We start from the raw sequence: 55495 nt of genomic DNA, 5'->3' as shown, positions 1-55495 counted from the left end.
CCCGGAGTCTCGATCGGCCACTGGACGGACCCGTCGGCGAAGACGGGGTGCACGGTGGTGCTGCTCCCCGAGGGGGCGGTGGCCTCACGCGAGGTGCGCGGTGGCGCCCCGGCGACCCGCGACCTCGACGCACTCGCCCCCGACAAGGCCGTGACGTCGGTCGACGCGGTTCTCCTGACCGGAGGTTCGGCGTTCGGTCTGGCCGCCGCCGAGGGGGTGATGCGGTTCCTCGAGGAGGCCGGACGAGGCGTGCCCACTCCCGGTGGACGCGTCCCGATCGTGCCGACCCTGGCGCTGTTCGACCTCGGGGTCGGCGACCCGAGGGTCCGGCCGACGGCGGAGGACGGCTACTCCGCCGCGGTCGCGGCGACCGGACCGCGATTCGAGGTGGGGCAGGTCGGCGCGGGCACCGGGGCGTTCACGTCGCAGTGGCGCGGGGTGGACAACATCCGTGCGGGCGGGATCCGGTACGCGGAGAGCACGCTGGGCGACCTGGTCGTGGGCGCACTGTGTGCGGTGAACGCCTACGGGGACGTCGACCCGGGCGGCACCGAGGTGGATTTCGACAGTGTCGCGAATCTGGTCCCGCCGTTCGACTACGCCTCCGATCGGGTCCACACCACCATCGGAGTGGTGCTGACCAACGCGAGGTTGGACAAGACCGCGTGCTTCGTCGTCGCACAGGGCGCCCACGACGGGCTCGCCCGGGCACTGACACCGCCGCACACCCGATACGACGGTGACGGTTTCGTCGCCGTGGCCACCGGCGAGGTGGCCGCCGACGTCGACACGGTCCGCCTGATGGCGCTCGACGCCGTCTCGCGGGCGATACGTTCCGCCGATCACTGACACGCCCGGCGACCCCACACGCCGGAACGGAGTCGACATTTCCGGCGATGGGCGGGACAATCGGTAGTCTCCCCGGGCACTGGCCCGTGGGCGACCCCGACGAAAGCGCAGGAGCACCTCCAGTGAGCCGAGCCGACACACCGGCCCGATCTATCAGCCCCCTTCTCGGAAGGGGGAACACCGGATGAGCATCGCGCTCTCACTACTCCTCGGAGTCGCGGTGGTCTTGGCGATCACCGCGCTCACGGGCTACTTCGTGGCCCAGGAGTTCGCGTTCATGGCCGTCGACCGCTCCCGGATGGGGGCCGCGGCGGAGAAGGGCGACCCGGCGGCGGCGCGCGTCCTCGGCGTGACCAGGCGCACGTCCTTCATGCTCTCGGGCGCCCAGCTCGGTATCACCGTCACCACCCTGGTCGTCGGCTACGTGGCCGAACCGCTCATCGGCCGCTCGATCGGCGAACTCCTCGGCCTGGCGTCCGTGCCGCAGGGAGTCGGGGTGGTGGTCGGCACGGTGCTGGCACTGCTGTTCTCGACGGTCGTCCAGATGATCTTCGGCGAATTGGTGCCCAAGAACCTGGCCATCGCCAAGCCGGAGCCGGTCGCCCGCTGGCTGGCCCGGTCCACCACGATCTACCTCGCTCTGTTCGGCTGGCTCATCGGTCTGTTCGACAAGGCGTCCGAGGCGCTGCTCAAGGCCGTCGGCATCGAGCCGGTGCACGACAAGGAACACTCCGCCACCGCCCGCGACCTGGAGCACATCGTCGCCGAGTCCGAGGAGACCGGCGAGCTGTCCGAGGAACTCAGCGATCTGCTGGACAGGATGCTCGACTTCCCCGGACAACCCGCCGAGCACGCCATGATCCCGCGGAGCCGAACCGATGTGGTCCGCGCGGAGGACACGGTCAACGAGGTCCTGTCCAAGATGGCGACCGGTCACACCCGTTACCCGGTCGTCGGCGACGACTCCGACGACGTGATCGGCATCGTGGACCTCCACGACCTGCTCTCGGTGTGCGATGACGACCAGGCCGATCTCACCGCGGTGTCCTCCCTGATGCGGGCGCCGATCATCGTGCCCACCTCCCTGCCCCTGCCGGAGGTGGCCGCCCGACTGAGTGCCGAGAAATCGGAGATGGCGGTGGTGGTGGACGAATACGGCGGCTTCGCCGGTGTCGTGACCATGGAGGACATGGCAGAGGAGATCGTCGGCGAGATCGCGGACGAGCACGATCCCCAGCTCGCCGCCGGGACCCCGGTCAGCGAGGGTCTGGGCTGGCTCCTGTCCGGCGACACCCATCTCGACGAGGTGGAGCGCCTGCTCGAGATCACCCTGCCCGAGGTGGACGCCGAGACGCTCGGCGGGCTCGTGGTCGAGACGACCGGGGACCTGCCCGAGCTGGGCGACCGTGTTGACATCCCCCTCCCCGACACGGACGTGTTGGAGGAGTTCTCCGCCGACCGGGTCCTCCGGACCGAGGTGCGCCGGATCGAACGACGCGTGCCCGCCGAACTGCACGTCGTGGTCGAGGAGGCCGCGCGATGAACCCCGCCACCTCGCTGCTCGCCGCCGAGGCCGGATCGGGCCTCATGAGCAACCCGCTCGTCGTGGTGCTCGCCACGATCGTGCTCATCGCGGCGTCCGCGTTCTTCGTCGCCGTCGAGTTCTCGCTGATCTCCGCGCGTCGCCACCGCCTCGAGGACGCCGCGGCGTCGAGCGCCTCCGCCCGGGCCGCCCTGCGCAACGCCTCCGAGCTCACTCTTCTGCTGGCGGGATCCCAACTCGGGATCACGCTGTGCGCACTGGCGCTCGGCTCCATCACCAAGCCCGCCGTCCACCACTGGCTCACCCCGGTGTTCGCCGGCTGGGGCCTGCCCTACTGGACGGCCGACGTCATCGCGTTCGTCATCGCCCTGCTCATCGTCACGTTCCTGCACCTCGTCGTGGGCGAGATGGCCCCCAAGTCGTGGTCCATCACGCACCCCGAGTACTCGGCCACGCTGTTGGCGATACCGATGCGGGGATTCCTCTGGATCACCCGCCCGCTGCTGGTGTTGCTCAACACCCTCGCCAACCGGATACTCCACCGGATCGGTGTGGAGACCCGCGACGAGGTGGCCTCCGGGCAGGACGCCGACTCCCTGCGCGAGCTCGTGCGCCACTCCGGTGAGGCCGGCACGCTCGACGACACCCACCACCGGCAGCTACTCAACGCTCTGGAGCTGCAGGAGCTCACCGTGGGCGATCTGCTGGGCGAGCGCGGGGTGGACGCTCCCGCCGCCCCGGAGGAGATGTCCTCGGTCGACGTGGACGCCTCACCCGAGGAGATCCGCGAAACGGCCCGCCGCACCGGTCACCTGCGTCTGCTGGTGATGGACAGCGACACCGCGGTGGGTGTGGTGCACGCGCGGGACGCGATCGACATCCAGTCGGCGGCCACGGCGCGGGAGCTCATGCGGCCGAGCCTGTCACTCGAGCACGACCTCTCGGTGGCCGAGGCGTTCCGCCGGATGCGGGAGGCGCGGGCACACCTCGTCGTCGTCGAACAGTCCGGCGGCCACCCCGGCACCCACGTCTCCGAGGTGAGGGGGGTCCTCACGCTGGACGACGTGGTGCGGCGCCTCCTTCCCGTGACCTCGGTCCAGGCCGCGGACCCGGGGGCCGGGGGCGGGCCCGGCAACGGGGCCGGGTGAGCCGCCGGGGTCAGAACAGTCCGATCACCCTGAGCAGGCCCCACAGCGCCAGCCCGGCCATGCCGAGCAACACCAGCAGCATCAGACCCACCGCGCCGACCGCCCGGAGCAGGTAGCCACGGGTGTCGGTGTCCACGCGCCTGCCCTCGGCGATGGTCCGGTCCACCAGGCGCAGGTTCTTGGACGTGGCCTTGTGCGCGGCGTCCGCCACGTCGCCCACGAAGGGGATCACCCCGAGGACCGCGTCGACGAGGTAGTTCCAGCCCATCCGGAACAGGATGTGGACGGGGACCCGGTTGCGGATCGCCTCCGCCAGCACCGCGGCCGCGACCACGGTCCCCAGCGCGTCCCCGACGACGGGCACCAGACCGATCACCGGGTCCAGCCCCATGCGGTACCTGGTGCCCGGTATCCGCACCAGGTCGTCCATGACGCGCGCGAGGCCGGAGGTCACGGGTGACGAGGCGGTCCGCACCACTTCGGGGGCGGGCCGCCCCGCCGCCACGGGATCGGCCACCTTCTACCGCACCGGGTCGGGTCGACTGCTGGTCATGGGGGCCGAGCCTACGGGGACGGGGGCGCCTCGCCACCGCGGCCCGGCGGCGGCCCACCGGGTATGCCCGCGTCACCGGGCGGCGACCCACCGGGCCCACCGGGCCCACCGGCCGCGCCGGCGGCGTTGTCCTCCGCGGCGGCGACACCGATCGTGATCGCGACCCGGTAGCCGTCCGCGGGGGACCCGACGACCTCGGGCATCTGCGCGTCCCACCCGTCGGAGAAGACGGTGTCGGACTCCAGGCTCACCCCGGTCATGTTCCGGACCGAGGCGCTGTACCCGGGATCGTGGGCGTAGACCGCGTCGGAGACGGCGGCGGGAAGGGCGATCTGCGAGGTGAGCCGGGCGTTCTCGCCCGCGACGGCCGAGGCCAGGGTGTCGTAGACCTCGAAGTGCAGGTGCGGCCACCGGCCGGAATAACAGGCCGGGAAGATACTGGTGAACTCCACCCGGCCGGACTCGTCGGCGGTCTGGACACCCCGGAGATAGTTCTGGTCGGTGACGCCCTCGCTGTAGAGGGAGTAGCGACCCTCGCGGTCGCAGTGCCAGAGGTAGACCGCCATCCCGGCACCCGGTGCGCAGCTTCGGGTGAGGTCCTGCAGGTCCACGGTCAGGCGCATGGGGACACCCTCCGCGGTGCCGGTCATGCCACCGAAGCTCGAGGTGATGTCCGCGCGGTGCACGCCGGACTCGACCAGGACGTTGGGCCCGTTGGACCCGTCGCCCGGGTAGGGACCGGCGGTCTCCCCCGGCGCGGCCTCGACGCACTCGCCCGCCGACGCCCCGGACGAGCCGGCGGACGCCGTCGTGGTGGTCCCGGCGGTGGCGGTTCCCGGGCTCGGGTCCGTCGCACACCCCACCGTCAGGCCCACCGCCCCCACCCCGGCGGCCCCGAGGATGCCGCGGAGCGCCGCGCGCCGGTTCATCACGGCCAGATCGTGACCGAGGCCCAGATCGTGCTCGTGCACTGCATGGTCGGGGGTGTCGACTGCGCGGGATCGTCGGTGGGTGAACATCGGGGCCTCCGGGGTGTGGTGCGCCGGCTCCTGCCGGCGGGACTGGTGAGGACGCTAGGAGTCGATGCCGGGAACACCCTGCGGGTCCGCTGGGAGTTCCCTGTACACGGGGTGGTCGACCGGCCCGTCCGGTGCGGTGGGGCGGTGATTCTGGTTTCGTGGAGAGATGACGCCCACGCCCCTGCGCCGCGGACCCCGCGGCAGCGCCCGCCGCCGACCCCGTCCCGCCGCCGGAATCGTCGCGGCCGCCCTGACGGTGGCGCTGACCGGCGCCGGGTGCGCGGCGCTGGCCGGTGACACCGGCACCGATGAACTCCAGCAGTTCCTCTCCGCGCTGAGCAGCGGCGACCTCGCGGGGGCGGCCGCCCTCACCACCGATCCGGCCGCGGCGCAGGAGACCCTCGAGGCCAACGTGCTGGCGATGGGATTCACGCCCACCCTCTCCGCCGGGACCCCGGACGGGGACCGCCGCCCGGACCGCGACCCTGTGCCGGTCGAGATCACCTGGGACATGGGGACGGCCGGAAACGACGTGCCCGACGACGACGAGGCGGGCTCCGCCCCGGCCGGCGGGACCAGCGGCGCAATGGCCGCCCCCCGCATCGTCACGACCACCGGCGAGGCACGGACCACCAAAGTCGGCGAGGACTGGAAGGTCGAGTGGGCGCCGACGATCCTCGACACCCGCCTCGAGCCGGGGGGCACCCTGGCCTTCTCCGAGATCCTGGACTACGACACCTCCGTCCTCGACCGCACGGGCGAACCGCTGCTGCAGTGGACGCCGGTCACAGCGGTGACCCTGGCGCCGGGGGCGGTGGAGTCGGCGGACGCGGTCGCGGCACTGGTGAACCCCGTGGTGCCGACGATCACCGGGCAATCGATCCGGGACGGAATGGCGGAGGCGGGGGACCAGCCGTACCAGCTCGTCGCGCTCCGACCGTCCGACATCGACCCGATCCGCGAGCAGCTCGCCGCCGTCCCGGGCGTGAGCCTGCCCGAGCAGGGCCAACTCATCCGGACCGACCGGACCCTGGACTCCCCCGCCCTCACCGGGTTGCCCAACGCCTGGACCGAGGCGCTGCAGGCGGAGGGCGGCTGGACCGCGGAGATCGTCAATCCCGACGCGGAACCGATCGAGCTCGGCAGCGCCCCGGTGGGCCGGGTCGAGGACCTCGTCTCCACCCTGCAGATCTCGATGCAGCGGGCGGCCCAGCAGGCGGTGGACGGTTCCGCTCTGGGCGCGTCGATCGTGGCGATCCAGCCCTCGACGGGCGGAATCCTGGCCGTGGCACAGAACTCCGCCGCCGACCGGCAGGGGCCGGTGTCCATGCAGGGCCGCTTCCCGCCGGGGTCGACGTTCAAGATCGTCACCACGGCCGCGGCGCTCGAGGCCGGCGTCGTGGGCCCGGACGAGGTCGTGCCCTGCCCGGCCTCGGTCACCGTGTCGGGGCGCACGATCCCCAACGACGACGACTTCGAGCTCGGCCCGGTGCCGCTGGAGACCGCCTTCGCCCGGTCGTGCAACACCAGCCAGGCCGTCATCAGCGACCGGCTGACGCCGGAGGCCATGAAGGACACGGCCGCGAAGCTCGGCCTGGGCGTCGGGTTCTTCGCCCCCGGCCTCGGAGCGGACACCTTCACCGGGTCCGTGCCCGTCACCGAGCAGGGCCCGGCCCGCGTGGAAGCGGCGATCGGGCAGGGCGAGGTGTTGGCCAGCCCGTTCGGGATGGCGGTCATGACGGCCTCGCTGGCAAACGGCGGGCGGATGATCCTGCCGCACGTCGTCGACGGGATGACCGGCGATGCCAACGACGCACCGGAACCGCTCGACCCCGGAGTCGTCGACACCCTGCGCCGGTACATGGAGCAGACCGTCCGATCGGGCACCGCGACGGCCGCCAATTCGATCCCCGGACTCGGGGGCAAGACCGGCACGGCCGAGGTCGGCACCGGTCCCGCCCACGGCTGGTTCGTCGGTTCCACCGGGGACATCGCCCTCGCGGTGCTCATCGAGGGAGCCGACTCCTCGGGGCCCGCGGTGTCGATGGCCGCCGGGTTCCTCGGCGCCGCAGGACAGCCCGCACCCCTCGCGCGCGGGTGAGACGGTAGTTTCGCGTCATGCGTCTCCCCCGCCTCCCGCTGTCCGACCTCCCCGTCCCCGGCCTCGCCCGGTTGCCGTTCGTCTCCTCCCCCTCCCCCGCGGACACCAACCGCCGGGTGCTGGTCACCGGCGGGGCGTCGGGTCTCGGTCTGGCGTTGGTCACGGCGTTCCTCGAGCGCGGCGACCGCGTGATGGTCGCGGACCTCGCGGCCACCGACGACCGGCCCGCCTCGGTCCCCGGGGATGCGCGCTATCTGCGTCTGGACGTGCGTTCCGAGGAGGAATGGCAGGCGGCGCGCGCGGAGATCGAGCAGATCTGGGGCGGCATCGACGTGCTGGTCAACAACGCGGGCATCGCCCAGGGCGGCCGCATCGAGTACCTCACCGAGGAGGACTGGCGGCTCATCACGGACATCAACCTGCTGGGTGTGGCGCGGGGCTGCCGCACCTTCGTGCCGATGCTCAAGGCGCAGGGCCACGGGCACCTGGTCAACACGGCGTCTCTCGCCGGGCTCGTACACCCGCCGACCATGGCCTCCTACACGGCGGTCAAGGCGGCCGTGGTGGCGATCTCCGAGACCCTGCGGTGGGAGCTGGAGCCGTTCGGGATCGACGTGTCCGTGCTGTGCCCGTCGTTCTTCCGCACCAACCTGGCCTCGAGCCTCAACTCCTCGGACCCCGCCGCGAGCGGATTCGCGAGCAAGCTCATCGACCGCTCCGAGCGCGGCGCGGACGAGATCGCCGCCGAGGTGATGACCGGTCTGGACGCCAAGGAGTTCCTGATCCTGCCCGACCCGGACGCCCGCAAGGCCTACCGCGGCAAGCGGTTCATGCCCGCCGCGTACGCCAGGACCATGCTCGGGATGGGGCAGAAGTTCGCCCGCGCCACCAGCGGGGGCTGACGGTCCCGCGGGCCGCCCGTCCCGGTTCCGCCGGGCACGGCCCGAGTCGGCACCGCGCCCGGGGCAAGTACCCTGCGGGGCATGACTCCCTCGCTCCCCCTCCCCTCCACAGTGATGTCCCGCGCCGATCTCGACTTCCTGCTCCACGACTGGCTGCGGGTGTCCGAGCTGTGCGGGCGTGAGCGGTACGCGGACCACTCCCGCGAGACCATCGACGCCGTGGTGGACCTGTCGGCCGAGCTCGCCGAGAAGTATTTCGCCCCGCACAACCGCAAGGCGGACCTCAACGAGCCCAGGCTCGTGGGCGAGGAGGTCGAGCTCATCCCGGAGATCGCCGAGGCGCTGCGCCGCTTCGCCGACGCCGACCTGGTGGGCGCCGCGATGGACGAGCGGGTGGGCGGGATGCAACTGCCCTACACCGCCTACCTGGCGTGCATGGCGTGGTTCTACGCGGCCAACGTCGCCACCGCGGCGTACCCGCTGCTCACCACCGGCAACGCCAACCTGTTGATCGAGCACGGCTCGGACGAGCAGATCGAGCGCTACGTCAAGCCGATGGTCGAGGGCCGGTTCACCGGCACCATGTGCCTGTCCGAGCCGCAGGCCGGCTCCAACCTCGCCGACATCACCACCCGCGCCGAGCCGCAGGACGACGGGACCTACCGGCTGTTCGGGCAGAAGATGTGGATCTCCGGCGGCGAACACACGATGTCCGAGAACATCGTGCACCTCGTACTGGCCAAGGTGCCCGGTTCGCCGGCCGGTACCCGCGGCATCAGCCTGTTCGTGGTGCCGAAGTACCTGGTCGACGAGGACGGTTCGATCGGGGAGCGCAACGACATCGTGATCACCGGCCTCAACCACAAGATGGGCTTCCGCGGCACGGTCAACACCATGCCCACCCTCGGCCAGGGCATGCACACCCCCGGCGGCCGGCCGGGCGCGGTCGGATACCTCGTGGGCGAGGAGAACACCGGCCTCAAGAAGATGTTCACCATGATGAACGAGGCCCGGCTCGGCGTGGGTCTGGGCGCCACGGCCCTCGGGTACACCGGGTATCTCAAGTCGCTCGACTACGCGCGCAACCGCCCTCAGGGGCGGACCGTCGGTGCCGATCCCTCCTCGCCGCAGGTCATGCTCACCGGGCACGCCGACGTGCGGCGGATGTTGCTGGCCCAGAAGTCCTACGTGGAGGGCGCCCTGGCGCTGGGGCTGTTCTGCGCGAGGCTCGTCGACGACGAGAAGACCGGATCCCCCGAGGAGGCCGCAGCCGCCTCCACCCTCCTGGACGTCCTCACCCCGATCGCCAAGTCGTGGCCGTCGCAGTGGTGCCTCAAGGCCAACGAACTCGCGGTACAGGTACTGGGCGGGGCCGGGTACACGATCGACTACGACGTCGAGCAGCACTACCGCGACAACCGCCTCAACCCGATCCACGAGGGCACGCACGGGATCCAGGCCCAGGATCTGCTCGGGCGCAAGGTCCTCGCCGGGGGTGGTGCCGGACTGGCCGCACTGAGCGAGCGCATCGCCGCCACCTGCGACCGGGCGGATGCGGCAGGCGGCCCGGCCGAGGAGTTCGCCGCGCTGCTCCGACCGCGGGTGACGCGCCTGATCGAGGTGACCACCGCACTCGCCGGGCTCGGGGCGACCGACCCGGAGGCGTTCCTGGCCGACGCCACCGAGTACCTCGAGGCCGCCGGTCACATCGTGATCGCCTGGATCTGGCTCGAGCAGGTGCTCGCCCTGGGCGGTCGGGTCGACGACGACACCGACGGGTTCGCCGCCGGGAAGAGGCAGGCCGCGGCGTACTTCCTCCGGCGCGAACTGCCCGTCGTGGATGCGAAGTTCGACCTACTGTCGGCGGGCGACCGCACCACCCTGGACATGCGCGACGACTGGTTCTGACCGGCGGGGTCGCCCGCCGGGCGGGGGCTCAGCGGGCGACCAGGGCCCAGCGGGCGACCGGGCGGAGCACGGCGGGTCAGGCGGCGGTGGACGCGGTGAGGACGCCGTCCAGTTCCTCGAACGCCTCGGTCCAGCCGTCGTGGACACCGTGTTCGGAGCCGCGGTCGTCGGGGTGACGAGCCATGTGGAAGGTCATCAGGGTGCGTCCCTCGCCCGCCTCGGCGAGGTCGACCGTGATGACGGGGACGTCGTCCCCGCGCTCGTCATCCGGGCTGCCCCAGGTGAACCGGAGCCGCTCGGGCTCGCGGACCTCGAGGTACTCGCCCGCGGTGGGCCACTCGCCGCCGGTCGGGTCGATCATGAGGTAGGTGTAGCTCCCTCCCTCACGGAGGTCGATCGAGACGCTCTCCGCGGGGGTCGTGACCTCGTGCGGGTGCCACCAGCGGGCGGCCAGGGCCGGATCCGTCCACGCGCGCCAGAGGGTCTCGCGTGGGGCGTCGAATGTGCGGGTGATGGTGAATTCCGGGACGGACATCGTGTCGTCACTCCTTCGATCGAGGCGTGCGTCCTCGATCCGTGGGGTCGGCGTGCCCGGGCCGGATGTCGGCGAGCACGTCGTCGAGTCGGTCGAACTTCTGCTGCCACAGCGCGCGGTTGCGCTCGACCCAGTCCGTGGCGGCGTCCAGCGGTTCCGGCCGGAGCGTGCACACCCGCCACTGGGCGCGCGTGCTGCGCTCGATGAGACCGGAGGTCTCCAACACCCGGAGGTGTTGAGAGATGGCGGGTGCACTGATGTCGAACGGTTCCGACAACTCGCCCACAGTGGCCGGCCCGGCGCTGAGCCGCTCGAGGATCCCGCGACGTGTGGGATCGGCGAGCGCCTGGAACACCCGGGACAGCGGATCACCGGCCTGCTTCAATTCACTCATTCCTTAATTAGGCGATAGCTTAAGTATCCACCGTGGGGCGCCGATGTCAACCCCCTCCGCCACTTTCACGACACACCGATCCCTCACTCCGCACGGGTGCGGTGGCTGGCTGCGGGACCTGGCGACACGAAGAGGCCCGGGCCGACGCTGTCGCGTCGACCCGGGCCTCGGTGTTGCTGAATGGTCGGGTGGTCAGGGCCTCCCGGGGTTCAGCGGTCTCACTCCTCGGGAACCATGACCTCATCGATGAGGTAGACCGTGGCGTTGGCGGTCTCGACGCCACCACAGATCACGTTGGCACCGTTGACGGTGATCTCGTCACCGGAGCCCATGACCTCGACGTCCGCGCCGTTCAGCGTGGTCTGCATGCCCTCGATCTCGTCAGGGGTGATCTGACCCTCGACCACGTGGTAGGTCAGGATGCTGGTGAGCAGCTCGGGATCGGTCTGCAGCGCCTCCATCGTGGCGTCGTCGACCTGCGCGAACGCGTCGTCGACCGGCGCGAACACGGTGTACTCACCGTTGTTGAGCGTGTCGACCAGGTCGACCTCCGGGTTCACCCCGCCCGACACGGCGGCCGTGAGGGTGGTGAGCAGCGGGTTGTTGGAGGCGGCGGTGGCGACCGGCTCCATGGCCATGCCGTCGACCGAGCCCGGTCCGTCCGGGTTTGCCTCGGCGTAGTCCGCACACCCGGGACCGACCAGCATGCCGGCCGGCTCCGCCATGGGAGAGGTCTCTTCGGTGGTCATCTCGGAGGTCATGGGGGCGGACGTGGTGCCCTCGGCCTCCATGCCGCCTTCGTCGTCCGCGCAGCCGGCCAAGACGAGGCCGCTCACGGCAGCCGCCGCCGCGATCGATGCCATACGGCGGGAGATCGTGATGCTCATTGTGTTGGTCCTTTCAACAGAGCCTTGCGTGCTGGGTCAAGGGTTCTTCGGCACTGCTGTCGAGCCGGATGGGTGACCCCCGGAACATTTCTTTCGAACCGTCCGGCGGGGCCTGTGCTCCGAACTCCTGATGTGGACATGAACCAGCCCCGACCCCGCGTGACGGCCCAGATCTCCGCGGGGATCCTCTCGACCGGCATCGCCCTCGCGGTCGGTCACGCGATCGCGGGACTGGTCGCCCCCGGGTCGTCGCCCTTCCTGGCGGTGGCCGACTCCGTCGTCGACCGCGCACCCGCGGCCGTCCGCGAGGCCACCATCGACGCGCTCGGTACCGCGGACAAGCCCGCGCTGCTGATCAGCCTCGCCGGCATCCTCGCGGTGCTGGGCGTGGTGGTCGGCCTGATGGAGCGTCCGCGCCGCCCGATCGGTTCCCTCATCATCGTCGCCCTCGGTCTCACGGGGACGCTCGCCGCGGTGACGCGTCCGACGGCCGGGCCCGCGTGGGCGCTGCCGACGCTCGTGGGCACCGCCTTCGCCGTGGTGGCGCTGCGCCTGATGATCGGCGCACTGTTCCCCGCATCCGGCGCCCGGGCAGGTGACGGGCACGGGGACGGGGACACCTCGAACGGGGACACTTCGGACGAGATCGCCCCCGCCACGAGTCCGGGCCCGGATCGACGGCGCTTCCTCGTGCTCGCCGGGTCGGCCGTGGCCGTGATCGCGGCGGCGGGCGCGACCGGGGTGGCACTGACCCGCCGCGCGGCCGACGCGCTCGCCGAGCGCACGGGCCTCCAGCTGCCACGGGTGTTGAGCCGCAACGCCGCCCCACCGGTCCCGGAGGGGATCGTTCCCGATGCCCCCGGGGTCACCCCGTTCCTCACGTCCAACGAGGACTTCTACCGCATCGACACCGCGCTGCGCGTCCCCGCGCTGACCACCGCCGACTGGCGGCTGCGGATCCACGGGATGGTGGAGAGGGAGATCGAACTGGACTGGCAGTCACTGACGAGCCGGGAATTCCTGGACCGGATCGTCACCCTGACCTGCGTGTCCAACGAGGTCGGCGGCAACCTCGCCGGCAACGCGACCTGGACCGGCTTCCCGATCGCCGAGCTGCTCGCCGAGGCCGGCCCCCTTCCCGAGGCCGACATGCTGCTCTCGACCTCCGTCGACGGGTGGACGGCGGGCACCCCGCTCGAGGCCCTCACGGACGGCCGGGACGCCCTGCTGGCCGTCGGGATGAACGGCGAACCCCTGCCGCTCGAGCACGGGTACCCGGTCCGGCAGGTCGTGCCCGGCCTGTACGGCTACGTCTCCGCCACCAAGTGGGTGGTGGACTGGGAGGTCACCCGATTCGACCGCGCCAGCGCCTACTGGACCGACCGGGGGTGGGGTGAGCGGGGACCCATACTCACCGCGAGCCGGATCGACAGGCCCGCCCCCCTGGCCCAGCTGGAGCCCGGCCCCGTCGTGGTGGCCGGGACGGCATGGGCCCAGCGCCGGGGCATCGACCGGGTGGAGGTGCAGGTCGACGACGGTCCGTGGAACGAGGCGACGCTCGCCGAGGAGTACTCGATCGACACCTGGCGCATGTGGTCGTGGACCTGGGACGCCGAGCCCGGCCTGCACACGCTGTCGGTCCGGGCGACCGACTCGACCGGTGAGGTGCAGACGGAGACCCGACAACCGCCGATCCCCACCGGGGCCACGGGCTGGCACAACCGCACGTTCCGGGTGTCGGGGACATGACCGTCCTCGACACACCCCTCCTCACCACCCGCCCGTCCCGTGCGTTCGGACCACCTCGCATTAGACTGTCCCCCGTGTCCGAGCCCACCGCCCCGTCGCTGGCCGATCCGGGGCGCCTCCTGGAGCTCTCCGCTGCCGGGGATCTCGAGGCCTTCGCCCGCTTCTACGACCTCATGGCGCCCCGTGTGCACGGTCTCGCGCTCCGGGTCCTGCGTGACCCCGGGTACGCCGAGGAAACCGTGCAGGAGGTGTTCCTCCAGGTCTGGAAGCAGGCCTCGGGGTACAGCCCGAAGCTCGGTTCGGTCCACTCCTGGGTGCTGACCATCGCACACCGGCGTGCGGTGGACCGGGTGCGGTCCGAGAGCTCCGCAGCCCGGCGCGACGAGGCGGACGCCGCCGCAGGGGTCACGCACTCCGGCGACATCGCCGACCAGGTGACCGAGGAGATCGCCCGGGAAGAGGACGCCGCGGACATCCGTCGATGTCTCGGGGAACTCACCGAGAACCAGCGCGAGTCCATCGAGATGGCGTACTTCTCCGGGTTGACCTACCGGGAGGTCGCCGACCAGCTGGGGTCCGCACTGCCCACGATCAAGTCCCGAATTCGCGACGGCCTGCGCCGTCTCAAGAGCTGCCTGGGAGGTGAGCTGTCATGACCGTCCGACACCACGATCATCCGGGGTCCCCGGACACGGTTCATCCCGAGGACCTCGACCTTTACGCACTGGACGCGCTGGACCAGGAGGAGGCGGAGGCCGTCGAGCAGGCGCTCGTCGCCGCGACCCCGGATCAGCGCAGCTCGATGCTCGCCCACATCCGGTCCACGCGGGAGGTCGTGGCCGACCTGGTGGCCGACGCCGACCTCGACGTCCCACCGCCGCCCTCGCTCCGCACCAGGGTGCTCGACCTGGTCACGGCGGAGGCCGGGACCGGACACGATGCGCCCACCCCGGATGCCGACGACACCGGGGACACCGGGGGCGCGGCGGTGGTCGACCTGAGCCGGATGCGCGAGCGCCGGCGCCCCGGGACCTGGACCTTCCTCGCCACCGCGGCGGCGGCCATCGTGTTGGTGGCCGCGGGGGTGACCATCGGACGACTGACAGGCGACGCGGGACCGGAGGACAACCTCCCGGTCGCGTCCCCGCCCGCCGCGACGATGCCGGACGAGGTCACGTCCCTGCTCACGGCGCCCGACCTCGAGATCTCGCGCGGTCAGGTCGGCGGCACCGGCAGCGCCACCGTGCTCGCGTCCAAGACGGCCGACATGGCGGTGATCTCCATGACCGGGATCCCGGAGCCGGCCGAGGGCCGCGCCTACCAGCTGTGGCTGATGGGTCCGGACCACGACCCGATCCCGGCCGGCACGATGGAGTCCGGCGAGGTGGGCCCGTCACCCTCCGCCGAGCTCAGCGGGATCCGCAACTCCGCCCAGATCGGGATCACCGAGGAGCCCGCGGGGGGCTCCCCGGCTCCCACGGGCGACGTACTTCTGGCCCTCGACCTGGCCTGAGCGCGCATCCTGGACCAAGCGCGCATCCTGGCCTGAGGGGCGCGACCCGGCCCTGACGGCGTTCGGGCGGGGTCGCCCCACTCAGGCCCGGCGACTCACGGCTGCCACCACTGCCGCAACGGAACATCCCAGGTCATGGTGTCGCCGAGCCGGACGGCCAGGATCTGATGGAGCTGGATCTTGTTGTGCTCGAAGCCGTACTGGCAGGCACCCATGTAGAGCCCCCACAGCTTGGCCATGGGTTCGCCCACCTCGTCGACCGCCTCGTCCCAGTGCTCGACCAGGTTCGCGCACCAGTCGCGGAGAGTGAACGCGTAGTGCTGGCGGAGGTTCTCCTCATGGACCACCTCGAAGCCGGCGTTCTCCGCCTCGAGGTGGACCGTCCCGGCGCCGGCCAGTTCGCCGTCGGGGAAGATGTACCGGTCGATGAAGGCGCCCGCCTTGACCGAGCGCGAGTTGTCCGGCCGGGTGATGCAGTGGTTGAGCAGCCGACCCCCCGGCCTCAGGTAGCCGTGCAGCCGGGTGAAGTAGTCGTGGTAGTTCCGGCGCCCGATGTGCTCGGTGATGCCGATGGAACTGACCGCGTCGAAGTCGCGCTCGGGAACGTCGCGGTAGTCCATCAGCCGGACCTCGGCGAGGTCGCCCAACCCCTGTTCCCGGATCGCGGCCTGGCCCCACTCGACCTGCTCGCGCGAGAGCGTCACCCCGATCGCCCGGACCCCCCGAGCGGCCGCGTATCGCACCATCCCGCCCCACCCACACCCCACGTCGAGCAGGCGGTCCCCGGCCTTCAGCCCGAGCTTGTCGAGCACCAGGCGGTACTTGTTCTCCTGGGCCTCCTCCAGGGAGACCCCGGCATCGGGGTAGCAAGCGCAGGTGTAGGTCATGGATGGCCCGAGGATCCACTCGTAGAAGCGGTTGGACACGTCGTAGTGGTAGCTCACCACCTCCGAGTCCCGCTTCTTGGAGTGTCTGCGCATGCCGTGCGCGACACGACGCCACGCCGCGGGCACCTCCTGCTCGGGAATCGGCAGCATCGTGAAGCCCTCGCGCCCGATCGAGCGGGCGATGCGCCCCATCGTCCTCAGGTCAGGCGTGTGCGTCATGGTCTTGCGAAAGACCTCGAGAGCCCCGAACACGTCATGCGGTGCGCCGGGATGCACCCCGTCCACCTCGAGATCGCCCATGAGATAGGCGCGGGCCAGCCCGAGGTCGCCCGGCGCGGTGACGAAGTACTGCAGTGCCTTCTGACTCTTCAGGCGTAGAACCAGCTCGCTGTCCTCCGGGCCGAACGCCGACCCGTCGTACGCCTCGATCCGCAGGGGCGGCTCCCCCGTCGCGAACGCGGCGACGATCTCGCCGATGGTCATCCTGTCCGTTGTCACCGTGCACCCACCGCCTTGTCATAGAGGGTCGCGAAGCGGCCCCGGGGATCGAATCGCGTCTTGAGAAGTGCCGCCTGCTCCCCGCCGTACAGCTGGTCGAACTCCTCACGTGAGTAGAAGACCTCGGAATAGAGAGACTTGTGCCCACCGAGCCGGGAGACCTCCTGCTCGATGCGCCGGTTCCACGCCCCCTCGGTCATTCCCGGCTCGATCGGGGCGGAGGACCAGAACCCGATGTTGACGTATGTGGTCTCCGGCGCAAGCGGATACAGCGGCCACGGCCGGTCGGAGCCGGGGCCGCCGCCGACACCCGGCGCGGGCGTGGACTCACGCAGCCGCAGCGGACAGATCCACAGCGGCTCGATCGGCACCTCCCGCAGAAACCACTCGAGGAACTCTTCGGTCCGGTCGATGGTCACCTCGACGTCCTGCACCACGCGCTCGCGTGGGCCCTCGCCCTTGAGTGCGCCGATCCTGTTGCCCAGGTCGTAACGGTGATCCAGTCCGATGATCTTCCAGTACGCCGACGACCTCAGCAGCTGTTGCGGCCACCAGCGGCGGATGCCGGGGTTCTGAACCCCGAACGCGCGCGAGCACCAGAACCAGTCGGTGTCCCAGCGCCACAGGTAGTCGCGGATGGTCAGCCGGTCGCGGGCCACCGATCCGGCGGGGCCGCCGTGCTGGATCGACCGATAGTAGATCGCCTGCTTGTCCCGCACTCCCGTGTAGTCCGAGACGGGACCGGGCTCGTCGGTCCGCCGGCCCAGGGTCAGGTAGGACTCGTCCGCCGAGAAGACGACCCCGTCCAGGAAGTCGACCTCCTCCTCGTCGTACGACCCGGACTCGCTGATCCGCCCCAACCCGTCGGTCAACGCGGCGGGGGAGTCGAACCGGACGTGACGCAGTTCGACGTACCGCTCGACCGGTTCGAGCGCGATGCGCAGCCGCACCGCGTAACCGAGCGAGCCGTAGGAGTTGGGGAACCCCCGGAACAGCTCGCGCTCACGGTCCGTGCCGTCGGGGCGGGCGGTGACGATCTCGCCCGTCCCGGTGAGGACGTCCATCTCCAGCACCGACTCGTGGGGCAGCCCCAGCCGGAAGGAGCTGGACTCGATCCCGAGACCCGTGACGGCGCCGCCCAGGGTGATGGTCTTGAGCTGCGGAACCACGTACGGCATCAGCCCGTACGGCAGGGTGGCGTCCACCAGGTCCTCGTACGTGCACATCCCCTGGACGTCGGCGGTGCGGGCGTCCGGATCCACGGAGACGACGCGCGTCAGGCCGGTGGTGTCGAGACCGGGCGACGACGACGAGGCGCGCGGCCTGAAGAGGTTGGACGTCTTCTTGGCCAGCCGGACGGGCTCACCCGGGGGGACCGCCTCGAAGCTGGCCAGGAGCCGACGAACACCCTCCTCGTGGCGCCGGGGTCCGACGATCAGCGATCCGGACAGACGACCATCAGTGCCCATGCGTCCCACCCTAGTAGCGGTCGGCCGCCACCGGAGTTGATCCGGCCGCGGCTCACCCCGGTGGCCCGGACACGCGGTTCCCGTCGCCTCGGCGAGCGGGGAGCGGTGACGCCGTGGGTCCCGTCTCGAACGCGTCTCGATTGTGACACCGGTCATATCGCGCACGCCAAACTGTCCCGGCCCCGGTGGCCGTTTACGTAGCCTTCCCGGCAACACGACCCCTGCAGATCCACACCGAGGAGGGCCCCGCCATGACCGAACGTGAGCACCGAGCCGACCAGGCCACCAGGAGCGCCCGCGAGGTCCGTCCGGGCCGCCGTCGGGCGGTCGCGGCGGCATCGGGGCTGGCCGCGCTCGCCCTGATCCTCGGGGCGTGCGGCGAGGAGGGCACGGCCGAGGATGCGGTCGGCGAGGCGACCAGCGCGGTGGGGTCCGTGGCCGCGGAGGCCACCTCCGCGGTCGGGGACGCCACCGACGGCGACGGGCCGACGACCGGCGAGCAGCCGGCCCCGGACGGGGACGACGGCGACGAACGCTCACCCGAGGAGCAGTTCCTCGACGAGATCAGGACCGTCGGCGTGGACGCCGAGGACGAACAGGGTTATCTCACCCGGGGGCGCGACGCCTGTGCGTCACTCGACGGCGACATGGGCTACGTCGACGTGGTCCGGCGGTACAACGACGCCCACGCCGATGCGCCGGTGACCGAGGCCCCGGTGGTGGTGGCGGCCGCGGTCAGGGCGTTCTGTCCTCAGCACCTGCCGCAGGTCGGCCAGGACGAGGGCGGTAACCAGGGCGGCTAGGGGCGAGAGGGGCCCCGTCTCACAACCCCTCCCTGTCGAGCGCCTCCGCGGTGAGCCGACGGCCGAGTTCGATCATCTCCTCCGCCCGGTGGAAGTCGAAGGCCGAACACGAGTCGGACGGCACCTCCACGAGGACGTCCGGGCGGTTCCCCGCCATCCGGTAGCCCGTGAGGATGCTCTGCATGGCCTCGATTGACTGGGAGACGACGTCGAAGATCCGCAGCGTGCCCGGGAGGGACTCGAGGCTCCGATCGTCCGCCTGGGCGTCGGCCCGGACCTCGCGTTCGCCCTCCTCGACCGCCTCCTCGACCTGCGGTGACGGCTGCGCCGACCCGCTCGGGGTGGAGTAGTCACCGGTCCGGGGGTCGGACTCGGCGCCCTGCCCGGTCGGGTCGATCCCGGGTGCGTCCAGCCCGGCAGAGTCCGCGCCGGCAGTGTCCGCGCCGGACGTGTCCTGACCGAAGCGGGCCGCGACCAGTCTGACCAGGTCCGCGTCCCGCACGTCCGCCGCAGCGGTCCGGATGCGTCCGGAGAGCCTGGCGGTGGTCGCGGTGACGGTGCCACCCTTCTTGGACATCTTCGGATCGGCCACGGCCGACGGCTCATCGGGGTCCGAGCTCTCCTGGAAGGTGGAGCCGCGGATCCCCGCCCGACGACCGGTCAGCGACACGGCCAGGACCAGATCGCTCTCCACGGAGGCCAGTGGCTCGAGCGGGACCGGGTTGGTCACGCCGCCGTCGATCATCAGGCGCCCACCCACGATCGCGGGGGTGACGATGCTCGGGATCGCGAACGAGGCACGGACGGCGATATCCGCCGGGCCACGGGTGAACCACACCTCCCGTCGCGCACGCAGGTCGGTGGCCACCGCGGTGTAGGGGATCGCCAGATCCTCGATCCGCACGTCGTCGAGCATCTCGCCGATCACGCCCATGATCTTGTTGGCGCGGATCGCTCCCCCGCCGGCGAAGGACACGTCGAGCAACCGGAGGACGTCCCGTTGCGCCAGTCCCCGCACCCACTCCTCGAAACGGTCCAACTCGCCGGCCGCGAGCAGCGATCCCACGACCGCACCCATCGACGCCCCGGCCACCCCGACCACCTCGTGTCCGCGCGACTCGAGCTCGCGGATAGCCCCGATGTGCGCGTATCCGCGCGCCCCGCCGGAACCCAGTGCCAAAGCGACCTTCATCCGGTCCTCCTCCGTCGTCCCCACTCGTGCCCGGTGCCGACACACCGGTACCACCCCATCAGCGGATTCTCCTCCAGTGTGCACCGGCGCGGCCATGTCATCCCGGCGCCGGGCCGACCATGTCGTAGGCGCGGTCTACCTTCACCCTCGTATCGAGCACCTGTTCGATCGAGACGATCACCGAGTAGACCACTAGGAGTTCCCGTGTCCCACACCGTCATCCAGTTCCGTCCCGTCACCGCCATCGACCCCGACATGGCTCTCGTCGCCGCCAACATCGACCGGTTCGGCCTGCACCTGGTCCACGTGGGCGAGGGCTGCGCCTGCGAGGACTGCGAGTCCGCCCCGCTGCCACCGGACCGACGGTTCGGCTACACGGTCGGGCTCACCGAGCGCGGGCACCCGGAACTCCTGGCCCGTGGCCTGGGTGCCCGGGAGACGGCCGCGTTACTCACCCGGTGGGGCGGGTCCGTCCTGGACGGCCGGGTTCTCGACGCCGGCCACCTGCTGTGCGAGGGCCCCGATGGGCCGACGTGGGAGCTCGTACCGGTCCGGCGCCCCTCCAGGACCCTCCGGTGGGCGGGTCGCTACTACCGCACCACCGGCACCGGCGGCCTCACCGCCCTGGAGCTGGTCCCCGCCCGGCGGCCCTGCCCGTGCGACGGGTGCTGCTGAGACCACCGCACCGGCGGGGTCGTCGTAGGGTCTACCCATGCCCCGACATCGGCTCGTCCTGGACGCACGTTCGCCGTCGATCATCGTCCCGCTCACCGGACGGGATCTCACGGAGCTCGACGAGCAGATCGGTGCGCTGGACGCCGCCGAGGCCGGGTACCGGAGGGGGCGCGACGTGACCCCTCCGGCCGGAGTCGCACCGGACTCCTACGGTCTGGTCGACGTGGTCGAATGGCGTGTCGACCTCTACGAACCCTTCACAACCGGGGCCGGGAGTGATCCGGCCCCGGCGGTGCGGGCACTCGAGCGGATCTCGGCGCTGTTACCGGTACTGCCGGTCCTCGCCACGTTCCGCACCGGCACCGAGGGCGGGGGTGCGGAGATCTCACCGGAGGCCTATCTCGCACTGGTGGAGGCCCTCGCCTCGACGGGCCTGGCGGCCGCGATAGACGTCGAGTACCGGCGCCCTCACGCAGAGGCCGCGATAGCCGCCGCCCACCGGCACCGCGTTCCGGTGGTGGCGTCCAACCACGACTTCGACGCCACCCCGTCCGCCGAGGAGATCGTGGCGCGGCTCACCGCCATGGAGGACGCGGGGGCGGACGTGGCCAAGATCGCCGTGACACCGCGGTCCGCGGCCGACGTGGTGACGCTGCTGTCCGCCACCGAGGAGCGTTACCGGGCCGCTCGCATCCCGCTGATCACCATGTCGATGGGTGGACTGGGGGCGGTCACGCGGCTCGGCGGCGGCCCGTTCGGATCCTCGGCCACCTTCGCCAAGGTGGGCGCGGCATCGGCGCCCGGCCAACTCCCGGCCGAGGGGGTCCGACAGGCACTGGATCTGCTCAGCGGCGGGTCCGCCCCTCGGGGGTGATCCCGTCCGCGCGCTGGTGGCTCCTCCGCGCGAGGGTCACCAACTCACCCGCCGGGCCGGTCAGCTGACGCGGCGGCCGCCACACCGCGCGCAGTTCCCGTCGCAGGTCCAGCCCGTCGATCTCGATGATCCTCAGTGCACCCGAGGCCACCTGATCGGCCACGGCGAGCGTGCTCATCCCCGCCGGGCCCACCCCGTCCAGGACGCTGGTGCGGATGGCGGCCGCGCTGGCGAGTTCGAGCAGCGGGGCGGGGCGCTCGTACTCCTGGAGGGCCCGGTCCAGGGTCGTCCGGGTGCCGGACCCCGGCTCCCTCACCACCAACCGCGTGGCGGCGAGCTCGGAGATCGTCACCGGGGTGCGGCGACGGGCCCACGGATGGGACGGCGCCGCCACCACCACGAGCCGGTCGCGCGCGACGGTGCTGGTGTGCAGGCCGCTGGGAACGGTGGGGGACTCGACAAACCCGACGTCACAGGAGCCGTCCAGGACGAGTTCGGCGACCCTGACCGAATTGTGGACCTGCAGGTGGATGTTCACCTCCGGCAGCACGCCCCTCAGCGCCCCCAGCCAGCGCGGCATGAGGTGTTCGGCCACGGTCATGCTCGACCCCACCGTCAACGTGGCGGACCGCTCGGACTGCAGGCTCTGCGCCACCTCCAGTAACTGGGTCGTCTCGGCGAGGACCCGGCGCGCCCAGTGGGCGAGCACCGTCCCGTGCGGGGTCAGCGTGGCACCCCGCGGGTGCCGCCGCAGCAACGGCGTCGCGAACCGCCGCTCGAGATCCTTGATCGCCCGGCTCGCGTTGGGCTGCGCCATCCCGACTCTCCGGGCCGCCGCACTCAGGCTCCCCTGTTCGTCGACGCCGATCAGCAGCTCCAGGACGGCCAGGTCGGGCCACCTCCGTGTCATGCATTCAGCATATGGCGTCACTTCGCGTCATATCTGTGGGATATGGAGAGATGCCGTACTGCCGGCTACCGGACGGGCCCGCACACGTCCACCCTGGAAACGTGACCTCCCCCCTGACCGCCCGGCGGCGCGAGCGCGGCATCACAGAGGTGTCGCGGGCCTCGGGTCCGGCGATGTCCGGATCGACCCGCGTGCGGGTCAGGGCCCTGACGCTCGCCCCGGGTACCGCGCTGACGCTCGCGGGAACAGCGGCGGCGATGGGGGTCAGTCACCTGGTCCCCACCCTCAACCCGATGCTCGTGGCGATAGTGCTGGGTGCCGCTCTCGGCAACACCGTGCGACTGCCGGGCCGGGCCGCCGCGGGCCTGACCTTCTCCTCCCGCACTCTGCTGCGGGTCGGCATCGCCCTGCTGGGTCTGCAACTCCTGCTCGGTGACATCACCGCGCTGGGGTGGCAGGTCATCGCGCTCGTCGTCGTCATCGTGGTCCTGGGAATCGCCGGCACCATGGCACTTGGGGGCGCGCTCGGCCTCGGCTGGACGCAGCGCCTGCTCATCGCCTGCGGGTTCTCGATCTGCGGCGCGGCGGCGGTGGCGGCCGTGGACAGCGTGTCGGACACCGACGAGGAGGAGGTCCTCACGGCCATCACCCTCGTCGTCATCTTCGGCACCCTGATGATCGTCGCGGTCCCGGTGCTGTCGGGGGCTCTGGGCCTGTCGGACACCGCGGCCGGCATGTGGGCCGGCGGATCGATCCACGAGGTCGCCCAGGTTATCGCGGCCGGCGGGGCGATCGGCGGCACCGCCCTGGCGGTCGCCACCGTCGTCAAACTGGCCCGGGTCCTGTTGCTGGCCCCGGTGGTCACCGTGATCAGCCTCCACCGGCGACGGACGACCGGCGCCGACGCCCGCGGGACCCGGCCGCCGCTGGTCCCCGGGTTCGTCGCGGCGTTCCTGGCCCTGGTCGTCCTGCGCTCGTCAGGGCTCGTCCCCGACCCGGTCATCGACGCCGCCTCGCTGGCGCAGACCGTCCTGCTCACCAGCGCCATGTTCGCCCTCGGGATCGGTGTGCGGGTGGCCGCGATGCGCAGGGTCGGCGCACGCCCGGTCATCCTGGCCGCCGCCTCGACGGTGTGGGTCGCGGGCCTGGCGCTGGCCGGTGTCCTGCTCATCGCCCCGACGCTGGGCGGTTGACGGCCGCGACGTGGGAGGTACCGTCGACCGCACTGACGGGCTGGGGTGAGGAGACCGGAATGCGGATCGTCATCATCGGCGCCAGCGGGAACGTCGGCACCGCGCTGCTCCGTCGTCTGCGCGAGACGCGCTCCGGCGACCGACTGGTCGGGCTCGTGCGACGGCCACCCGATCCCGTCGGTGAGTACCGCGGCGTCGACTGGCACGCGCTGGACGTCTCCGGTCCGGACGCGGCCGGCGAACTCAGTCGACACCTCGACGAGGCGGACGCCGTCGTCAATCTCGCCTGGGGTTTCCAGCCCACCCGCGACATCGGCTACCTCGAGAGCGTCGGGGTCGGCGGGACCGCCGCGGTGCTCGAGGCCGCGCAGGCGGCCGGGGTGGGCCACCTGGTCCACATGTCCTCCGTGGGGACGTACGCGCCGGGCCTCCACGGTGAGCACGTCGACGAGACCTGGGCGAGGACCGGGGTGCCGAGCTCGGCGTACAGCCGACACAAGGCCGCGGCGGAGACGCTCATCGACCACCATGAGAGCCTCCACGGCGCCGATGCCGTGCCCGTCGCCCGGATGCGCCCGGGCTTCATCGTCCAGAGAGCGGCCGCGAGCGGGCTGACCCGGTACGGACTGCCCGCCTATCTGCCAGCGCATCTCGTGCCGCGGGTGCCGCTGCTGCCGCTCGACAGGAGCCTGAGCCTGCCCCTCGCCCATGCCGACGACGTCGCCGACGCCGTCGTGCGGGTGATCGAGCAGGGCGCCACCGGCCCGTTCAACCTCGCGGCCGAACGACCGCTCACCAGGGACGCCCTCGCAGAGGTGCTCGGGGCCCGGGCGGTCCACATCCCCCTGCCGCTCCTCGGGGCCCTCGTCGGGCTGACGTGGCGGGCACGCCTGCAGCCGGTAGACCGCGGATGGCTGGACCTGGCGTTCGCGGTGCCACTGATGGACTGCGCCCGGGCCCGCGACGTCCTCGGGTGGACGCCGTCCTGGGCGCCGACGGAGGCCATGGCCGACCTGCTCGACGGCATCGCGCACCTCGCCCACACCGGGAGCGCACCGCTGCGGCGCAGATCCGTGACCGACCTGGTGCGCCGGGACCTGACCGACGGCCTGATCTCCTCCCGCCGGTTCCCCTGACCGTGTCTCCCCCTCGAGGGCGACGGGTGGACGATCAGCCGTGCCGCCGCAGGACCTCGTCCCGCAACCCCGTGGTGGCCACGTCGGCGATGTGCTTCTGCGCCTTCTTGACCACCGGACCGGGAAGTTTGATCTTGAGATCCACCTCGAGGTCGAAGACGACCTCGGTGGTGCCGTCGCCGTTGTCCGTGAGCACGTAGCGGGCGTTCTGGACCTTCTGGGAACCGCTCTCGACCAGGGACCAGCTCACCTCGCCGTCGTACCACTCGTAGCGCACGACCATCTCGTCGGTGACGCCGTACTGGGACACCCGCTCCCACACGACGATCGGCCACCCCTCGTCGTCGGCCTCCCTGACCTCGACCGCGCGGTGGGCGCTCGACCAGTCGACGAGGGACTCGACGTCGGCCAGGACCTCCATGATCTCGGGGACGCCGGTCTCGATCTTCACAACGGACTGCACTGACACTGCCATGGCGGGAAAGCTACCCGCGTGGGGTCGTCCCGGGAGGAAGATCAGGACATGAGTACCGGATCGGCGGGCCCGGCCGCCGGGGAGCACCGCAAGGTCGTGCTGCTCCGCGGGATCAACGTCGGCAGGAGCGGGCGGATCGCCATGCGCGACCTGGTCGCGTGCACCGAGGCCGCGGGCGGGACTTCGGTCAGAACCGTGTTGGCCACCGGCAACGTGCTCGTCACCGATCCCCGCCCTGTGAGCGAACTGCGCGCGGTACTCGAGTCCGCATACGCGGAGAGGTTCGGCTACCAGGCGGTCGTGCAGGTCCTCACCCTCGACGCGGTGGCGACGATGGCGGCAGCGTACCCCTTCGACACGCTGCCCGAGCACCACGACTACGTGGTGTTCTCGGACGACCCGGAGGTGACGACCCGGGTGACGGTCGCAATGCGCGCGGCCATCCGGGAAATCGCCGAGGCGGCCGCCGAGACCGACGCGCGTGCCGAGGGCGGGTCAGCCGCCGGCACGGAGGCGGTCGCCGAGGGCGCGGGCTGCGTGTACTGGCGAGTCCCCCGCGGCTCGACGCTGACCTCCGACGCGTCCAAGGTGCTCGACGGCCGGGAGCACAAGCGTCACCTCACCACCAGGAACCTCAGGACCCTGGACAGGATCCTCGCTGCGGGGTGAGTCAGGGACCCTCCACTGACGCCCCGATCGTGTCGACGAAGCCCGCGAGGGGCCCGAAGATCGCCGGGAAGATCCCGTCCCAGAACATCTGCAGCTGGCTGAAGTCGATAACGGGCATGAGTAACGCTCCTCGCACCGGGGTGGTGTGCGGGCTCTCCGCGGCCACCGAGTCTCCCCGGAACACAGGATCGCGGCAGGAACGCCGGATGCGCAACCCCATGCGCCCCGCGAGTTTCTCAAACGAGCCCGCGAACCGCCGCCTGGCAGAATGCATTTGATGCCCCATGACCCCGCCAGACCGCTCCTGGCCGCCGCGGCACTGCTCGCGATCGTGGCCGCGACGGGCTGCTCGGACACCGGGACCCGGCCGGATGCGGGACCTCCCGTGGATCGGACCACGTCGTCGTCGTCACGGGACCTGCCACCACCTGCTGCGCCCCCGACTCAGGGGGCCCCGACCCCGGCGCCCCCTTTCATCGCCTCGGCCACGTGGGCGGACTCGGACTTCGGCGTCACGCTGAAGGTCGCGCCCACCCCGGCGGGCCGGGAGGCGTGGGGAGCGCAGGACTCGGATTCTGCCTGGCAGGAGGTGCTCGCGCTCGCCCCGGACGGGGACACTCCCGGGATGCGGCAGCAGTTCGACTGCCACTGGACGTGGGCGCGGATCCTCGAGCCGGACAAGCGCACCTGGAACCTGGAGCCGTGGCGTCCGGTCGTGGCCGACGAGCAGATGCTGGCCGAGGGTTGCAACCCGGGAGGACCGGAGGTGTAAGCGTTGCCGCCGCAGGGGCGAGGTCAGGCGGGGACGAGGTCAGGCGGGGACGAGGTCAGGCGGGGACGACGGCTCGGCCCGGCGAGGCTGCGGGCCGCTCCCCGTCGTCTGGGTCCCTCGGCCCCGCCACGCCTCCCCGGGCACGCGGCGCCGGTCCGCGGAAGGACCGCCGGACCAGGCCCGCGCACAGCTCGTCCAACCAGCCCCCCACCGAGGCGCGGGCCCGGGCGGTATCCGGGTAGCGGCACCGCACGTGCAGGCCGGAGCCGTTGACCACGAACCACACCATCACCCCGTCCGTGCGGATGGCCGCTGACACGTGCTGCGGGCCCAGGCTCAGGTCCACGTCGATCGGCAGCCGGCGGTGGTCCAGCCAGGAGATGGCGAACATCCCGGGCGTGTGCGGCATCCCGCCGTGCGGCTCGAGGATCGGCCCCAGGGCGTGCGAGCCCAACTCGACGGCGTCGCGGACCGCCGCGGCGCAGGCCCGCGGGTCCGGATCGGAGCATTCGATCACCGAGTTGGTGATGAACCAGCCCACCGAGTCGTGCCACCTCTCGTGATGACGTGAGTGGACGGGAAGCACCGCCCGCAGGCCTACCCCGCCCCGTCTGCGGAACACCGCCGTCATCTCCGCCATCGCCAACGCGACCATCCGCACGCCACCCGCCTCCGCCTCGGCGTCGAGCGCCGCCACGCCGTCGGGGTCCAGCACGTCGCGGACCTCCACCACCTCCTGCCGCGGGGACGAGATGTCGCCCAGGTCGAGCGGGAAGACCGGCATCCCGCCACCGGCGAGGATCTGCGCCCACCTGTCGTGCACCCGGGGTGGGGCGGGCGGGCGCTCCGCCAGCTCCCTGGTGTGCTCGGCGAACGCGGCCGCCGGGGCCAGGCAGGTGCCCGGTTCGAGTCCGCACGCGAGATCGTCCAGGCTCGAGCAGAAGTCCCGCAACAACACGAGCAGCGACCACGCGTCGACGTGCGAGTGGTCCAGCCCGATCACCACCACCGGCCGCTCGTCCCCGTCCTCCGGCTCCACCAGACACAGCGAGTGCGACGGCGTCGCGAACGGGCAACAGGCCTGGTCGAACACCCGCCGCACCACCGATCGGGGGTCCTCGTCCTGTTCTGCCGCCTCGACCTGCCACCCGACCGGGTGCACGGTGACGGGCCGGAGCCGCAGCTCGTCGTCCCCGTCTCCCCCCTCGAGCACCGTCCGCAGAGTCCCGTGCCGGGCGATCACCGCGAGCCACGCCCGCGCCACCTGGTCACGATCGGCGGGGAACGGCAGCGCGAACGCCACGGCCATCCACGACCCGGCGCGAGGACCGAGTGAGGCGTGGCGCGCCTGGTCGAAGGACGGCGGTGTGTCCTCGCCCTGAACTGGGGTGATGTGCGTCGCAAACCGGTGCACGACGCCGGCCGGGAGCGACATCCGCGTTACGGTGGTGAGCCTCATGGTCCGCACGGTAGGAGCGGCGTGTTACGGGGGAGGGCGCGGAGTGTGACGACGACGAGACGGCCGCACACCCCGGCCGGCGGCACCGGGGCAGCTCTCGCCCACGACCTCAGGGGCGACGGGCTCCCGGTCGTGCAGCTGCACGGCCTGTCCTCGAGCCGGCGGCGCGACGAGGCGTTCGGGCTGGACCTCACGGCGGGCCGGGACGGTCTGCGCGTCCTGCGGTACGACGCACGGGGGCACGGCGGGTCACCGGGGTCCACCGATCCCGCGGACTACACGTGGCCGGCGCTGGCCCGAGACCTGCTGACGATGCTCGACGAGGTCTTCCCGGGACGCCGGGTGCACGGGGTGGGCCAGTCGATGGGGGCGGCCACCCTGCTCACCGCCGCCGTGGCCGAGCCGGACCGGTTCGCCTCGCTCACGCTGGGGATCCCGCCGACCGCCTGGGAGTGGCGGCGCGAGCAGGCGACGCTCTACGACCTGGCCGCCCGGCAGGTCGCACGCTGGGGAGGGGCCCGATGGGCCGAGACGACCCGGCAGCCACCCACCTCCCCGGCGATCGACCCCGACCGGCCGTTCACCGCCCCGGACGTGGCGGACGAGTGGTTGCCGGCGGCGTTCCGGGGTGCGGCCCTCACGGATCTCCCGTCGCGGGCCGAGGTCGCGGGGGTCCGCGTGCCCGCCCTCCTGTTGGCCTGGCCGGACGACGCCTCGCACCCGCTCGCCGTGGCCGAGGAGCTGCTGGAGTTGCTCCCGGACGCCCGCCTCGAGGTGGCGCGGACGCCCGCCGAGGTGGCGGCGTGGCCGCGGGTCGTCGGCGATTTCGTCCGCGACGCCGACGCCTGACCCATCGCCCCACCCGGCGCCGGGGGTACTCGCTCCGGGATCCGTGCTCGGGGCCGTCCGGTGGCAGGGCTGCGGGCATCGCCAGCACACTGGGCCCATGCGCACCACACAACGGCAGATCATCGACGCCCTCGGCGTCCGTCCCCGCATCGACCCCGCCGAGGAGGTGGAGCGACGGGTGCGATTCCTCGCCGACTACCTGGGGGCGAGCGGGGCGAAGGGCTTCGTGCTCGGGATCTCGGGCGGCGTGGACTCCTCGTTGGCCGGGCGACTGGCACAGCTGGCGGTGGAGAGGGTCCGCGTCGACGGCGGCGAGGCGGTCTTCGTGGGGGTGCGCCTGCCCTACCGCGTGCAGCACGACGAGCACGACGCGGCGGCGGCCGTGGACTTCGTGGGTGCCGACGAGACCCTCACGGTGAACATCGCGCCGGGAGTGGACGGACTCGACGGCGAGATCCGACAGGCCACCGGCGAGGAGTTGACGGACTTCACCAAGGGCAACACCAAGGCGCGCCACCGCATGGTGGCGCAGTACGCCGTGGCCGGGGACCGCGGGCTGCTGGTGATCGGCGCCGACCACGCGGCCGAGAACGTCACGGGGTTCTTCACCAAGTTCGGCGACGGAGCCGCCGACCTCCTACCGCTGTCGGGGCTGGACAAACGCCAGGTCCGGGAGCTGCTCCGTCACCTGGAGGCGCCGCAACAGCTGTGGGACAAGGTTCCCACCGCCGACCTTCTCGACGAGGCCGAGGGCCAGACCGATGAGGAGGAACTGGGCATCGGATACGACCACATCGACGACTACCTCGAGGGTCGTGAGGTGCCCGAGGAGGCGGCCCGACTGATCGAGGAGGCGTGGCACCGCAACCGGCACAAGCGCACCACCCCGGTCGAGGTGGCCGACACCTGGTGGCGGCCGGCCGGGCGGACCCGTGAGCAGACCGACGCCCGGACGGCGCTGGTGGTGATCGACATGCAGAACTCGTACTTCGAGTTCCCCGAACTGGCGGCGGTGCGGGACGAGTTGGTCGGCTCGGTCAACGAGCTCATCCGCGCCGCCCACGAGGCCGACCGCCCGGTGATCCTGGTGCGGACGGAGCACGCCGAGGACCGCTCCACCTGGACCCTCAACATGTGCGAAGACGACCAGGGCTTCGCGTTCCCCGGTACCGAGCAGGCCCGGTTCCTCGACGGGCTCGTCACCGGAGGCCACGTGGAGGTGGTCAAGACCCGGGACAGCGCGTTCTTCCGGACCGAGCTGAGGGCCGAGCTGGACCGTCTCGGCGCGAGCCACCTCCTCGTGTGCGGCGTGTCGACGCACAGCTGCGTGGCGCAGACCGCGATCGACGGGTTCGCCGAGAACCTTCACGTGGCGGTGGCCTGCGGTGCCATCTCCTCCGACAACTCGCCGCTGTCGGAGGCGCTACTGGAGTTCCTGCAGGACCAGATGCGCCAGCCGCTGCTGGACCAACCGCAGAGCCTCGAGCTGCTGCGCACCGGCCACTGGCCCGACTGAGTGACGGGCCGAAGGGCCCGCCTGAGCAACGGGCCGGACGGCCCGCCTGGAGACGCGCCCGGACGGCTCAGCGGGAACCGACCGGCCGCTTCTCGCTGCCGTCCGGGTACCGGGCGAAGCGGGTCTCGTCGTGCGCGTGGACGGGATCGTTCCGGTCCAGGTGCCAGGTGCCGAACACTCCGGCGCGGTACTCCTCCATCGCGGTGACAATGTCCTGGCGGGTGTTACCGACGAACGGTCCCTGCTGGACCACGGGCGCGCCGATTGGCCGGGCCTGCAGCACGAGGAACGCCGCGCCGTCCGCGCCCGCGGTCACCGAGACCGCCTCGGGGGCGAGCACGGCGGCGTCGTAGCCGAGCCGCTGACCGTCGACGGTCAGCTCGCCGCCGTAGTTGTACAGGACCCTGGAGGCGGACGGGTCGAAGGCCGGGAGTTCGGTGCTGACCCCGGGGTCGAGGGTGACGATCCAGATGGCGAGGTGGCTGTCCGGGCGCGCGGCCCAGGAGTGCGGTGGCGGATCGAGTGCCCGGACCCCGTCGATCTCCCCGGCGATCACCCGGAAGCGCGCTGCGGCCCCCTCCTCACCGCGGACGATGACCGGGGTGTCCTCGGACCAGAACATGTCGAAGTACGGCTCGGCGGACTTGTCCTCGGGGGCGAGGTTGAGCCAGATCTGGAACAGCTCCATGGTGTTGGTCGCGTCTGGATCCAGCAGCGGGAACATCTCCGAGTGCGAGATCCCTGCACCGGCGGTGAGCCACTGTGTGTCGCCGTGCCCGAAGCGGGCGGCGGCGCCCAGCGAGTCGGAGTGGTCCACCACGCCGTCGAGCACCACGGTCACGGTCTCGAAACCGCGGTGTGGGTGCTGGGGGAAGCCGGGCACCTCTGAGCCGTGGTACATCGACCAGCCGTCCTTGCCGGAGAAGTCGCCTCCGATGGACCGGCCCTCGAGGGAGGCCGCGGGACGCATGGTCTCCCCCTCGGCCGCGGGGAACTCGTCGCGGTGGTGGACCGCGAACAGGAACGGGTCGACACCGGGCCACTGCGCGCCGAGCGGGACTACCTGACGGATGGCGGACACTGGCATCTCCTCTGACGGGACGGTTATTGCTGTCGCGTCATACAACCCGGGGCCCGGGCGGTTTGTTCCCCCGCGGCCGAGCCCGGGTCAACCCCGGGCCACCACTCCCGTCACCGGGATACGGCCGTCGACCGCCTGACGGAAGTTGAGCACCGCACGCTGCACGTGGTCGCCCGTAGAGACCACGACCGCGCCGGTGGTCCCGCGCTCGCGGAAGATCTGGTCCGTGAACCGGGCGTTCTGGACCGTCGAGTTGGAGTTGCCCTCCTCGGTGATCCGCCACGGTGCGATCCCGGCGCCGCGGAGCCAGTCGCCCATCGCGCGGGCCTCCGTGCGCCCGTTCTGCGGAACTCCACCGGTCACGATGATGCGGGCGGTGGGGTACTCCCGCGCGAGCCGGAAGCCGGTCCTCAGCCGTTCCTCCAGCACCGGCCGGATCCCCCCGTCGGGATAGAGGCCCGCACCCAGGATCACGATGTCGGTGGTGAACGGATTGACCGTGAGCACCGCCGGGTCGTCGCTCGTGAGCGCGTCCAGGCCGCCGCACATCTGGAGCATCGACTGATCGACGTACTGGCAGCCGACCATGGTCAGGCCGTTGTAGAGCGCGGTTCCCGACGGCAGCTCCGCCGAGCCGGCGGATGCGGTCCCCGCACCGGCCCCCAGCGCGAGCGCCGCCGTGGCCGCGACCGCTGCGAGACGGATGTGTGTCCTACGCACGATGGCGTTCCTCCCCCGAAAAAACAGTGTGAATCATTTCGTGATCCGATAGTTATCGTCGGCCACGGTACCGCTGTTACCTGTGAGGCAGGATGGGTCAGAAAACCGCCCGGTAGCCTGCTCGTATGCCCGCAGGATACGACAAGTCGGCCGCAGTCCGATACCTCTCCCGAGCGGACCCCGAGCTCGGACGCCACATCGAGACCGTCGGTCCGTGCACCCTCACGCCCGCCCCGGACGCCGGACCGCACACCCTGTTCGACCGCCTGGCCTCCTCGATCCTGTCCCAGCAACTGTCGGTCAAGGCGGCCGCGACGATCGCCGGCCGACTCCGGGAGCGGGCGGCAGGACCCCGCCATCTCGATCCCGCTCTCCTCGCCTCCCTCTCCGACGACGAGATCCGTGCCTGCGGGGTCTCCCGCCCCAAGATCGCCGCGCTCCGCGACCTCGCCGACGCGGTGGGGACCGGACGGATCCCCACGATGGCGGAGCTGGAGGGACTCGACGACGAGGAGGTGGTCGCCTCCCTGACCACCGTCCGCGGGGTGGGCCGGTGGACGGTGGAGATGGTGCTGATCTTCCTGTTGGACAGGCCCGACGTGTTCCCCGTGGCCGATGTCGGAGTGCGGCGCGGATTCGAGCGGGTCACGGGACTCGACGGACCCCCCACCGCCGCCCGGATGCTCACCCGTGCGGAGAGCTGGGCCCCCTACCGGTCGGTCGCCTCCTGGTACCTGTGGCGGGCGGTCGACCAGACCGGCCAGGCAGTGCCCGCGCCGACTGCGCCCCCCATCCGGTAGAACGGACGCATGGCAACCACCGCATTCAAGGGAAACCCCGTCTCCACGTCTGGCGAGCTCCCCGCCGTCGGCACCACCGCTCCGGCCTTCGACCTGGTCGGCACAGACCTGGCGCCCGTGACCTCCGAGTCGCTCGCGGGCAAGCGCGTCGTGCTCAACATCTTCCCGAGCGTCGACACGGGCGTCTGCGCGCAGTCGGTCCGCACCTTCAACGAGAAGGCCACTGACCTGGACAACACCGCTGTCATCAACGTCTCGGCGGACCTCCCCTTCGCGCTCAAGCGCTTCTCCGCCGACGAGGGCATCGAGAACGCCTCCGCCGGATCGACCTTCCGCAGCGATTTCGCCTCGACCTACGGCGTCAAGATGGCCGACGGGCCCCTGGCCGGCCTGTGCGCCCGCTCGGTCGTGGTGCTCGACGCCGACGGCACGGTGGTCTACACCCAGCTCGTCGACGAGATCACCACCGAGCCGGACTACGACTCCGCGCTGGCGGCGCTCGCCTGATCCGCGTCAAAGACGGCCGGCCCGCCTCCATGTGGAGGCGGGCCGGCTGGCATTGACCCGTCGGGAGTCGGGCGCGTCGAGTCCTAGGCGCTGCCCGCGGGGATCGGCGCGAACCGACGGACCGCGTCCTCGAGCTGGTCGAAGAGGGTGGAGATCTCCCCCGCGCGCCGGTCGTTCGGCTGGAGACCCTCCGGGCCGAACTCGGTGAACAGACTCAGCGACACCTGCTGACGGACGCCGAACATCCGGAAGTTCGCGATGATCTGGCGCCACTGTTCCACGGCGCGTACGCCGCCCTCGGCGCCGTAGGAGACAAAGGCGACCGGCTTGTCCGCCCATTCGTCGCCGAGTGAGTCGAAGGCGTTCTTCAGGGCGCCGGGAACGCCGTGGTTGTACTCGGGGGTCACAAAGATGAAGGCGTCGTAGGAGTCGATCGCCTCACTCCACCGGGTGACCCGCTCGTCGTCGTACTGCTTGTCCGCGGCACCCGGCACGGTGGCCGAGGTGAGGAGCGGAACGTCGAAGGACTTGAGGTCGACGAGGTCGTAGGTGGCGAGCTCCCTCGACGCCGCCTCCGCTGTGACCCAGTCGGCCACGGCCGCGCCGCCCCGCTCGTCACGGATACTGCCCAGGATGATGCCGATCTTCACTAGCGTCTCCTCCGTCGATCGATGTCGTGGACACCCCGACCGTACTTGAGTGACACGGCAACAATCTACCGCCTGCCGTAGACAGTGACCGACGCCACCGCGCACACCCGGCCACGGGCGTCCCGCGTGACCGCCTGCGCGATCCCCCAGCTCCGACCGTCGTGGAGGGCCTCGGCGCGCACCGTGACCGGACCGACGAGCGGGATCTGCCGCACGTATCTCACGTCGAGCGAGGACGAACTGACCTCTCGCTCGTGCGGGAACACCGCCGCACCCGCCACCTCCGCGACGGCGGCGAAGACCCCGCCGTGCAGGTTGCCCAGCGGGTTGGCCAGCGCCGGTTCGGGCGCGATCACCGCCTCCACCGCGCGGGTGCCCCCCGGGCCGTCATCGTGGTGGTCGATTGTCAGGCACAACACCTCGGCCAGAGTCCCCGGGGCCAGAGCCGAGGGCCACGGCGGCTCGTCATCGTAGCCGTCCGGGTCCACGACCCCCGCGATCTCCATCGACTTGACCAGGCCCGCGGCGACCACCTCGCCGTCGTCATCGAGAACGTAGCCCCGCGTGGTGAGGCAGTGTCCGTCGTCGCCGAGGTGGTCCGTGCGCACGCCCAGGCCGGTCGACCCCTCACGGGGGCGCGCAAGCAGGTCCAGGCGGAGCTCGGTGGTGACGGTCCACATCCCCTCGGGACGACGGCGATGGTTCTCGGCCCCGAGACCGGAGTCGACCAACACCGCCAGGGCTCCCGTGGCGAAGCGCCCGGACGGGTCCACGAACTGGTCGGCGACCGGCTGGTGCCAGCTCACGGTGCCGTCCCCGTTCTGGCTGAAGGTCAGTCCCAGCCGGGGTTCCGGGCCGTGGTGCGTCGATTCCCTCATCTCGCGACGCTAACACGTGTTCCAGACCTGTCCGTCGGGCCCACGTGGCCGCACAATGGAGCCGTGCCCCCACGAGCAGAGCCCCCCCGAGCAGCGCCCCTGAGCAGCGAGGTTCTCGCGACGCCCCGACGCTGGCCGATCCGCACGGCCACCACCGTGATCGCCACCGGGATCGTCATCCTGGTGCTGGCCGCCGCGGCGGGGGGCGCGTGGCTGCTGCTGCGCACCGCCGCGCACAGCGCGATCGACACGGTGGACCGGGGCCGGGCGGTCGACGTGGCGGGGGCGCTGTCCGCGCGCGGGCCCCGGGCCGCCCTCGACCTCGTGGCCGAACCGCTGTCCGGCGTGGACCTCGTGCGGATAGTCGGGCCGGGGGACCGGCTGCTCGCCGCCCAGGTCACCCGCGGACTGGAGGACGTGCCCCCGGTGCCCGCGCCCGCGGCCGGGGAGATCACCCGGCACCAGTTGGAATCGCCCAGCGGGGCGGACCTGCGGGTGACGTCGGTCGGCGTGGATCTGGGCGGCGTGACGTTCGCCGTCGAGGTGGGCACGGACACCGACCGTTACGACACCGTGCTCGCCGCGGGCGCGATCCTGTTCCTGTCCTTCGTGCCCGTGGCCGGACTGGCGACCGCGGTGTTCGTGCACTACGCGATGGGCCGCGTGCTGCGGCCGGTGGAATCGATCCGGTCGCGGGTCGCCGAGATCTCCGCCTCGGGGCGGGGCGAGCGGGTGCCGGTGCCCGAGGCGGAGGACGAGATCGCGCGCCTGGCCCGGACGATGAACGCGATGCTCGCCCGCCTGGACGCCGCGAGGACCGCCCAGGTGGCGTTCGTCGGCGACGCCTCGCACGAGTTGCGCAGCCCCCTGTCCACGCTGTCGACGCTGCTGGAGCTGTCCTCGACCTCCGGCACCCCGGTCGACGTGGAAACCGTGGACGACCTCCTGCTCCCCGAGGTCCAGCGGATGCGGTCGATGGTCGAGGATCTCCTCCTGCTGGCCAAGAACGACGAGCGAGGAGTCCCGCTGCGTCGCGAGGACGTGGACCTCGACGACATCGTGCTCTCCGAGGTCGGGCGGCTCCGTGGACTGGGCGGACTCGACGTCACCGGCGCGGTGGAGCCCGCCCGACTGGTCGGCGACCCCGACGCCCTGCTCCGGGTCGTGCGCAACCTCGTCGACAACGCGCGGCGGCACGCGCGCGAGGCCGTGACGATCGGGCTCACCGTGGATCGCACGAGGCCCGCGGGACCGCGCGCCGTGATCACGGTCGACGACGACGGCGAGGGGGTGCCACCCGAGCAACGTGACACAGTGTTCGACCGCTTCGCCCGACTCGACGCCGACCGCGCCCGGGGCACCGGGGGGTCCGGCCTGGGGCTGGCGATCGTCGCCGAGATCACCCGCTCCCACGGGGGATCGGTCCGGGTCGAGGACTCCCCCGCGGGAGGGGCGCGGTTCGTCGTGGACCTGCCGGTCGAGACCATCGGGGACCTCCCCGACCAGCCGTGACCGATCCGGGCGACCGCCGCTGCGGCGCCGCGCCACCGGCCGGTCCGCGAGCGGATAGGCTCGGCTGTCGTGTGGGCCCGCCTGAACCGCCTCTTCGACGCCGAGGACGCATGGACCCGACCGTTGCCGGAGAGCTACCTCCGGGCCGACGCGGTCCTCGCCCTGGCCATGTTCGCCTGCTCGGCCGTGGGACTGGAGATCCTGCGGAGCATGGGCGTGTTGGGCGGCGAGAGCGCTCCGCTCTGGGCCCAGTACGCGGCGATGGCGAGCGCGGCGGCCCTTCTCGCCATCCGCCGACGGCTCCCGCTCCTGACCGGCCTCGGCGCGACCGCGCATCTGTTGATCATCGGCAGCGTCATGCCACTGGTGATGGGGCAGGTCTCCCAGCAGGTGTTGTACTTCATCGCCGTCTACTCCGCGGTGGCGTGGGCCCGCGACCGCAGGGCGCTGGTGGGTGTGGCGGTGGGGATCACCGCCGCCCTCGTGGTGTGGATGATCTGGTACCTCGCCCTGGGGTCGGGGATGCAGCAGATCCTCGACACGCTCGATGACACCGACCGCTCGTCGGGGCTCGTCCCTCCCGTGCCCGCCTATCTCGTCTACACCGCGCTCATCAACATCGTCTATTTCGGCGGCGCCGCCGCACTCGGGATCGCCTCGTGGCGGGGTGCACGGCGGCGACACTCCCTGGCCGAGCAGGCCGACACCATCGAGAACCAGGCCGAGGCCCTGCGGGACCGCGCCGTCGTCGAGGAGCGTCTGCGGATCGCCCGGGAGCTGCACGATGTGATCGCCCACCACGTCGCGGCGATCGGCGTCCAGGCCGGCGCCGCACGACGGGTCATGGGACACGACCCCGACGCCGCCGCCGGCGCCCTACGGACCGTCGAGGAGTCGTCCCGCTCCGCGGTCGGGGAGATGCGGGCCCTGCTCGGCGCTCTCCGGTCGGCCGACCGGCTCCCCGCCACGGCCTCCGCCGACGCCGCGGCCTCCCCCGCCGGAGACCCGACTTCCTCCCCCGATCCCTCCCGCTCCGCGGGACACGGGGTCACCGACATCGAGCGGCTGGCCGCCTCCCACGACTCAGCCGACTTCTCCACCAGCGTCTCGGTGGTCACCGGGACGGGCCACCCGCTCGAGGAGGTCCCGCCGATCGTCGGTCTGTCCCTGTACCGGACCGCGCAGGAGGCCCTGGCCAACATCCGGCGACACTCCACCGCCGACCGCGCGGGAGTGGTCCTGCGCACGGGCGAGAACCCGGGCGGCAGCCAGTACGCGGAGGTGGAGATCACCGACGCCGGTCGCCCCCGGGCAGGGACCTCGGGGAGCGGCCTGGGATTGCTGGGCATGCGCGAACGGGTGCGCTCTCACGGCGGGGAGTGCGAGATCGGGCCCCGGGTGACCGGCGGCTACCGGGTCCGGGTGCGTCTGCCCTACCGCCCCGACGTGGACGCCGAGCGGGGATGAGCGAGAACAGGGCGGGACCCGGCGCCGCGGTGGGCGAGGACTCCACCGCGGTCCTGCGGGTCCTGGTGGTGGACGACCAGGCGCTCATGCGCTCCGGTTTCTCGATGATGCTCGGCGTGGAACCGGACCTCGAGGTGATCGGCGACGCCGCCGACGGCGCGGAGGCGGTCGAGATGTGCCGGCGGCTGCGACCCGACGTGGTGTTGATGGACGTGCAGATGCCGGGCACCGACGGGATCGAGGCGACGCGGCTCATCTCCGGAGAGGCCCTGGCCAAGGTCCTGATCCTCACCACGTTTGACCGGGACGACTACCTGTTCGACGCCCTGCGGGCCGGAGCGAGCGGGTTCCTGCTCAAGAACTCCGACCCGGAGGACCTGGTCGACGGGGTCCGGGCGGTGGGCCACGGTCACGCGCTGCTCGCGCCCGAGGTCACGCGACGGGTCATTGAGAGACTGACCACTCCCGCCTCGTCGGATGGCCGCGACCCCTCCCCCGCCGACGCAGGATCTCGGCCGCCCGCCCTGGACCTGCTCACAGCCCGCGAGACCGAGGTCCTGCGTCTGGTCGCGCGGGGGTTGTCCAACGCGGAGATCGCGCGCACGCTGGTCGTGGGCGAGGCCACGGTCAAGACCCACGTGTCGGCGTGCCTGTCCAAACTCCACCTCCGCGACCGAGTCCAGGCGGTCGTCCTGGCCTACGAGGCCGGTCTCGTCCAGCCCGGCGAGTGACCGCGACGCCCCTGGCGGTCGTCCGCCGACCGTCTCCCTCCTGAGGGGGAGAACCGCCCGACCAGCCCCGGAGATGTCATCCTCCCGGCTGATCCGCCGGGCCACCCGTCGGCAATAGCGTGGACCCGGTACAGGACACCAGGGAGGACACCATGCTGGAACTCGACGGGCTCACCCGACGCTTCGGGGAGACCCTCGCCGTGGACGATGTCGGATTCGAGGTCCCGCGAGGGGCGATGACCGGTTTCGTCGGCGGCAACGGCGCCGGGAAGACCACCACCATGCGGATGATCATGGGCGTGCTGCAGCCCTCCGCCGGCACGGTCACATGGCGTGGCCGGGAGGTGACCGTCGCGGACCGTCGCACCTTCGGGTACATGCCGGAGGAACGCGGGCTGTATCCCAAGCAGCCCATCCTGGACCAACTCGTCTATCTCGGCAGACTCCAGGGGCGCAGTCCGGAGGGGGCACGACGCTCGGCGACCGAGCTGCTCGGGCGGTTCGGACTCGGCGACCGCACGGCGGACAAGCTCGAGTCGCTGTCCCTGGGTAATCAGCAGCGCGTCCAGATCGTCGCGGCGGTCATCGGCGGGCCGGAACTGCTCGTCCTCGACGAACCCTTCTCGGGGCTCGACCCGGTCGCCGTCGACTCGATGGTCGACCTGCTGCGCGAGTACACCAGCCAGGGCGTGCCCGTGCTGTTCTCCTCGCATCAGCTCGACCTGGTGGAACGACTCTGCGACCACCTCGTCGTCCTGGCGCGCGGGCGGGTCGTCGCCCGCGGGACGGTGGACGACCTCCGCCGACGGGGGCGCGTCCTGCACCGCCTCGTCGTCGGCACCGACGCCGGGTGGGTCCGGGGGCTGCCGGGGGTCCACGTCGTCGACGTCGACGGACCCATCGCCCTGATCGACCTCGACCGCCCCGAGGTGACCGATCTGGTCCTCCGTGAGGCGATGGCGCGCGGAAGCGTCCGTGAACTCGCCGAGGTCGTCCCGACCCTGTCCGAGATCTACCGCGAGGTGACGTCATGACCACCACGACCCCCACCCGGCCACCGGCGACCGATTCCGCGTGGCGCATCGTCGCCGGTCGCGAGATCATGGTCAAGCTCCGCGATCGCAACTTCATCATCTCCACCCTCACCACGATCGCGATCTTCGTCGTCGCGTTCGGCCTGTCGTTCCTCCTCGGCGGGCGCGATGGCGAGAAGACCGTGGCCGTCGCCTCGAACGACGCCGCGGCCATCGTGCAGGCCGCCGGTGCCGGGTCCGCCGCGAACGGCGGAGGCGCCGACCAGAGTGCCGGGTCCGACGCGCAGCCGGTGGCCGGTTCCACGATCGAACTGTCCGTCGTCGAGGTCGCCGACCCCGACGCCGCCGAACGTGCGGTGCGGGAGGGAGACGCCGACGCCGCTCTGCTCGGTGAACCGGGCGCGTGGACGCTCGTCGGGTCGGACGGGGTCGACTCCGACATCGCCGCCGCGGTGGGTTCCGTGGTCGCGGCCGACGCCCTCGAGCGCAATGCCGCCACCGCGGACGTCTCCGTCGAGGAGCTCACCGCCGGTTCCGTCGTGCAGGAGCGTCTGCTCGATCCCGACGGGGCGGCCAACGAGGGCGTCCAGCTGATCGCCGGGTTCGTCTTCGTCTTCCTGTTCTACATGGCGGCGATCCTCTTCGGGTACGCCATCGCCAACAGCGTCGTCGAGGAGAAGCAGTCGCGGATCGTCGAGATCCTCGCCGCCGCCATCCCGTTGCGCCAGCTCCTCGTCGGGAAGGTCGTCGGCGCCACGGTGCTCGCGTTGGGCCAGATGGCGATCTTCGTGGCCATCGGACTGATCGGCCTGACGTTCACCGAGTATTCCGCGCTCCTGCCCTCGGTGGCCGGCGCTGCGGGTTGGTACCTGGTGCTCTTCGTCATCGGTTTCGTCGCACTGGCGTGCCTGTTCGCCGTCGCCGGCGCGTTGGCCACGCGGGCGGAGGACGTCCAGTCCACCTCGTCCCCCCTGCTCACCCTGATCATGATCGCGTCCTTCGCGGGACTGTTCCTCCAGGGCACCTGGCAGGTGATCGGCTCGTACGTGCCGATCATGTCGACGGTGACGATGCCGATCCGCCTGGTCGAGGGCACGGCCGAGTGGTGGGAGCCGGTCATCGCGGCGGTGATCACCCTGGTCGTCGCGGGGGCCGTGATGGTGGTCGCGGAACGGGTCTACCGACGGTCGATCATGCAGACCGGCGGCAAGCTCACCTACCGGCAGGCGCTCTCGCTGACCGAGTGAGCGGATCGCCCGCGGGTCCGGTGACGCGGACAGGACGAGAGGGTCGGAGCCAGAGCGGCGGGGAGCCGGGGCGGTCAGCCCCCGGCCCCCGCCATCTCGCTGTCGACCAGTCGGTAGCCCTGTCCACGCACGGTCTCGATCGCCCGTGCACCGAAGGGGGTGTCGATCTTGCGACGCAGGTAGCCCACGTAGACCTCGACGATGTTGTCGTCCCCGTCGTACGCGGCATCCCACACCGCCCGCAGGATCTGGGGTTTGGACACCACCTGGTTGCGGTTCCGGATCAGGTACTCCAGCACCGCGTACTCCCGCGCCGTCACCGGGATCCGCTCACCACCCCGCCGCACCTCCCGCGCGGCGGGATCGACCTCCAGGTCACCGGCGACGAACGAGACGGGACGCTCGGGGGCACCCCGCCTGACCAGCGCCCTGAGCCGGGCTTCCAAGACCACGAATGAGAACGGTTTGACCAGGTAGTCGTCGGCGCCCAGGTCGAACGCGTCCGCCTCGTCGTACTCCCCGTCCTTCGCGGTGAGCATGAGCACGGGGGTCCAGATCTCGCGACGGCGCATCTCGCGCACCACCTCGTAGCCACTGCGACGCGGCATCATGATGTCGAGGACCACCACGTCGAAGTCCCCGTCGGCGGCCATCTCGAGCCCGATCTCCCCGTCCGGGGCCGTCTCGACCGCCCATCCCCCGGCGGCGAGCCCGCGCCGCACGCTCTCGAGGAGCGCCGGTTCGTCGTCGACCACGAGTACCCGCATACAGTGCCCTCCGCCCGTGTCCCGTTCGACCGCGTGACCCGTGCCGCCTACTCGGCGCCCGGGTCGATCTCCTGGTCCATCTGCTCGGCGGGGACCACCGAGTCGGCGTGACGCCGCACCACCCTGGCGGGCACCCCCGCGACGGTCGTGTGCGGCGGGACCTGGTCGAGCACCACCGAGCCGGCGGCCACCCGCGAGCACTCGCCGACGTGCACGTTGCCCAGCACGATCGACCCGGCCGACAGCAACACCCCCGAACCGATCTTGGGGTGGCGGTCGCCGTCCTCGTTCCCCGTCCCGCCGAGGGTGACGCCCTGGAGTATCGAGACGCCGTCCCCGATCACGCAGGTCTCACCCACCACGATGCCGGTGGCGTGGTCCACGAGGATCCCGGAGCCCACGCGCGCGGCCGGGTGGATGTCCATGGCGAAGACCTCGGACACACGGCTCTGGAGGAACGAGGCCGCCATGACCCGTCCCGAGTTCCACATCTCGTGCGCGACACGGTGGATCTGGAGCCCGAGGAATCCCTTGGCGAACAGGTAGGGAACCAGGTAGTTCGGATAGGCCGGGTTGCGCTCGAAGCTCACCACGAGGTCGGCCGCGACCGCCTCCAGGACGTGCGGGTGCTCGACCAGGATCGCCCGGATCTCCTTCTCGAGGACGTGCCGGCCGATCTCGGGGGTCGCGATGCGTGAGGCCGCGAGCCTCGCGAGGGATTCGCCCAGGTCGTCGCATCCGTCGACGAGATCCAGGACCAGGCCGGCGATGAGGGGCTCGTCGCGACTCCGCGTGGCGTCCACGGACAGCCGGTCCCAGACCGCGCGGACGGAGGAGTCGGCCTCCGTCTGCGGGACGCAGGGGTTCTCGATGCTCAGCTCGATGGTCACCCGGTACAGGGTAGGCCCGTTCGGCTTTCCTGGTCGAGTCACCTCGGTATCGGGTGCGGGGCGCAGCACTCGACGAGGTCGCGTCGGCCCGGGCAGGATGGGGCCATGATGCTCATCAACGTGAGATTCGACGTCAAGCCCGAGTTCGCCGACTCGTGGCTCGAGATCACCCGCGACTTCACCGAGGCCACCAGGGCGGAGCCCGGCAACCTGTGGTTCGACTGGTACCGCTCGCCCGACGCCCCGACCACCTTCCTGCTCTGCGAGGCGTTCCGCGACGGGGACGCGCCGGCCGAGCACGTCGGGTCGGCCCACTTCACGGAGTTCACCGGCTCCGCCGCTCAGTACCTCCAGCGCACGCCGCGGATCATCAACACGACGGTCGACGGCGAGGAGTGGGGAACGATGGGCGAGATCACCGTCGACTGACCCGACCGGGCCCCGGCGACCCGGCGCTCACCTGCCGCGCCCCGGCGCACGGGGCCTCCCGGCTCAGCCCACGCTGCCCAGCGCGGCGCCCACGAGCGCGGCCGGGTCGGTCGGCCACCACTGGCCGTAGTCGAGCGCGTAGACGCGGTTGAGGTCGGAGACGACGCCACCCACCGTCACCTGCTGGCGGATGGGGAGCTGGTGGATGGTGGCGCTCGGGTTGAGGCGCCCGCCGGAGCCCCAGTCGTGCTGCCAGAAGTACTGACCCAGACCGCGCTGGCGGCACCAGTCGATGGTCGGGGCGTTGGCGTACACGCCGAGCTTCATGCCCGCGCCGTGCAGGTGGTGGCGGAAGCGCTCGAGGTACGGCGCGATCAGGTTGTCGAACTCCCAGCGGGTGGGGTTGTCGTCGATCGCGGCGTACATCGGGACCCCGCGGGGACCGCCGGCGGCGAAGTGGATACCGATACCGATCCTGGAATGGTGGTCGCCACCCGCCGCGCCCGCGCGCCAGTCGGCGGTGGTGTCCCTACCGAACTGGTAGCACGAGACCATGTTCAGGCCGTGCGCACGGAAGTCGTCGACCTCACGTCGCAACAACGGCTTGCCGGTCATCCACTCGGCTCCGGGTCGGCGGTTCGAGCAGTACCGCACCGCGCCCATGTGGCCGGCCGCGCGGACGGACGCCGCCGACGGCGGGCCCGACGCGTAGTCGAGCAGCGTGCCGATCGGGACTCCTGCACCCGCGCCGGGGAGTGCACCGAGCGGTGCGGGGATGGATGACTGGGCACCGACCGCGGGAGTGAGCCCCGCGGCGAGGGCGCCGGCCCCGGCCGCACCGAGACCGGCGCGGCGGAGGAAGGAACGGCGGTCGAACGTCATGAGGGAACTCCGAGATCTCGGTCGAAGACGAAAGGCGTGTGTGACGCGTGGGATCTCACCCGCCTCACGCGAGTCTGTCACAAGAACATCGCGGCGTCTCCCCCGGCGTTACCACACAGGTGTCCGACCACGACGCAGGCACGGCTGGTTGACTGTCACCCATGAGCCGCACGCCCAGATGGTCCGCGTCCGACGTCCCCGACCAGACGGGACGGACCCTCGTCGTGACCGGAGCCAACGCGGGGATCGGCCTGGCCACGACAGAGGCACTCGTGGCCCGGGGCGCCCGGGTGGTCATGGCGTGCAGGAACCTCGAGAAGGCCGAGGCCGCCCGGGCCACCCTGCCGCCGGCGGTGCGTGACCTGGCGCTGGTCCGTCGGCTCGATCTGGCAGACCTGGACTCGGTGGACGAGTTCGTCGCCGGGACCGTGGATCGGGTGGATGTCCTGATCAACAACGCCGGTGTCATGAACCTCCCGCCCTCGCGGACCGCCCAGGGTCACGAGATGCAGTTCGGCGTGAACGCCCTCGCTCACCACGCCCTCACCGCCGGCCTGCTGCCGCGGTTGACCGATCGCGTGGTCTGGCTCGGGTCGCTGGCGCACCTCCGCGGGCGCGTCGACACCGACGATCTGAGCATGGACCTGCGCGGATACCGGCCGATGGCCGCCTACGCCAACTCGAAACTGGCCTGCATCATGCTGGCCTATGAATGGCAGCGCCGGCTCGGTCGCGAGGGCAGGGGGATCCGGTCGATGGCAGCCCACCCCGGGTACACCGCCACCGAACTCCTCCGGCAGAGTGGCCGCCCGGCCGCCGACCGGTTCTTCGAGCTGGGCAACTCGATCTCGTGGGCCGGACTGACGCCGGAGACGGGCGCCCTGTCCGTCCTCTACGCCGCGACCGTGCCGGACCTGCCGGGTGCGACCTTCGTGGGCCCCGACCGCCTCGGCGGACTGAGGGGGTACCCGACGATCGCCAGGTCGAGCAGCAGGTCCCGCGACGAGCGGGTCGCCGCCGCCCTCTGGGAGCGGTGCACCGAGATGTCCGCGTTCCGGTAGTCGGCCCGCGGCGGGGTCAGGCCAGCCCGAAGGGGTCAGGCCGGCCCGAAGAGGTCACGCGAGGCCGGACGCGGCCAGTCCCTCACGGAGCCGTTCGAGGTGCTCCGGCGGGCCCTGGAGCAGGGGCATACGCAGCGTGTCGGAGCCGAGCAGGCCCCGCATCTTCAGCGCGGCCTTGATCTGGATGGCCCCCTGCGAGGTGTGCATGATCGCGTCGACGGCCGGGATGAGGCGGGTGTGGATCTCGCGGGCCCGGGGGAGATCACCGGCATCGACGGCGTCGACCATGGCCCGGTAGTCGTCTCCGGCCACATGCCCGACCACCGACACGATCCCGGTGGCGCCCAGTGCGAGGAACGCGAGGTTGAGCACGTCGTCACCCGAGAACCACAGCAGATCGGTCTCGGCCATCAGTCGGCTGGCCTCGAACAGGTCGCCCTTGGCGTCCTTGACCGCGCGGAGGCCGGGGATCTCTCCCAATCGGCGGATCGTGTCGGAGGACAGGGCCGTGCCGGTCCTACCCGGGATGTCGTAGGCCATGACGGGTCGCCCTCCCGCCTCGGCGACCATCCGGAAGTGCTCCACGATCCCGTGCTGGGTGGGCTTGTTGTAGTAGGGAGTCACCACCAGCAGCGTGTCGGCGCCGCGCTCGACCATCGCGGCGGCCGCCCGCATCGAGTGCTCCGTGTCATTGGTCCCGCAGCCGGCCATCACCGACACACGGTCACCGACCGCCTCGACCACCGCGGCCACGGCGTCGTAGTCCTCCTGGTCGGTGGTCGTGGCGGACTCACCGGTGGTGCCGTTGACCAGCAGCCCGTCGTGACCGTGATCGGCGAGGTGGACCGCGAGTCGCTGCAGCCCGTCGAAGTCGATCGAGCCGTCATCGTGCATTGGGGTCACCATCGCGGTGATGACCCGACCGAAGGGATTGTCCGACATGGGCACCAGGATAGGCGGTCCCGGTTGTTCGTTGCTCCGGTGCGGTCACCGGCAGATCCGGCGGCGATGTCCGGAAGCACGTGGAGGCCGTCGCGGTTAGGGTCGTCACCACCCCCACTCGCACGACCCAGGAGGACCACATGAGCTCGGAGACACCCCCGGAGACCCCAGAGGACCTGGGCAACACCATCGACGGAACGCGTGTCGGTGACGGAAGCACGCCGGATCGTTCCGCGGATCAGGGAGCGACCGGAATCGACCCGGACGCCCCGGGCAGCGGTGGACACAGCGACGGCCGGAGCGTCGGCAACGGTGACGGCACCGCGACCACGGGATCGCGCGACCTCGAGGAACAGAAGCGCATCTATCAGACCCCGGAACAGCCGGATCACGCCCTCGGCGGGAGCGAGGGCACGGCCGACGGGATGTGATCCCCGGCGCGCCGCCCTACGACCCGGACGCGTTCCGGCTCGTAGCGGCCCGGCTCGAGTGGATGGTCAGCGAACCTTGTCCGGGTTGGTGTCCAGGAAACGGCCCAGGGTGTGGTCGACGACGATGTGAGCCACCTCGCTGGTGGTGGCCACACCCACGCGCAGCGTGGCGGCCAGAGCGTTCTGCAACATGGAAACCTCCCGGCAGGCGATGTGACTCCCGTCACTGACAACTGTCACCTTACGCCCGCGGGCAGGAGACCGTCGCCGTATCAGCGAAAAGCCTGGACGACCGTTCTGGACAGGCGCCCCGGCCGAAGCCAACCACTCGAGGGTATTGTTGTTGCATCAGCTAGTCAAGGGGGCGTCGTGCTCGGTGGACAGGTCACACTCCGTCGGTCGGCCATGCGCTCCCACACCGGTGGCGGCTGGTTGGACTCCCGTCACTCCTTCTCCTTCGCCCGCCACCAGGATCCGATGAACACCCACTTCGGGCGACTCCTCGTCAACAACGACGATCGGATCGCGCCGGGTTCCGGGTTCGACACCCACGGCCACCGGGACATGGAGATCGTCACCTGGGTGCTGTCCGGTTCGCTGGTCCACCAGGACTCGGAGGGCCACAACGGCATCATCTACCCCGGTCTCGCCCAGCGGATGAGCGCGGGGACGGGGATCCTGCACTCCGAGCGCAACGACGGCTGGCGCGACGGATCGATCCAGCATTCCGAGGCCCCGGCCGAACCGGTACACCTGGTCCAGATGTGGGTCGTCCCGGACTCCACCGGTGGGGACCCGGGGTACGACCAGCGCGAGATCGCCCCCGACGAGTTGGAGAACCACCTCGCCGTCGTCGCGGGAGGACTCCGGACCCACGCCGACCGGGCCGCCATCCGGATCCGTAACAGCACCTCCGCGCTGCTCGCCGCGCGACTACAGCCGGGTCGGTCGGTTCAGCTCCCCGATGCGCCGTACCTCCACCTCTACGTGCCCGTCGGCTCGGTCGATCTGGAGGGCGAGGGCGAACTGGCCACCGGTGACGCCGCGCGACTCACCGCCACGGGTGGTCGCCGGGTCACCGCCGGCGCCGACGGGGCCGAGATCCTCGTGTGGGAGATGCACGCGGCGATGACGATGCTCGACGTGCGAGGACACTAGTCGGGTGACTGGAGTGGATTCGGCGCGCCGTCGTCCTCCTCCCCCGGGATCCGGTGCAGCGGACCGATCGGCTCGGGCGAAGGTGTGGTCTCGTTCTTCTCGAACTCCTCGGGCGAGTAGGCGCGATCCCACTGCCTGGTCACCGTGGGCGGGCGTTCGCCGAGGTCGGCGGAGATGCCCTTGACGAGGCTGTACATCATCACGAAGCCCATGACGAAGAACGGCAGGCCGATGACGGTGATGACCTCCTGCAGGGCGCTGAGACCACCGGTCCCGGTGCCGGCGAGCAGCGTCGCGGCGGTGGCGCCCATGAGGACGCCCCAGATGATGCGCTGGTGGACGGGCGACGGGGCGACTGTGTCGTCCTCGCCCGAGGCCATCATGTCGACGACCATCGCGGCCGAGTCGACCGAGGTGGTGAAGAAGATGACGACGATCAGCACCGCGATCCCGGAGACGAGGGTGGCGAGTGGGTAGTTGGACAGGAACGCGAACAGCGCGCCCGGGATGTCACCGTCGTCGACCACCGCCTCGACCAACCCACCGGGTCCGTTCAGTTCGATGTCGAAGGACGCCATGCCGAACACTCCGAACCAGATGATGGAGAAGGCCACCGGGAGGACGAGCACGCCGAAGACGAACTGGCGGATGGTCCGACCGCGACTGATGCGGGCGATGAAGATGCCCACGAACGGCGACCACGTGATGGTCCACGCCCAGTAGAAGACGGTCCACGTGTTCTGCCAGGTCGCCAGGTCGTCGTTGGCCGGGAAGACGTTGTTCCAGAACGCCAGCTCGGGCAGGGTCGAGGCGTAGACACCGAAGGTCTCCACCGTCCCCTTAAGCAGGAACAGGGTGGGACCGGTGACGACGATGAAGACGAGCAGCGCGACGGCCAGGGCGATGTTGAGAGTGGACAGTCGCTTGATGCCCTTGTCCAGACCCGCCGCCACCGAGATGCAGGCGATGGTGGTGACCACGACGATGACGAGCACCTGCACCACCGGGGACACGGCGATCCCGAAGAGCTCGTTGAGACCGGCGTTGATCTGGAGTGTGCCGAGGCCGACGGAGGTCGCCACGCCGAACACGGTTCCCACCAGCGCCACGACGTCGATCGTCTTGCCGATGGGCCCGTAGACCCGGTTGCCCAGGATCGGCGCGAAGATCGAACTGACGCGCGGTGGCATCTTGCGCTTGTAGATGAAGTAGGCGAAGGCCAGGGCGGGCAGCGCGAAGATGGTCCAGGTGTGCAGACCGAAGTGGTAGAGGGTGAAGGCCATGGCCTCCTGGGCGGCCTCCCTGCTGCCGGGATCCACCCCGCCGCGGGGAGGGGTGGCGAAGTGCGAGATGGGCTCGGCCACTCCCCAGAACATGAGGATGGTGCCGATCCCGGCGGCGAACAGCATGCCGAACCACGCCGCCGTGGAATGTTCGGGTTCCTCGCCGTCGGCGCCGAGCCGGACATGACCGAACCGGCTCAGCGCTATCCACAGCAGGAAGAGCAGGAAGATGGAGACCCCGGCGATGTAGAACCACCCGAGGTTGGTCATGATCCACCCCGAGGCGGTGCCGAAGACGTCTCCCACCCAGTCCCCCGCGATGAACGTGACCACCACGAAGGCCACGATGACCGCCACGGTGGTGAGGAAGATCCCCGGGTCTGTCCTGAGCCTCAGTGCGCGTGTGATCCGTTCGGACATGGTCTCCCTCGTCTGTTCGGCCGTGCTTGTCGGCGGGTCGGTCCTCCGGGCTGACGTCAGTACGCGAAGTTGTGTACCACGAACACCTTGCCACCGGCGGAGTACGCGATCCCCATTCCCGCCGAACGGTACCCGGGGTCAATCAGGTTGTCGTTGTGGCCGGGGGAGTTCTTCCACAGGTCGACCAGGCACACCGGTCCGCAGTGGGTACCGGCGGCGACGATGTTCTCCCCGTGGCCGCGGCTCAGCAGGGCCTGGTTGTGATAGACGGCGTCCTGGGCGGCGAGCCGGTCGGCCCACGCCTGCGCCTCGCGGTCCAGGGTCGGGTTGGGCGCCAATGCGCCGAGCCCCCTGGACACCCGGTAGGAGTCGATCTCCCGGACGATGCCCTCGCGCAACCCGCCTGAGACGTCCTGGTAGATCATCCCCGTCGACCCGACCGCCGCCCACACCTCGGCGGGCACCGCCGCACGGGCCTGGGAGACGAGACCGTCCACCACGTGTTGCGGGAGGAACGACGGCAGAGCCTGGGCGGAGGCCGTCGCGCCCCCGCCACCCATCAGAGTGGCGGAGGTGACGGCGATGGTCGCGAGTGACGCGGTGAGCCTGGAGCGCATGGAGGTGATCATGCCGTCTCGGCGAGCCTGAAGCGAACCGATTGGCGGATGAGGTATCGGTGATGCGTAACCCGCGTGACCTGCGTAAATCAGTGTTACAGATGGTGCTGGAGTTACCGTGGTACGAGGAACAGGCCGGCCCCCGCGAGGACCTCGACGGTCACCGGGAGCGGCGCCACGGCGTCACCGTCGGCGAACGCCTCCACGTCCTGCGCCTCGATCCGAACCGACCTGCACCTCCGTGTGGTCACCCCCCGGAGCCCGACATGGGTACCGGAGTAGATCCTGCGGAAGTGCCACGCCAGTCGGGGCTTGGATATCCTGCCGACGTAGCAGACGTCGAACAACCCGTCGGACCGGTCGGCGTCGGGGGCGATCCTCATGTCGCCCCCGTAGCTCCGGGTGATGGCGAACGCGCTGAGGAGGACCTCCGTCTCCACCGTCTCCTCCCCCGCCTCACCGGCGTCGAAGGTCATGCGGAACCGACGGGCCCGGTAGGTCGGAAACTCGATGATCGAGGCCAGGACGTAGCGGAGGGGCCCGCGGAGGATCGTCATCTCGTTGACGCGCCGGTTGACCGCCGAATCCAGCCCCGCGCACAGGACGGAGGCGAAGAGATGCGGATCGCCGCCGTCCGGGGTGGCCCTGCCGAGGTCCACCTGCTCGACCCGGCCGTCGGCGACGACGTCGGCAGCGGCCTCCGGACTGTCCAACGGGATGCCGTACTCGCGGGCGAGGTCGTTCCCGGTGCCCGCGGGAATGATGCCGATCGGGACGCCCGAGAACGCCTGCGCCCGCACCGCCAGGGAGACCATCCCGTCACCGCCGCACACCGCGAGAGCATCCACGCCGTCGGCGATCGCCTGGCGGGCCAGATCGAGGGACTCCTGCGCGCTGGTCCCTCGAAGGGCGTCGACCTCGAGCCCGTGCGACCGCAGCCTCGCGGCCGCCCTGTCGGCGACCCGGTCACCCCGCCCCCCGCCGGCGGCCGGGTTCGTCAGCAGGGCGACCGTGCGGATCCGACGGTCGGACAGCTGCGCGGTCACGGGATCAACGTCCCCGGGTTGCACACTCCCTCGGGGTCGACGGCGTGTTTGACCGCGCGCAGCATCCGCACGCCCACCTCGCCGATCTCGGCCTCGAGGTAGGGCCTGTGGTCCACGCCGACCGCGTGGTGGTGGGTGATCGTCCCCCCGGTGGCCACGATCGCCTCCGATGCCGCCCGCTTGGCCTGCATCCACTGCGCGACGGGGTCCTCGCCCCGCTGACCCGCCACCACGGTGAAGTAGAGCGACGCGCCGGTGGGGTAGACGTGACTGATATGGCACATCACCAGTGCCGGGGTACCGCTGGCCTCGAGCGAGGTGGTCAGCGCCGCGGCGACGGCATCCCGCAGCGCGGGCAGGTTCGACCAGTCGGTGGCGGTCTCCAGCGTCTCGACCAGAGCGCCGTTGTCGAGCAACGCATCACGCAGGACGGGCGCACCGAAGCGACCGTGCTCCCACGCCTCGGCCGGTCCGGCACCCAACGAGACGCCGCCGTGGGCCAGCAGCACCGCCCGGGTCTCGGCGTGGCGCGACCCGGTGTGCTCGGGCGTGCCCTCGAACAGAGCCAGACACAGACAGCCGCCGGCCTCCCCGCCCCCACTCTCGCCGCCCGTGCCCGCACCTTCCGTGCCGACACCCTCGGCCCGCTCCCCGATCGCCTCGGTGGCCGTGGCCAGGTTCACCGCCGTCTCCGCCTCGTCTGACAACCGGATGACGGTGGGGCCGGCGCCCTGTTGCTCGACCGCGCGCAGCGCCGCCGCACCGGTGGCGAAGTCGGGGAACCGGAACGCCTCGTGTCGGACCGTCTCCGGCACCGGGTGGATCCGTAGCCGCACGCGGGTGCACACCCCGAAAGCGCCCTCGGACCCCAACAGCCACTGCCGTAGGTCCGGTCCGGCGGCCGACGCCGGCGCCCGGCCGGCCTCGATCACGCCGATCGGCGTCACCACGGTCAGCCCGCGGACCATCTCGTCGAAGCGCCCGTACCCGGCCGAGGCCTGCCCGGACGAGCGGGTCATCGCGTAGCCGCCCAGGGTCGCATACGGGAAGGACTGCGGGAAGTGGCCGAGCGAGAAGCCGTGTCCGGCCAACAACTCCTCCGCCCGCGGACCGGACAGGCCCGCCCCGAGGACCGCCTCACCCGATTCGGGATCGATCGACTCGAGGGAGTCGAAGTGCGCGAGGTCCACCGAGATCACGGCCCGGTGGCCACCGGCGTCCGGGGTGAGGCCGCCCACCACGGAGGTGCCTCCGCCGAAGGGGACCATCGCGACCCCCTCGCGTCCGCACCAGGCCAGCAGTGCCGCCACCTCGTCGTCGTCACGTGGTGCGACCACCGCGTCAGGGCAGTCCACCTCGGGACGCAGCCGCCAGGACAGCAGATCGGGTGTCGACTTGCCCCTGGCCCGGGGCAGCCGCTGAGCGTCGGCGGTGGAGAGGTTGCCCTCCCCCACGATGGCGGCGAGGGCCGACAGGTCGGGGTCGGCCAGGCGGGACGGGGACGCCGCCACGGCGGCGGGATCGAAGTGCAGGCCGCCCTCGGCGGTCACCCCGAGCACGTCGCGCAGCAGGCCGCGGATGCCCTCGCCCAGGTCCCTCGCCTCGGCCTCCGTGCCCCACCGGGACAGGGCCATGGGCGGCAACGGCAGGTTGTCAGAGGAGTTCATGTCGCTCATACTGGAACAGTAAACCTCAATCTGTTCCGTTTTCCACGATCTCCGCACTGACGGGCACCGAACCCCCGGACGATCGCCACAGGGCGCCGCGCGCCAGTCAGGAGCTCCGGTGACCTCGTCCGCCCCGGCACTGTCGACAGACCGCACCGCCGCCACCCGCGACCGCGCGCTCACGGCCGCCCGCGACTCGATCCTCGAGATCGGGGCCACGCGGACCACGATGGTCGAGGTCGCCCGTCGCTCGGGGGTGGGACGGACGACCCTCTACCGCCACTGGCCGGACATCACCGCACTCTTCGCCGACCTGCTCACCCGCGAGCTCACCGCGGTCGTCGAGCGGGTCGATCCCGCACTCCCCCACTCGACTCTCCCCGACCCGGCACCCGGCGACGCGGACGAGCTCGTGCAGCTGCTGTGCACGTTCGCCGACGAGGTGCGGACGGACCCGCTGCTGGACGCGTTCCGCAGGCACGAGTCCGAGATGCTCTCCGAGTACGTCTTCCACCGGCTCGGTACCTCGCAGCGCCGACTCATCGACGTCCTCCGCGGGCTGCTCTCGCGGGCGGTGGCGAGCGACCCCAGGCTCGCCGGGCGCGATGCCGACCGGACCGCGACCATGCTCTTCCTCGCCGTCCAGGGGCTGGTGTTGTCCGCCCCGCTCGCCGACCCGCCGCTCGACCCGGCCACCTGGCGGACCGAACTGAACCTACTCATCAGGGGGTACCTCGGCCTATGACCGTCCACACCACCGCACTGTCCGCCGCACGTCGGGCTCGTGAGCTCGCCGACCTGCGTGACCGCGACACCCCCGTGGATCTGGTGGTGATCGGAGGGGGCATCACCGGCGCCGGTATCGCGCTCGACGCCGCCTCCCGCGGGCTCGAGACCGTGCTCCTGGAGGCGCACGACCTGGCGTTCGGCACCAGCCGATGGTCGTCCAAGCTCGCCCACGGCGGCCTGCGGTACCTGGCCACCGGCAACGTCGGCATCGCGCGCCGCTCGGCCGTCGAACGCGGGATCATGCTCGAACGCACCGCACCCCATCTCGTGCGACCGCTCGCGCAGGTCGTCCCCGTCTTCCGGGACACCCCGCCGCTCGGAGCGGTGCTCCCCGGGCTGGGGTTCGTCGCCGGCACGCTGCTGTCCCGCCTCGCCGGGACGCGGGCCGACAGGCTGCCCGGCGCGCGGATCCTGGGCGCCGGGAAGGTCGCGCGGTATGTGCCCGGGGTCCGTCGGCACGGGCTGGTCTTCGGGCACCTCAACTGGGATTGCCAGCTGGTCGACGACGCCCGATTGGTCACCGCGGTGGCGCGGACCGCGGCCGGGCACGGAGCCCGGGTGATCACCCGCGCGCGCGTCCTGGAGGCCAGCGGGACGCGGGTCACCGTCCGCGACGAGCTCGACGGGGACGACGACGACTTCGCGATCTCCGCGCGGGCCGTCGTGAGCGCCACCGGCGTCTGGGCCGGTGAGACGACGCCCGGGGTGCGCGTGCGCCCCTCGAGGGGCACGCACCTGGTCATCAGTGCGGCCGCCCTGGGCGATCCCGAGGGCGCCCTCACCGTGCCCGTCCCGGGCGAGACCAACCGCTTCTGTTTCGCCATCCCCGCCGAGTTCGGTCGGCTCCACGTGGGCCTGACCGACGTGGACGCCCCCGGTCCGGTCCCCGACGTGCCGGTGGCGGGCGAGGACGAGGTCGAGTTCCTGCTCGACGTGGTCAACCGAGCACTCGAGACGTCGCTGACGCACCACGACGTGCTGGGGACGTTCTCCGGGTTGCGCCCGCTGGTCGACTCGGGCGACGGCGACACCGCGGACCTCTCACGCGAACACGCCGTGCTCACCTCGGACAACGGGCTCATCACCATCACCGGCGGCAAGCTCACCGAGTACCGGCTCATGGCCGAGCAGGCGGTGGACCTGGTCGTGCGGCGGACCGGCGTCGGCGCGGCGCCGTGCCGCACCACCGACCTGCCGTTGGTCGGCGCACCCGGCCACCCCGAGGTCGCGCGGCCCGGTGCCCACGCGGGCGCGGGTCGCCTGCCGGCGTCGCTCGTGGCCCGCTTCGGACAGGAGGCCGCGACCGTGGTGGCCGAGAGCGTTCTGGATCGGCCGCTGGAGCAGGTGGCGGACGGACTCGACGTGACCCGCGCGGAGTTCTCCTACGCGGTCACGCACGAGGGGGCACTGACCGTCGACGACATCCTCGACCGCCGCAGCCGGGTCGGGTTGGTGCCCGCCGATCGCGCGGCGGCCGAACCCGTCGCCCGGGAGGCGCTCGCCGCATCCCCCCGAGCAGCCACCTCCTGAGCCTGGCCCCTCAGATCCGACCTCGCGGTGGGTCGGGGGTTCAGGAGAGGGTGCGGGGTGCCTGGAACTCGGCCTCGAACCGCTCGAAGGAGAACGTCGCCAGCGCCCGCGCCCGGTCGAGCCCGAGCTCGCGGACGGCCTCGGCGATCCGGGCGATGTGGGGATCGCCGTCCTGGGCCCCGGAGGCGATCGCCACCCGCGCGCCCCCCAGTGGCCGGAACCGACCGCCCGCGACCTTGGCGCCGGCGCGGACCAGGACCGGCTTGCCGTCGAGGACCTGGATGCAGTTCATCCCCAGGGAGTGGCGACCGGGGAGCGGCACCCCCAGGCGGGTGTCGAGCTTCAGGTCGATGCCACCGGCCCCCGAGGACCCCACGGCTCCGAGACGGGCGTCGTCCAGGGCTCCACCGGCCGTCCCGACCATGTCGCCCTTCCACTTGGGAAAGCCCCAGAGTTCGTTGCCCGCCGCGAGCGTGAA

56 protein-coding genes and 1 pseudogene (2 of these 57 running past the window's edge) are annotated in these 55495 nt (G+C 71.4%); 32 read left to right on the top strand and 25 right to left on the bottom strand.

Annotated features, from left to right (window positions below):
* The 3 genes from ABIE38_RS14440 to ABIE38_RS14430 form a co-directional block, all read left to right on the top strand.
* Positions 1–849 carry the 3' portion of a P1 family peptidase gene (locus tag ABIE38_RS14440; RefSeq protein ID WP_354057419.1) on the top strand. Its footprint begins 30 nt before the window's first position, so 849 of the gene's 879 nt are visible here — the last part of the coding sequence; its start codon lies beyond the left edge, outside the window; the stop codon is at positions 847–849.
* Positions 850–1033: 184 nt separating this feature from the next.
* Positions 1034–2392 carry a hemolysin family protein gene (locus ABIE38_RS14435; RefSeq protein ID WP_354057417.1) on the top strand — a complete coding sequence of 453 codons (1359 nt, stop codon included), beginning with the start codon at positions 1034–1036 and terminating at the stop codon, positions 2390–2392.
* Entirely contained in the window at positions 2389–3540 is a 1152-nt protein-coding gene (locus ABIE38_RS14430) for a hemolysin family protein (protein WP_354057415.1), read from the top strand. The genes ABIE38_RS14435 and ABIE38_RS14430 overlap by 4 nt, the downstream gene beginning before the upstream one ends.
* A 10-nt stretch (positions 3541–3550) precedes the next feature.
* On the opposite strand, the gene ABIE38_RS14425 is transcribed toward ABIE38_RS14430, so the two are convergent.
* Together ABIE38_RS14425 and ABIE38_RS14420 are read right to left on the bottom strand one after the other, a co-directional pair.
* Positions 3551–4057, bottom strand: coding sequence for a DUF4112 domain-containing protein (locus ABIE38_RS14425; protein ID WP_354057413.1), 507 nt, complete (start codon positions 4055–4057; stop codon positions 3551–3553).
* A 47-nt stretch (positions 4058–4104) separates the two neighbouring features.
* The gene (locus tag ABIE38_RS14420; protein WP_354057412.1) at positions 4105–5112 is read right to left on the bottom strand and encodes a dioxygenase family protein; all 1008 of its coding nucleotides are present in this window, start codon (positions 5110–5112) and stop codon (positions 4105–4107) included.
* Positions 5113–5278: 166 nt separating this feature from the next.
* Between ABIE38_RS14420 and ABIE38_RS14415 the strand changes: the two genes are divergently transcribed.
* From ABIE38_RS14415 to ABIE38_RS14405, 3 genes are all read left to right on the top strand, one after another.
* The gene (locus ABIE38_RS14415) at positions 5279–7213 is read left to right on the top strand and encodes a penicillin-binding transpeptidase domain-containing protein (RefSeq protein WP_354057410.1); all 1935 of its coding nucleotides are present in this window, start codon (positions 5279–5281) and stop codon (positions 7211–7213) included.
* 17 nt (positions 7214–7230) lie between these two features.
* A complete protein-coding gene (locus ABIE38_RS14410) occupies positions 7231–8115 on the top strand; it encodes an SDR family NAD(P)-dependent oxidoreductase (RefSeq protein WP_354057407.1) in 885 nt (294 codons plus the stop codon).
* An 81-nt stretch (positions 8116–8196) separates the two neighbouring features.
* Positions 8197–10023, top strand: a complete 1827-nt coding sequence (locus tag ABIE38_RS14405) for an acyl-CoA dehydrogenase (protein ID WP_354057405.1) — start codon at positions 8197–8199, stop codon at positions 10021–10023.
* 76 nt (positions 10024–10099) lie between these two features.
* Here the strand turns inward: ABIE38_RS14405 and ABIE38_RS14400 are convergent, their stop codons facing one another.
* From ABIE38_RS14400 to ABIE38_RS14390, 3 genes are all read right to left on the bottom strand, one after another.
* On the bottom strand, positions 10100–10558 hold the full coding sequence (locus ABIE38_RS14400) for an SRPBCC family protein (RefSeq protein WP_354057403.1): 459 nt from the start codon (positions 10556–10558) through the stop codon (positions 10100–10102).
* A 7-nt stretch (positions 10559–10565) separates the two neighbouring features.
* Entirely contained in the window at positions 10566–10952 is a 387-nt protein-coding gene (locus ABIE38_RS14395) for an ArsR/SmtB family transcription factor (protein WP_354057401.1), read from the bottom strand.
* Between the two features lie 218 nt (positions 10953–11170).
* Positions 11171–11839 (bottom strand): fasciclin domain-containing protein, encoded by a 669-nt coding sequence (locus ABIE38_RS14390; protein ID WP_354057399.1) that lies wholly within the window; start codon positions 11837–11839, stop codon positions 11171–11173.
* A gap of 138 nt (positions 11840–11977) precedes the next feature.
* On the opposite strand from ABIE38_RS14390, the gene ABIE38_RS14385 reads away from it, so the two are divergent.
* The 3 genes from ABIE38_RS14385 to ABIE38_RS14375 all read left to right on the top strand — a co-directional run bounded on the left by ABIE38_RS14385 (position 11978) and on the right by ABIE38_RS14375 (position 15101).
* On the top strand, positions 11978–13588 hold the full coding sequence (locus ABIE38_RS14385) for a molybdopterin-dependent oxidoreductase (RefSeq protein ID WP_354057397.1): 1611 nt from the start codon (positions 11978–11980) through the stop codon (positions 13586–13588).
* 74 nt (positions 13589–13662) lie between these two features.
* Complete coding sequence (sigK, locus tag ABIE38_RS14380) at positions 13663–14244, top strand: ECF RNA polymerase sigma factor SigK (RefSeq protein WP_354057395.1); 582 nt, start codon at positions 13663–13665, stop codon at positions 14242–14244.
* Positions 14241–15101, top strand: coding sequence for an anti-sigma factor (locus ABIE38_RS14375; RefSeq protein WP_354057393.1), 861 nt, complete (start codon positions 14241–14243; stop codon positions 15099–15101). The genes sigK and ABIE38_RS14375 overlap by 4 nt, the downstream gene beginning before the upstream one ends.
* Before the next feature lie 95 nt (positions 15102–15196).
* Here the strand turns inward: ABIE38_RS14375 and ABIE38_RS14370 are convergent, their stop codons facing one another.
* A complete protein-coding gene (locus tag ABIE38_RS14370) occupies positions 15197–16471 on the bottom strand; it encodes a class I SAM-dependent methyltransferase (protein ID WP_354057391.1) in 1275 nt (424 codons plus the stop codon).
* Positions 16472–16482: 11 nt separating this feature from the next.
* Positions 16483–17955, bottom strand: a complete 1473-nt coding sequence (locus ABIE38_RS14365; RefSeq protein ID WP_354057389.1) for an FAD-binding oxidoreductase — start codon at positions 17953–17955, stop codon at positions 16483–16485.
* 251 nt (positions 17956–18206) lie between these two features.
* Between ABIE38_RS14365 and ABIE38_RS14360 the strand changes: the two genes are divergently transcribed.
* Positions 18207–18758, top strand: coding sequence for a DUF732 domain-containing protein (locus tag ABIE38_RS14360; RefSeq protein WP_354057387.1), 552 nt, complete (start codon positions 18207–18209; stop codon positions 18756–18758).
* A gap of 19 nt (positions 18759–18777) precedes the next feature.
* Here ABIE38_RS14360 and ABIE38_RS14355 read toward each other — a convergent pair whose 3' ends face one another.
* On the bottom strand, positions 18778–19950 hold the full coding sequence (locus ABIE38_RS14355) for a patatin-like phospholipase family protein (protein WP_354057385.1): 1173 nt from the start codon (positions 19948–19950) through the stop codon (positions 18778–18780).
* Between the two features lie 204 nt (positions 19951–20154).
* Here ABIE38_RS14355 and ABIE38_RS14350 point away from each other — a divergent pair, with 204 nt between their 5' ends.
* Both ABIE38_RS14350 and aroD read left to right on the top strand, forming a co-directional pair.
* A complete protein-coding gene (locus ABIE38_RS14350) occupies positions 20155–20625 on the top strand; it encodes a DUF4262 domain-containing protein (RefSeq protein WP_354057383.1) in 471 nt (156 codons plus the stop codon).
* A gap of 37 nt (positions 20626–20662) precedes the next feature.
* Complete coding sequence (gene aroD / locus ABIE38_RS14345) at positions 20663–21499, top strand: type I 3-dehydroquinate dehydratase (RefSeq protein ID WP_354057381.1); 837 nt, start codon at positions 20663–20665, stop codon at positions 21497–21499.
* Here the strand turns inward: aroD and ABIE38_RS14340 are convergent.
* Positions 21471–22409 carry a LysR family transcriptional regulator gene (locus tag ABIE38_RS14340; RefSeq protein ID WP_354057379.1) on the bottom strand — a complete coding sequence of 313 codons (939 nt, stop codon included), beginning with the start codon at positions 22407–22409 and terminating at the stop codon, positions 21471–21473. The two genes, aroD and ABIE38_RS14340, sit on opposite strands and share 29 nt — an antisense overlap.
* Before the next feature lie 173 nt (positions 22410–22582).
* Between ABIE38_RS14340 and ABIE38_RS14335 the strand changes: the two genes are divergently transcribed.
* On the top strand, positions 22583–23602 hold the full coding sequence (locus tag ABIE38_RS14335) for a YeiH family protein (protein WP_354057456.1): 1020 nt from the start codon (positions 22583–22585) through the stop codon (positions 23600–23602).
* Positions 23603–23661: 59 nt separating this feature from the next.
* Positions 23662–24738: an NAD-dependent epimerase/dehydratase family protein gene (locus ABIE38_RS14330; RefSeq protein ID WP_354057377.1), complete on the top strand. Its 1077-nt coding sequence runs from the start codon at positions 23662–23664 to the stop codon at positions 24736–24738.
* A gap of 34 nt (positions 24739–24772) precedes the next feature.
* Here the strand turns inward: ABIE38_RS14330 and ABIE38_RS14325 are convergent, their stop codons facing one another.
* Complete coding sequence (locus ABIE38_RS14325; protein ID WP_354057376.1) at positions 24773–25213, bottom strand: SRPBCC family protein; 441 nt, start codon at positions 25211–25213, stop codon at positions 24773–24775.
* 48 nt (positions 25214–25261) lie between these two features.
* Here ABIE38_RS14325 and ABIE38_RS14320 point away from each other — a divergent pair, with 48 nt between their 5' ends.
* Both ABIE38_RS14320 and ABIE38_RS14315 read left to right on the top strand, forming a co-directional pair.
* The gene (locus tag ABIE38_RS14320) at positions 25262–25882 is read left to right on the top strand and encodes a DUF1697 domain-containing protein (RefSeq protein WP_354057374.1); all 621 of its coding nucleotides are present in this window, start codon (positions 25262–25264) and stop codon (positions 25880–25882) included.
* A gap of 277 nt (positions 25883–26159) precedes the next feature.
* Positions 26160–26654: a DUF2599 domain-containing protein gene (locus tag ABIE38_RS14315; RefSeq protein WP_354057372.1), complete on the top strand. Its 495-nt coding sequence runs from the start codon at positions 26160–26162 to the stop codon at positions 26652–26654.
* Positions 26655–26709: 55 nt separating this feature from the next.
* Here the strand turns inward: ABIE38_RS14315 and ABIE38_RS14310 are convergent, their stop codons facing one another.
* Positions 26710–28113, bottom strand: a complete 1404-nt coding sequence (locus tag ABIE38_RS14310) for a condensation domain-containing protein (protein WP_354057370.1) — start codon at positions 28111–28113, stop codon at positions 26710–26712.
* Positions 28114–28158: 45 nt separating this feature from the next.
* On the opposite strand from ABIE38_RS14310, the gene ABIE38_RS14305 reads away from it, so the two are divergent.
* The 3 genes and pseudogenes from ABIE38_RS14305 to ABIE38_RS14295 all read left to right on the top strand — a co-directional run bounded on the left by ABIE38_RS14305 (position 28159) and on the right by ABIE38_RS14295 (position 30478).
* The gene (locus tag ABIE38_RS14305) at positions 28159–28962 is read left to right on the top strand and encodes an alpha/beta fold hydrolase (RefSeq protein WP_354057368.1); all 804 of its coding nucleotides are present in this window, start codon (positions 28159–28161) and stop codon (positions 28960–28962) included.
* A gap of 97 nt (positions 28963–29059) precedes the next feature.
* A pseudogene (nadE, locus tag ABIE38_RS14300) lies at positions 29060–29878 on the top strand (NAD(+) synthase); the annotation flags it as partial.
* Complete coding sequence (locus tag ABIE38_RS14295) at positions 29858–30478, top strand: cysteine hydrolase family protein (protein ID WP_354057454.1); 621 nt, start codon at positions 29858–29860, stop codon at positions 30476–30478. The pseudogene nadE and the gene ABIE38_RS14295, both read left to right, overlap by 21 nt.
* A gap of 67 nt (positions 30479–30545) precedes the next feature.
* Here the strand turns inward: ABIE38_RS14295 and ABIE38_RS14290 are convergent, their stop codons facing one another.
* Positions 30546–31559 carry a pirin family protein gene (locus ABIE38_RS14290; RefSeq protein WP_354057366.1) on the bottom strand — a complete coding sequence of 338 codons (1014 nt, stop codon included), beginning with the start codon at positions 31557–31559 and terminating at the stop codon, positions 30546–30548.
* An 87-nt stretch (positions 31560–31646) separates the two neighbouring features.
* A complete protein-coding gene (locus ABIE38_RS14285; protein WP_179523694.1) occupies positions 31647–32279 on the bottom strand; it encodes a YdcF family protein in 633 nt (210 codons plus the stop codon).
* A 125-nt stretch (positions 32280–32404) separates the two neighbouring features.
* Between ABIE38_RS14285 and ABIE38_RS14280 the strand changes: the two genes are divergently transcribed.
* Positions 32405–33079: a DNA-3-methyladenine glycosylase family protein gene (locus ABIE38_RS14280; protein ID WP_354057364.1), complete on the top strand. Its 675-nt coding sequence runs from the start codon at positions 32405–32407 to the stop codon at positions 33077–33079.
* 9 nt (positions 33080–33088) lie between these two features.
* Complete coding sequence (gene tpx / locus ABIE38_RS14275; protein WP_179523696.1) at positions 33089–33586, top strand: thiol peroxidase; 498 nt, start codon at positions 33089–33091, stop codon at positions 33584–33586.
* Between the two features lie 83 nt (positions 33587–33669).
* Here tpx and ABIE38_RS14270 read toward each other — a convergent pair whose 3' ends face one another.
* Entirely contained in the window at positions 33670–34236 is a 567-nt protein-coding gene (locus ABIE38_RS14270; RefSeq protein WP_354057362.1) for an NADPH-dependent FMN reductase, read from the bottom strand.
* A 65-nt stretch (positions 34237–34301) separates the two neighbouring features.
* Complete coding sequence (locus tag ABIE38_RS14265) at positions 34302–35114, bottom strand: PaaI family thioesterase (RefSeq protein ID WP_354057361.1); 813 nt, start codon at positions 35112–35114, stop codon at positions 34302–34304.
* A 63-nt stretch (positions 35115–35177) separates the two neighbouring features.
* Here ABIE38_RS14265 and ABIE38_RS14260 point away from each other — a divergent pair, with 63 nt between their 5' ends.
* From ABIE38_RS14260 to ABIE38_RS14240, 5 genes are all read left to right on the top strand, one after another.
* Positions 35178–36626 carry a sensor histidine kinase gene (locus tag ABIE38_RS14260; protein WP_354057359.1) on the top strand — a complete coding sequence of 483 codons (1449 nt, stop codon included), beginning with the start codon at positions 35178–35180 and terminating at the stop codon, positions 36624–36626.
* Positions 36627–36695: 69 nt separating this feature from the next.
* Positions 36696–38093 (top strand): sensor histidine kinase, encoded by a 1398-nt coding sequence (locus ABIE38_RS14255; RefSeq protein WP_354057357.1) that lies wholly within the window; start codon positions 36696–36698, stop codon positions 38091–38093.
* Entirely contained in the window at positions 38090–38824 is a 735-nt protein-coding gene (locus ABIE38_RS14250; RefSeq protein ID WP_354057355.1) for a response regulator, read from the top strand. The genes ABIE38_RS14255 and ABIE38_RS14250 overlap by 4 nt, the downstream gene beginning before the upstream one ends.
* A gap of 152 nt (positions 38825–38976) precedes the next feature.
* The gene (locus ABIE38_RS14245) at positions 38977–39858 is read left to right on the top strand and encodes an ABC transporter ATP-binding protein (protein WP_354057353.1); all 882 of its coding nucleotides are present in this window, start codon (positions 38977–38979) and stop codon (positions 39856–39858) included.
* On the top strand, positions 39855–41105 hold the full coding sequence (locus tag ABIE38_RS14240) for an ABC transporter permease (RefSeq protein ID WP_354057351.1): 1251 nt from the start codon (positions 39855–39857) through the stop codon (positions 41103–41105). Before ABIE38_RS14245 ends, ABIE38_RS14240 begins: the two co-directional genes overlap by 4 nt.
* A gap of 74 nt (positions 41106–41179) precedes the next feature.
* Here the strand turns inward: ABIE38_RS14240 and ABIE38_RS14235 are convergent, their stop codons facing one another.
* Together ABIE38_RS14235 and ABIE38_RS14230 are read right to left on the bottom strand one after the other, a co-directional pair.
* A complete protein-coding gene (locus tag ABIE38_RS14235; RefSeq protein ID WP_179523704.1) occupies positions 41180–41872 on the bottom strand; it encodes a response regulator transcription factor in 693 nt (230 codons plus the stop codon).
* A 47-nt stretch (positions 41873–41919) separates the two neighbouring features.
* Positions 41920–42762, bottom strand: a complete 843-nt coding sequence (locus ABIE38_RS14230) for a serine acetyltransferase domain-containing protein (RefSeq protein WP_354057349.1) — start codon at positions 42760–42762, stop codon at positions 41920–41922.
* Positions 42763–42867: 105 nt separating this feature from the next.
* On the opposite strand from ABIE38_RS14230, the gene ABIE38_RS14225 reads away from it, so the two are divergent.
* On the top strand, positions 42868–43191 hold the full coding sequence (locus tag ABIE38_RS14225) for a putative quinol monooxygenase (protein ID WP_354057347.1): 324 nt from the start codon (positions 42868–42870) through the stop codon (positions 43189–43191).
* Between the two features lie 63 nt (positions 43192–43254).
* Here ABIE38_RS14225 and ABIE38_RS14220 read toward each other — a convergent pair whose 3' ends face one another.
* Positions 43255–44073 carry a DUF1906 domain-containing protein gene (locus tag ABIE38_RS14220; protein ID WP_179523707.1) on the bottom strand — a complete coding sequence of 273 codons (819 nt, stop codon included), beginning with the start codon at positions 44071–44073 and terminating at the stop codon, positions 43255–43257.
* A 161-nt stretch (positions 44074–44234) separates the two neighbouring features.
* Between ABIE38_RS14220 and ABIE38_RS14215 the strand changes: the two genes are divergently transcribed.
* The gene (locus ABIE38_RS14215; RefSeq protein ID WP_354057345.1) at positions 44235–45134 is read left to right on the top strand and encodes an SDR family NAD(P)-dependent oxidoreductase; all 900 of its coding nucleotides are present in this window, start codon (positions 44235–44237) and stop codon (positions 45132–45134) included.
* A gap of 54 nt (positions 45135–45188) precedes the next feature.
* On the opposite strand, the gene dapA is transcribed toward ABIE38_RS14215, so the two are convergent.
* Positions 45189–46076 carry a 4-hydroxy-tetrahydrodipicolinate synthase gene (gene dapA, locus ABIE38_RS14210; RefSeq protein WP_354057343.1) on the bottom strand — a complete coding sequence of 296 codons (888 nt, stop codon included), beginning with the start codon at positions 46074–46076 and terminating at the stop codon, positions 45189–45191.
* Between the two features lie 140 nt (positions 46077–46216).
* Between dapA and ABIE38_RS14205 the strand changes: the two genes are divergently transcribed.
* Positions 46217–46507 (top strand): hypothetical protein, encoded by a 291-nt coding sequence (locus ABIE38_RS14205; protein WP_354057341.1) that lies wholly within the window; start codon positions 46217–46219, stop codon positions 46505–46507.
* Positions 46508–46573: 66 nt separating this feature from the next.
* Here ABIE38_RS14205 and ABIE38_RS14200 read toward each other — a convergent pair whose 3' ends face one another.
* Positions 46574–46699, bottom strand: coding sequence for a hypothetical protein (locus tag ABIE38_RS14200; RefSeq protein WP_259847360.1), 126 nt, complete (start codon positions 46697–46699; stop codon positions 46574–46576).
* Positions 46700–46912: 213 nt separating this feature from the next.
* Between ABIE38_RS14200 and ABIE38_RS14195 the strand changes: the two genes are divergently transcribed.
* Positions 46913–47665, top strand: coding sequence for a pirin family protein (locus ABIE38_RS14195; protein WP_354057339.1), 753 nt, complete (start codon positions 46913–46915; stop codon positions 47663–47665).
* Here the strand turns inward: ABIE38_RS14195 and ABIE38_RS14190 are convergent.
* From ABIE38_RS14190 to ABIE38_RS14175, 4 genes are all read right to left on the bottom strand, one after another.
* The gene (locus tag ABIE38_RS14190) at positions 47662–49368 is read right to left on the bottom strand and encodes a BCCT family transporter (RefSeq protein ID WP_354057337.1); all 1707 of its coding nucleotides are present in this window, start codon (positions 49366–49368) and stop codon (positions 47662–47664) included. The two genes, ABIE38_RS14195 and ABIE38_RS14190, sit on opposite strands and share 4 nt — an antisense overlap.
* A gap of 56 nt (positions 49369–49424) precedes the next feature.
* A complete protein-coding gene (locus tag ABIE38_RS14185; RefSeq protein ID WP_354057335.1) occupies positions 49425–49985 on the bottom strand; it encodes a CAP domain-containing protein in 561 nt (186 codons plus the stop codon).
* A 113-nt stretch (positions 49986–50098) separates the two neighbouring features.
* A complete protein-coding gene (locus ABIE38_RS14180) occupies positions 50099–51031 on the bottom strand; it encodes a diacylglycerol kinase (RefSeq protein WP_354057333.1) in 933 nt (310 codons plus the stop codon).
* Entirely contained in the window at positions 51028–52665 is a 1638-nt protein-coding gene (locus ABIE38_RS14175; protein WP_354057452.1) for an FAD-binding oxidoreductase, read from the bottom strand. The genes ABIE38_RS14180 and ABIE38_RS14175 overlap by 4 nt, the downstream gene beginning before the upstream one ends.
* Positions 52666–52816: 151 nt before the next feature.
* Between ABIE38_RS14175 and ABIE38_RS14170 the strand changes: the two genes are divergently transcribed.
* Positions 52817–53443 carry a TetR/AcrR family transcriptional regulator gene (locus tag ABIE38_RS14170; protein WP_354057331.1) on the top strand — a complete coding sequence of 209 codons (627 nt, stop codon included), beginning with the start codon at positions 52817–52819 and terminating at the stop codon, positions 53441–53443.
* Positions 53440–55017: a glycerol-3-phosphate dehydrogenase/oxidase gene (locus ABIE38_RS14165; protein ID WP_354057329.1), complete on the top strand. Its 1578-nt coding sequence runs from the start codon at positions 53440–53442 to the stop codon at positions 55015–55017. Before ABIE38_RS14170 ends, ABIE38_RS14165 begins: the two co-directional genes overlap by 4 nt.
* Positions 55018–55057: 40 nt before the next feature.
* Here ABIE38_RS14165 and ABIE38_RS14160 read toward each other — a convergent pair whose 3' ends face one another.
* Positions 55058–55495 carry the 3' portion of an acetoacetate decarboxylase family protein gene (locus tag ABIE38_RS14160; protein ID WP_354057327.1) on the bottom strand. It continues 339 nt past the right edge of the window, so 438 of the gene's 777 nt are visible here — the last part of the coding sequence; its start codon lies beyond the right edge, outside the window; the stop codon is at positions 55058–55060.

The organism is Dietzia sp. 2505 (assembly GCF_040546785.1).
Classification (GTDB): domain Bacteria; phylum Actinomycetota; class Actinomycetes; order Mycobacteriales; family Mycobacteriaceae; genus Dietzia.
This window is presented reverse-complemented; position numbering and strand designations above follow the sequence as displayed.

Bases quoted from the DNA above. Each gene is read 5' to 3' on its own strand.
- ABIE38_RS14280 (WP_354057364.1), top strand. From the start codon at position 32,405: ATGCCCGCAGGATACGACAAGTCGGCCGCAGTCCGATACCTCTCCCGA.
- ABIE38_RS14395 (WP_354057401.1), bottom strand. From the start codon at position 10,952: ATGAGTGAATTGAAGCAGGCCGGTGATCCGCTGTCCCGGGTGTTCCAG.
- ABIE38_RS14390 (WP_354057399.1), bottom strand. From the start codon at position 11,839: ATGAGCATCACGATCTCCCGCCGTATGGCATCGATCGCGGCGGCGGCT.
- ABIE38_RS14310 (WP_354057370.1), bottom strand. From the start codon at position 28,113: ATGAGGCTCACCACCGTAACGCGGATGTCGCTCCCGGCCGGCGTCGTG.
- ABIE38_RS14420 (WP_354057412.1), bottom strand. From the start codon at position 5,112: ATGTTCACCCACCGACGATCCCGCGCAGTCGACACCCCCGACCATGCA.
- ABIE38_RS14335 (WP_354057456.1), top strand. From the start codon at position 22,583: ATGTCCGGATCGACCCGCGTGCGGGTCAGGGCCCTGACGCTCGCCCCG.
- ABIE38_RS14430 (WP_354057415.1), top strand. From the start codon at position 2,389: ATGAACCCCGCCACCTCGCTGCTCGCCGCCGAGGCCGGATCGGGCCTC.
- ABIE38_RS14165 (WP_354057329.1), top strand. From the start codon at position 53,440: ATGACCGTCCACACCACCGCACTGTCCGCCGCACGTCGGGCTCGTGAG.
- ABIE38_RS14245 (WP_354057353.1), top strand. From the start codon at position 38,977: ATGCTGGAACTCGACGGGCTCACCCGACGCTTCGGGGAGACCCTCGCC.
- ABIE38_RS14365 (WP_354057389.1), bottom strand. From the start codon at position 17,955: ATGGGCACTGATGGTCGTCTGTCCGGATCGCTGATCGTCGGACCCCGG.
- ABIE38_RS14385 (WP_354057397.1), top strand. From the start codon at position 11,978: ATGAACCAGCCCCGACCCCGCGTGACGGCCCAGATCTCCGCGGGGATC.
- ABIE38_RS14200 (WP_259847360.1), bottom strand. From the start codon at position 46,699: ATGTTGCAGAACGCTCTGGCCGCCACGCTGCGCGTGGGTGTGGCCACC.
- tpx (WP_179523696.1), top strand. From the start codon at position 33,089: ATGGCAACCACCGCATTCAAGGGAAACCCCGTCTCCACGTCTGGCGAG.
- aroD (WP_354057381.1), top strand. From the start codon at position 20,663: ATGCCCCGACATCGGCTCGTCCTGGACGCACGTTCGCCGTCGATCATC.
- ABIE38_RS14410 (WP_354057407.1), top strand. From the start codon at position 7,231: ATGCGTCTCCCCCGCCTCCCGCTGTCCGACCTCCCCGTCCCCGGCCTC.
- ABIE38_RS14265 (WP_354057361.1), bottom strand. From the start codon at position 35,114: ATGAGGGAATCGACGCACCACGGCCCGGAACCCCGGCTGGGACTGACC.
- ABIE38_RS14375 (WP_354057393.1), top strand. From the start codon at position 14,241: ATGACCGTCCGACACCACGATCATCCGGGGTCCCCGGACACGGTTCAT.
- ABIE38_RS14320 (WP_354057374.1), top strand. From the start codon at position 25,262: ATGAGTACCGGATCGGCGGGCCCGGCCGCCGGGGAGCACCGCAAGGTC.
- ABIE38_RS14415 (WP_354057410.1), top strand. From the start codon at position 5,279: ATGACGCCCACGCCCCTGCGCCGCGGACCCCGCGGCAGCGCCCGCCGC.
- ABIE38_RS14340 (WP_354057379.1), bottom strand. From the start codon at position 22,409: ATGACACGGAGGTGGCCCGACCTGGCCGTCCTGGAGCTGCTGATCGGC.
- dapA (WP_354057343.1), bottom strand. From the start codon at position 46,076: ATGTCGGACAATCCCTTCGGTCGGGTCATCACCGCGATGGTGACCCCA.
- ABIE38_RS14225 (WP_354057347.1), top strand. From the start codon at position 42,868: ATGATGCTCATCAACGTGAGATTCGACGTCAAGCCCGAGTTCGCCGAC.
- ABIE38_RS14250 (WP_354057355.1), top strand. From the start codon at position 38,090: ATGAGCGAGAACAGGGCGGGACCCGGCGCCGCGGTGGGCGAGGACTCC.
- ABIE38_RS14435 (WP_354057417.1), top strand. From the start codon at position 1,034: ATGAGCATCGCGCTCTCACTACTCCTCGGAGTCGCGGTGGTCTTGGCG.
- ABIE38_RS14360 (WP_354057387.1), top strand. From the start codon at position 18,207: ATGACCGAACGTGAGCACCGAGCCGACCAGGCCACCAGGAGCGCCCGC.
- ABIE38_RS14370 (WP_354057391.1), bottom strand. From the start codon at position 16,471: ATGACCATCGGCGAGATCGTCGCCGCGTTCGCGACGGGGGAGCCGCCC.
- ABIE38_RS14220 (WP_179523707.1), bottom strand. From the start codon at position 44,073: ATGACGTTCGACCGCCGTTCCTTCCTCCGCCGCGCCGGTCTCGGTGCG.
- ABIE38_RS14405 (WP_354057405.1), top strand. From the start codon at position 8,197: ATGACTCCCTCGCTCCCCCTCCCCTCCACAGTGATGTCCCGCGCCGAT.
- ABIE38_RS14185 (WP_354057335.1), bottom strand. From the start codon at position 49,985: ATGCGCTCCAGGCTCACCGCGTCACTCGCGACCATCGCCGTCACCTCC.
- ABIE38_RS14240 (WP_354057351.1), top strand. From the start codon at position 39,855: ATGACCACCACGACCCCCACCCGGCCACCGGCGACCGATTCCGCGTGG.
- ABIE38_RS14195 (WP_354057339.1), top strand. From the start codon at position 46,913: ATGCGCTCCCACACCGGTGGCGGCTGGTTGGACTCCCGTCACTCCTTC.
- ABIE38_RS14325 (WP_354057376.1), bottom strand. From the start codon at position 25,213: ATGGCAGTGTCAGTGCAGTCCGTTGTGAAGATCGAGACCGGCGTCCCC.
- ABIE38_RS14330 (WP_354057377.1), top strand. From the start codon at position 23,662: ATGCGGATCGTCATCATCGGCGCCAGCGGGAACGTCGGCACCGCGCTG.
- ABIE38_RS14190 (WP_354057337.1), bottom strand. From the start codon at position 49,368: ATGTCCGAACGGATCACACGCGCACTGAGGCTCAGGACAGACCCGGGG.
- ABIE38_RS14315 (WP_354057372.1), top strand. From the start codon at position 26,160: ATGCCCCATGACCCCGCCAGACCGCTCCTGGCCGCCGCGGCACTGCTC.
- ABIE38_RS14175 (WP_354057452.1), bottom strand. From the start codon at position 52,665: ATGGCCCTGTCCCGGTGGGGCACGGAGGCCGAGGCGAGGGACCTGGGC.
- ABIE38_RS14355 (WP_354057385.1), bottom strand. From the start codon at position 19,950: ATGAAGGTCGCTTTGGCACTGGGTTCCGGCGGGGCGCGCGGATACGCG.
- ABIE38_RS14400 (WP_354057403.1), bottom strand. From the start codon at position 10,558: ATGTCCGTCCCGGAATTCACCATCACCCGCACATTCGACGCCCCACGC.
- ABIE38_RS14235 (WP_179523704.1), bottom strand. From the start codon at position 41,872: ATGCGGGTACTCGTGGTCGACGACGAACCGGCGCTCCTCGAGAGCGTG.
- ABIE38_RS14215 (WP_354057345.1), top strand. From the start codon at position 44,235: ATGAGCCGCACGCCCAGATGGTCCGCGTCCGACGTCCCCGACCAGACG.
- ABIE38_RS14205 (WP_354057341.1), top strand. From the start codon at position 46,217: ATGAGCTCGGAGACACCCCCGGAGACCCCAGAGGACCTGGGCAACACC.